Raw genomic sequence first — 54859 nt, 5'->3', positions numbered from 1 at the left:
TATTACAGTCAGCTCAGGCCGCATCAATATAACGGCGGGCTGACACCCAATGAGTCAGAGCGAAGGTACTGGCTTGAATACAAAACCGTGGCCAATTTAACTTGACCACTACAAACCAAAGGTATAGGCACAAAGCGAGTGCTAAAAATGTTTATACACCACCTTTACCGCACCAACGTTAAACGTTGGGAAAGTGTGTATCAATGGAGTCGCACAGCAAAAGTCGTTCGGGGCAAATCTAATCCCTCTGACCCAGAGCGGGGGTGTTTAAGTGATACCGAGAGTTATGACTTTGAACTAAAGTTTAATCGTCAAATGAGCCATTTTATAAAAAATGGTTTTGGCCCTGACAACCCTCGTCCAGACCGCTTACATATGGTGGGACATTTGACATCATTTTGCTATCTAGTCGCAGCTCGCTTTATGCAAGTGCTTGTTCGCAGGCCAGCCAATCTCATCCAACTTAAGTGGAGTGATGTCATTCCTGTGGGAGCTACTTATATGAACAAGGAATACGACATCAAACTCAAGTACGAATTCAGTGACGAAAGCGAACTACAAGTAAGAATATGGAAAGCAAAACAAAAAAATCTATTTAGACAAGCGCCAGAGCGGGAACCACTACTTCTTAACAGTAGAGCCTCCTATGAAGTAATGCTGTATAAGCAAGAGTATATTAGGCGCCTGAATCTAAGACTTAACTCTCTTGATATCAACCTAACGAACAGGGAGATGCTAGAACTGATATCTCAATGCCCATTATTCTTCGACAGTCAGCTATTCGCCACAAAGTTTGCTAGCAAGGAACAGTTGTTCGACTCTATTGGCTTAGAGAGTCAGGCTTTTCACCTTCAACCTGAAAATTTCAGAAGCGCGATAGCCGGTATGGTTAAGAAGTTGAACATAAAAAGTGAGAGAGCTCCTTCCGGGACACTGAAAGTTGGTAACAACAGGATACGCCACACTGTTGGAACAAGGGCAGCACGCTCCGGTTTATCAAAAATTCAAATTGCCAAACTGATGGGCAATACTCCCAGAGCCGCACAGGTTTATATAGATCTAAGCAATGAGCAAAGAGCGTCAATCGATGAAAAGTTTGCAGGTAATACGTTCTTAATCAGCGCTTTCTCGACAAGTATCACTGAACTATTGAGCTCACCAGACTATGTCATCGAAGATGAATATGGTTGCCAAGCTGGGCAAGCGAAGTCACAACACGGTTGCAGCCAGTGTACAGAGAGTCGCCCTATCGGATGTTATGGCTGCGATAACTTTCTAGCACTGTTGACAGGTAATCACCGCAGCATCCTAGAGCAAGCAAAGACCAAGCTAGAGCTTCGGGAGCAACTTGGCGAGCCCACGTTGGCTCTAGGACGGCTTAGCATGCAAATCCAATATATTGAAGCCACGATAGGGGCGTGCGACGCAATATTGGAGCAAAAGGGGAAATTGAATGCTTAATAAGTATAGAAAGGCATTGGAAGCTTACATTGCCGAGCTACAGCAGTACCCATTAGCCGGTATAACTAACTTCGAAGGTAAGCCTGCATCGTGGGATGACTGGGCATGGGTCTATCACCGCCTCGACGGTGTAAAACTCAATTTCCACTTTGTAGATCCAAACCGAGTCACTCACCCGAGACTTGGAGCACAACACAGATACTGCAGTGATGACTTACTACCGCCTATTTCCCGCCATACCGTAATGGCATTCGTACTGGACCACCTTGGGGAGCGCAGTGATTTAGGTACATCGTCTTTTATAGGTAGGCAGCTTTGTGCTCGGCATTTCTTTGCTTACTTTGGAGAAAAAATCACAACACTTACGCAACAGGAGGTGAACGATTTTGTGGACTCCAGAGTAGCTAAGCCCTATATGGTCTCATTCAAACCCGTTCTTGAGTGGTGTCGAGAGAGAAAATTCATTCGAACCACTATCCTCACACCACAGATTAGCGACGTAGACCGAGGACAGGGCCATTCAGTTGAACTGGCATTAAAAAGGCAAAAAAGAAAGATGCCTGACGAACGAGCTCTGCGAGCTCTTGCTGCTATTTTTAACCATGTATCTCCAGATATTAGCTCGCTCGAGAATATAGAGTTATATAGCCCACAACGAAATGCGTTTATTGTTTGCATGACAACACTAGCAATGAGCGCTCCTAATCGCATGGCAGCGGAGCAACTAACGCTGGTAAATCAGAAGCTTAAATCGAGAATAGCTACACGCATCGAGAAAGGAAAAGAGATTACTCAACCCATATACTGGTTAGACTGGCGCGGCTCCAAGGGTTATAAAAACAACGATAACCACATTTTGGCGGCAATGTCAGACCCAGTGAATACGGCGATAGAGTGGCTACGATTTGCATGTGAACCCGCTAGAGTATTATGCAGATTCTATGAGAATCCCAATCGCCCTCTCAGCGCACTCTTAGGAACCTATCGCTCTGATAAACTGGCTGAGTATCCTCAAGACAAACCCGTTAACTTATTTCAACTAGGTTATATCCTAGGCTTCTATGATAAAGGAGAGGGGCGAATTAGGCTATGGCCTAACGCTGAGTCAGTTAAGCATCGTTCACATGAAAAATACTTCAAACATGTCAGTAAGCTTTGCGATTCAGACATATTAAGATTCAATGGTAGTAGCTTAGAGCAGCTAATTGGTGTATCGACAAGTTCAGCCCAAACATTATACGAAATCGTGGGGAAACACCCCAACGTGGCGACTTTCCAGAAGAACTGGATCGCTCATATTAAACGTTCTGTGCCAACTTTCCCGAATCGCATCATAGGTACGCAATCTGTATCATTGTCTAACGCTCTTTTTAATTTCACTGGGCGCCAAGTAAGTTCGTGTAGAGAAAAAGGGGGGTATAAACTTGCCAATAGTTACTATGCCATAGAGACACTAAAGCTTAACCAGCTGCTACAACGAAAACTCTCCGGTACTACAAACGAGCAGACCATATTTGAGGACTTCGGCTTTAGTTCAGGCATCCGGATTAACCCCCATCAGTTTCGCCATTGGCTAAACACCAAAGCTCAAGAAAGTGGTTTATCGGATGAAGTGATAGCCTTGTGGAGCGGCAGAACCTCTGTTCAACAGAATGCAGTCTACGACCACACTCCGGATTCAGACCGAATAGCTCGGATAGCTGAACTGAGTAGCCCGCAAAACAAAGCCCCAAAAGAGATTCGAGTAGTTACCAAAGAAGAGTACCAACATGCTACAAACAAGGCAGCGAGCATAACTGCAACCGGGATCTGTACGCAGCAGCTGACTGTTAACCCTTGTACCTACCTAAATGACTTTGTAACTCAGTGCGCACTTTGTAGCTCTAGTATCCATGTAAATCGAGACTCAAAAGCCATCGACATTCTTTCTAAAGACCTCAGCGTCCAAAAAATCCGTCTGAAACAAGCGCGATGCAGCAAGCGATTGCGCACTAGCATATCATTACAGAATTGGTTCATAACTCATCACAAAAACACCACACTACTCGAACAGTTGTTAGAGCTGATGAATAGACAGGACATCAAGAAAGGCTCTCCTATTCGTTTTGTTAGTCAAAATGCTGTATTTCGTGTAACTGACATCGAAAATCGACGTGTTAAAGAGATCAAAGCCATTTTGCCGGACTCTCGCACAGAGCTAAGCAGGCTGCTCGATTCCGATGCTGAGCTAGAACCTAGTTCTGAGAACGGTGAGCTTACAGCCCTGCTTAGCTCTTTTGGCCTCACTCAGGAGTAACCTATGGCCGCACTTTCTCTCAGTTCAAAACAACAGCGAGCAATTGAGGTTTTGATTCGAAGATGGCGAACTAGGTTAACCTGGGCTCTTTTGGTTAATGCCGTAAAGGAAGAGCTTGGCATCAACACCACGCGTCAAACTCTTTGCACCTACACAGCGATAAAAAACGAATATGACTTAAAGAAGAACGAACTTCGAGGAGTCACTGCTGAGCTGGCAAGGCAATTTACCAGAGCAGATGTTAACCTAGTTGCTAAAATCGAGCGCCTTGAAGCTGAGAATGCTGTTCTTCACCGCCAAAATAATGAACAGTTAAGGATGATCGAGAGGATCCTGGCAAATGCAGCAGGGATACCCAATCTAGACTTGAATGAGTTAGTCAGGCCTAGGCCAGAAGAGAGATAGCCGAATAGAGTAACTTTACTTATCGTGAGTTCTTGTCTAATAAAGATCGAATCAAGCCGAGTACGGTATAACACTGCAAATTATGCAATACAGACTGTCCATTGATGCGCCGAGCCATTTTGAGCATTCTTAGCGCCCCCTTGCGACTGTTAGTGCTAACGCGGAACTGCCCCATTCCTAGTTAGAGAGCCCGCAAAACCACTCGCTATAAACCCAGTGATTGCCGTTTCCATGTATTCACATGAGTGTTCCATGTTTTGCACAGACAGCTGAAGTGCTGGATTTGCTAACTGTCTGATTGAAGGTCACTATTGTCGATGTTAACTTTAGAGTCATTAGTGGATAAATTGAATAAAATGTTAGCGGTCTAGGCGAGAAAGGATTACAAATGGAGCATTTTATAAAAATGTTGGAGATACTTGCTTGGCCAATTGTAGCGTCGATTGGCATGTTTCTATTTCAGAAGGATCTAGGAAGTGTTTTACGACGTCTTACGAAAGTCGAAACATCCGCAGCGAAGATGATGTTCAACGAAGAAATAAAAGAAGTAGAAAGCTCTATTTCCGCCAACCAAGTCCACTCGTCAGAGGAAAGTGGAGGTTGGCTATCAGAAATGAGAACGATTGCGAAACTGAATCCTCGTGCAGCTATTATTGAAGCTTGGACATCAATTGAAATTGCTTGTGTTGAAATTGGTATGGTTCAAGGTACTACCATGATGCGTTTTAGCCCTAAAGCACTCGAAGAGTTTCTTTACGAAATTCCCGAATTCAATAATGACATGATTAAACGAGTTATGGATCTGAGACGCTTGAGGAATCGAGTCACCCATGGAAGGGATGCTGATTTTGATTTCATTGATGCGGAAAAGTACATTGAACTGGCAGACAAAACAGTCAGTGCTATAAATGCCGCTAACAAGTCAAAGCAGCCGGACGCACTGACGCGCGCCGCTGTTTGAAGCGTTAGCTTACAGGCAGAAGTTGGGAGTTCATAGGGGCAAGTAAGCTACTAGAGCAGTAGCTTACGAATACTATGGTTCTTACTTTTTAGATGACTTGCTAGGTTTTAGTCCGGGAGTATTTCCGGGAGTGTTTTTATTATCACGTCTACGTTGGTCTGGTTTACCCGTTGATTTAGCAATTGGTTTTGGACCCGGCTTCAAAGCCATAATGATAATCCCCACTTGTATGAGAGCAAATCGCTCATATGTGAATATATCCACCACTGTTCATTAAAACAGTGATCTGCGATCTATTTCCACATTTTAATTATTGTTATTGTTGACCCATAACCATATTGCCAAGGTAGCGTGTGCGCACGTCGTAGGTTTGTAAGCTAACAAGCTGCTTAAAAGTGACAACTAACCTAGGGCATTTTTGGTTCCGTTGGCCTCAGTGTTTACGTTGCTTTGCTTGGGTTTAGTGGTCAGTTAACTGCACCATAACAAGGCGTTGAACTCTTCATTCAAATTGGGAGGTAAGGAAATATGGCAAAATGTACAGCACCTTCAAGAGGTCACCGTTCTGCTGCAGCGGCAGCAAATTGTCCTGCATGCGGCGGGCGATATGGTCGCTATGGCGGTGGTTATAGCTCTTACTTAACTCCACCTTACTCCACTTCTCAAACTAGCGGGGGTATTAGGAGTAGCGGAGGGGGATCTAGCCGGAGTTCAAAGCCACGCTGGTCTAAAACTGGCTCATCTCTATCGTATACACCTTCCGAGATAAAATCTCTCACACCAATTCGAGAAACAGTTGAAGCACGAGCAGTCCAGCAGCCTGATCTTCGTGATGTATTTCTATGTCACGCTTGGGGGGATCGCAAAGATGCGGCTAAAGAGTTACATGATTTACTTGAAGACGCCGGTGTCAAAGTTTGGTTCAGTGAAAAAGATCTCGGATTAGGTGTGCCGATGATGCGTGCAATAGATAAGGGGTTGGCTAATTCTCGAATTGGACTTGTATTAGTTACGCCTGCAATGTTGGAGCGCCTCCCGCAAGAGAGTGTGGCTGACAAAGAGCTTTCAACTTTGCTGGCAGGTAATCAACTTATTCCTATCGTACACAACACTACATATGAAGCACTGCGAAATGTCAGCCCAATGCTAGCTTCCAGAACTGGGCTGGATACTTCAGAGGACACAATGGCAGTTGTAGCAGAAAAAATAGCCGAGTTAGTAGAGGTCTAATTCTGTGACCATAAATTCTAACAAGTTTGCTCAGTTGACGTTTTGGTCTACTGTTCGTTTTGGCGTGGCTTCGCCACCTTACACCAAAACTACGCTACAACCAAAACGCAACTGGCAAAGGCGTTAATCCAACTTTCCTAACTCAATTCTGTCCAGAAACGCGTTTCGGTATTTAGTGTGATTAAGCCACACTACCTCGGCTAGGCATGCCTGGTCGCGCACCAGCCAATGCATCTGAACTCATCTAAATACAGTAACACTTCGGATAGTCAGCTTGGAAAAAATAGCTAATTATCAGGCTTTAGTAACGATTACCCCATAAACTCATTCCACACCCCTTTTATCGCGTAATAAGGGATTATGTTAAGTCACTTTCCTGGCCATCAGAGACCTCGTAATCAGCCCATAAAGTACTAAAAATACAGTGTTTAGAGTAATAATAGATAGAAAGCTGAGAAATGAGCATTTGGATACGTCGGGTTGACTAGGGGAGCAACGTTTTGGGGTCGCAGCCAATCACTTCGGACAGTTTGTAGAGCACGTCAATCGTCACGTTAACTTCTCCTCGCTCGATACGACCTACGTAACTACGGTCAACGTCGGCCAAGTTAGCTAAGCCTTCTTGTGACACCTGCGCTGCCATGCGTTTTTCTCGGAGTCTGAGTCCGATCTGCTTGGCTAAATCACTCATTCTTACCCTCAAAATGATAAGAACTATGTGAAGTTGCCGCCCGTCAAACAACGGATTATAATCCGCATCCCTTCGAGACACCTCGAAATGAGACTCAAACAGTTCCACAGACACGAAAGGCTCAAACATGCCCTCAGACATTCAAGCTCCGCTTTGCCAAGAAACCTTGCGCATTATCGATTCGTTCACAACTGATTTCAGTACATCTGAGCTTCGTTCTGAACTGCAAGAAACCGGTACGGTACTTGATGAACTCAGCAGTCAACAAGCACAAGCTTATGTCTACTACCGAATAAAACGACTAATTGCACGCGGTTGGATAGTAAAGGGGCCCTCATCAACAAAGCTAAAACCTCGTTATGAGAAAACCGAGTTGTTTGAGCCTCAATCACCTATTGAGTCAACCAAGGCTCCAGTAACCGAGCCTAACTCATCCCGTGTCAGCATGAGCTCAACGCTACAAGAGCGATTAAACAAGTATCGCGGTGAAATGTTGATCCTCCAGGGGGAGGCTGAAGAGTGCGATCATCTTTATGAGCTCTATCCAGAATTCAAAGCCTCACTCATGGCTGACTATCAGACGACTGTCGATGCGAAATCCGTGTTGCTGGGACGCATTCGTTTGCTCGAAAAGCAGCTGGCTCGACTAGAGGTGAACTAAGTGGCAGGACTACGAGCTTGGCAAACACAATGTGTCGAGAAAGCCTTAACCCTATACAAGCAAGGACGGAGAGATTTCTTCTGCCTGGCATGCCCGGGTGCCGGTAAGACACGTATGGCAGCTGAGCTAGCAGCGCGCTTGCTTGACCAAGGAAAAATAGACATCGTGCTCTGTTTCTCCCCTTCCGTGACGGTCTCTGAGGAGATACAGCGAACGTTTGAAAGACGCATAGCTAAACCGCTCGACGGCAATCTAGGCGCAGTTGGAGTGTCACTAACCTATCAGGCAATGGCCTCTAAAGATGAGGATTTTTGGGCCCTGTTGAAGAGCATGCGTACCTTAGTCATATTCGATGAAATCCATCACTGTGCGGGCTCCACGCCGGAACACGCGAACGCCTGGGGGGAAGCCGTTCTTGTAAATATACAGGACCGAGCAGAATACACCTTAGCTCTGTCAGGTACACCATGGCGATCTGACCGATTGCCAGTGACGCTGGCGCGATACAGCGATGAGTCCAACCAAGTTGCTTATGATTACAGTTACAATCTAGCCCAGGCGGTTGAAGACAGGGTGTGTCGAACACCCAATATGGTGCTTGTCGACAACAATGCGATCACCTTCGAGCAAGATGGAGAAACCAGCCAGTATGGTAGTCTTGAAGCACTCTTTAACGCGCGCAATGTGCGCTACGATGCAATTTTGTCACAACCCTCTTTTCTTCGTCACGCTCTCGGGGTAGCAGACACAAAACTGACTCAACTCAGAACCGTTAATCCCCAGTCTGCAGGGCTGGTTGTCGCTTCCACTATCAAGCATGCCTATGCAATTGCAACGATGTTAAGAACTGAGTTCCATCAGCAGGTTGCGGTAGTTCATCATGGGGCCCCAGAGGCACAGCAAGTTATTAGTCGCTTCAGGACTAGTTCTTCACCTTGGATTGTCTCAGTGGGTATGATCAGCGAAGGTACGGACATCCCCAGATTACAAGTATGCTGCCACCTATCTCGCGTTAAAACCGAACTTTATTTTCGACAAGTACTGGGCCGGATACTCCGCAGAACCGATGCTGTCAATCAACAAGCATGGTTATTTGCCGCAGCAATACCAGTGATCAAGTCCTTTTGTCTTGGTCTACTGGAAGATATCCCTTTTGCCGAGCTTCAAGAGAAAAGCTGTGAAAATGGGCTAGAGCTGACGATGCCGGGAACAAGCGTCCGTCCCGACATATCTACGTTCGGTGAGCCGGGTGACCTTAACTCAGAAATTTGTGGCGAACCCACCCAAAGTTTGGGGCAAAACGAGGTACCTTGGAAGATGAGGCTATCTGACACCTTTTCTCGCCGTTTAATTACACTTCGAAGCTCTCCTCTTTACCACGAAAGGCCGTTGATGGAGTCAAGAGATGTAACCTGATACGTTTTATCATCACACAAGAGACAGTATCGCTGCTGTTCCGAAACCTGTCGCCTCGATGACAGATACGACAGGCCCGAAATAACTGCAGTTGCGCTAAATTTAAATCCGAGAAAAGGATACACGTAAGCTTTACGTGCTATCGGACTCACATTATGAGTCCTTGTACTTCTACTTGATGCTGTCGGGTTTGGAACACTGTTCCATCATCGGTGGCATAAATGGCCCGTATGGGATCTTTTGTTGTCAGCTCTCCGACCCTCGTGCCAGTATGTGTGAACCACCTAAGCTGTTTTGCCGCAAGCAAACCAAACCCTGTTTGAGTAACCAGCAATCGCCCCTGCTGAAAGACATCGACACACGCCACAAGCGTGTCAGTTTTCTCTATCACATACAATCGAGTAGCCGTAAGGAAGTAAGTATACTGGCCCACTTCAACGATCTCCTTCGGACAAACACCAATATCGTAAACCACTTCAGGCTGCCCCTCAGGGGAGACTCTAGCGATCTTGCCCGAGTAAGTAGCAAGGTATGCCCCACCATCAACCCCAGCGAAGCTTGCTGCATAGACCCAATCTTGAGGGACTTCCCCAGTAATGCAGATTTCTAGGCGAGCCCCCTCTAACTCCAAGACATAATCGGGAGCGGTCTTAGTAAAATGCGTAACACCTGATTCTTCATAGTCAAGTGAGTTGGGGTCAACGCCCGTCAGAATCTCGAACGCCGCGTTAAGATCCTTCATTTTCTCGGTTGCAGCTGGGTCCCCGGAATTTCGGTCTGGGTGGTGAGCCAGTACCAGCTTTCGATACTGTTTCTTTATGTCCACCGGCGCAACAGGTAGAGACAGCCCTAACAGTTCTAGCGAATCCTCTACGTCCTGGGCAAGACCTGAACGATGACTGCGCTCTACTACACGCTTCCAACCCTCTTTTAGTGGCATAACAAGCCCCCAAATGGTCTTTCCTGAAGCAGTGCAACACCACACTTCGTCAGCTAGCGTAAATAGGTAGCGATCTCCCTCAGAAGCAGCATCTACAGCTCGCACCTGAGACTTTAGCTCTCCCCAATAATTAGTATCGGTGGAACGAAAGTGCTCAATAACACGCGAGTCTTCACCTAAGTTTGACTCGACTAAGGCATTTAGTTTCTCGTCGTAAATGCGAAGTACCCCGCCAGAATCTAATATAGCTAACGCACAACCACTGATTCCAGTTCGATAGGCATCATGGTTTAGTGCCTTCTCACTCACCAACGCTCCCTCACGATCCACCCTACGAAGTACGCTCTTTACCCCAGGCAGATCGATGCTAGCTCCCTGGCGATCAAGTAACCAAGTTCCCCTAGCATCTATAGAGATGACCGTGAAGGCCGGATCAGGACGCTCCTCTTTGATCAACTTTCGCTGGCTTACAAGCCCCCAAGGGGCATCTTCAGATGTTTGAAAAAGCTCAAGTGATGAGGAGCTTTCAACTGGTATCGGCAAGTAATTGTGCTTCTTACCCAGTTTATCTAAGTCTTTCAATATACGATTAAAGCGACGCAAATCAGCGTCCTTAACGTATTCAGGCAGCCGTTCAAGCAATTCAACTGATTGCTTCGCTGCTGCCATCAGCTGCCCAGATTTGATTCTCTGTGTTATCAACTTTACGTATGCTTTGGCTACCACCTCCCCAGCTGGCCCTCGTAGGTGCTCAAGAGGTAGACTAGCAGCAAGCTTGACGACTTTAGTGTGTTGTTTCTTGGAGCCGGCCCGGAGCACGGGGCCAATAAATGGGTCTTCGTAGTCTCGGTAGAGCTCGTGGCGCCTATCTACCTCCCACGTTGGTGGCGATGGTGGTAGTGGAACATATCGGGTTTGAGACCAATCGAACTCAGTAGGCTTTCCCCCTCTGCCATATTGATAGCTCTGACTTTGGACTGACGCTACTAAGCCATTAGCCTCCTTAGAGGCTGGGTTAAGATCTTTACCGAATGCTTTCTTAATAAAACTTAGCATGTTAGCAGCCAAATGTAGGTTTGTACTCGCCTAGATTAAGCGAAAATACGCTCTTGAGCAGCAACTAACGAGTGGTCTTTCGAAGTCTGGTCTATTCGTATGTCAAATCGAGTCAGGGAGTATCTTTGCTTCTCAACGCAGATAGTTTCGACTTTTACGATAGCAATGCCCCCCACCAACTGGCAACCAAAGCAATACCTCCTGCAAGACGAAACTCTCCATGGTTTTATTTAACCGTTTGATTAACCTCAGAAACTCGCAGTTATACGGTTAACGCCATAGTTATCATTGCTAATCGTTCTCGAACGGCCCCCAAACCTCAAACATCCCAGCCTCATAGTGGCCAGGAATGTTACACGCCACTTCCAGTTGACCACGGTGCGGCATTTGCCACGCCAAGGTCGCACGTTGACCAGCTTCGAGAGTGACTGCATTGCTTGAATGATGATGGTGGTGATAACCGCTATTGCGCATCTGCTCGCGATGCTCAGCCTGCTCAGTCGGCGAGCCCAACACAAACTCATGTACGATCTGACCTTGGTTGGTCACCACAAACTCGACCAGTTCGCCGGGCTTGAGCTCCGATAACGCTGGCTCGAACTGAAAACGCATACTATCTAGCATGGTGACCGACACGCTGCGCACCTGCGATTCGCTGGCCCATGCAAGTGGGCTGGCGGCGATTAGCATTGCCAGCAATGCGCAGCGACGCCTTGTTTTCCCTTTAGTCATATTGGCTGCTCCTTGATGATCGGGTCACTGGCAGCGCTTAAAGCCAGTGACCCGGCCAGATTTAGTGGTGGTGTTTATGATCGGTTTTGGTCAACTGCATGGTGGTGATACAGGTGCGACTTTGGGCGTCGGTGCTGAGCACTTCGCTGGCCATTAAATCGCCGTAGTGGAACATAAACTCATAGCGACCATCTTTAGGCATCCAGAAATCAATAAAGCCATCGTGCTGGGTGCGCACCATGGTGTTGTGCACCAGCTCTCCGGTGGCCAAGTCTTTCACCATCACATGCATTTGCGCATCGACCAACTCACCTTGGCAGCCGGTTGGCACATGATAGGTGCAAGGGTGGGTTTGATTCACGAAGGGCGCGATAGAGAGCAAATGGCTCTCGGTGGGAATGCTCACCTTCTCGCCATTGGCAAACTCGGTATCGATTTGACGCGGCAGCACCTTAACGCTGGCATCACCGCTGCGGTGCCACTGATGGGCCTGCTGCAATGCTTGCTCAGCTGACAGCTTGCGGTATTCGCTGGCGTCCATGGCCAGTGCAGAGTGTGCAGTTAGGCCCAGTAGCGTGGCGATAAGTAGTGATTTAGTCATGTTGTTCTCCTTATGAGCCCCGCCTGGCGGGGCATTAAATGCGATTAATGTTGTTAGCTTCGGTTAAAGTTGGTGGCTGTGCTGTTTCCACAGCTTGTAGATGGCAGGCAGTACCAATAGCGTTAACAGCGCCGATGACAGCGCGCCGCCGAGCATTGGCGCGGCGATACGACTCATCACCTCCGAGCCGGTACCAGCGCTGATTAACATTGGGATCAGGCCAATAATCACCGTCAGATCGGTCATCATCACCGGGCGGATCCGCTGCCCAGCCCCCTCACGGATCGCCTGCTCCAGCTGCTCGCGTCCTAACTGGCGGCCGCTAGCTTGGGCGGCTTGCCAGCTTTGATTGAGATATACCAACATGATGATGGCGGTTTCCACCGCCACCCCGGCCAGCGCGATAAAGCCCACCCCAACCGCGATCGACATGTTGAAGCCCAGCCAGTGCATTAACCAAAGGCCACCCACCAAGGCCAGCGGTAAGGTTCCGACAATAATGGCCACCTCCGCAAAACGGCGAAAACTCATGTAAAGCAGCAGGCCGATAATCACCAAGGTGGCGGGAATGACCATTCGCAGCTTATCCATGGCTCGTTGCATGTACTCATACTGCCCAGCCCAACTCAGCGAATAACCGGCGGGAAGGGTGAGATGCTGAGCCACAAAGGCCTGAGCGTCTGCCACGTAGGAGCCCAAATCACGCCCCTCAATGTCGACGAAAATCCAACCATTGGGGCGCGCGTTTTCGGTTTTGATCATCGGCGGGCCATCGGCAAAGCGCAGTTCGGCGATGTCGCCTAACAGAAGACGCTGACCAGCGGGTGTGATGATCGGCAGCGATTTCAGCTTCTCTAATGAGTCGCGATAACGCTGGGGATAGCGCAGGTTGATGGGGTAGCGCTCCAGCCCTTCCACGGTTTCGGAGACGTTCATACCACCCACCGCGGCGCTGGTCAGCTCATGGATATCGCTGATGCTCAGCCCATAGCGGGCCGCCCGCTGCCGGTCGATGTCGATGGTGATGTAACGCCCGCCCGCTACCCGTTCAGCGTAGGCTGATGCGGTACCGGGAACCTGCTTAAGTAGCTCTTCCAGCTGCTCGCCCAGCCCTTCAATCACCTGTAAGTCAGGCCCCGCAATCTTGATGCCCACCGGGGTTTTGATGCCGGTGGCCAACATGTCGATGCGGGTCTTGATGGGCATCACCCAGGCGTTACTCAAGCCCGGGAACTGCACCAAGCTGTCCAGCTCCTGACGCAACCCTTCGCTGGTCAGTCCGGGCCGCCACTCGGATCGCGGTTTGAGCTGAATGAAGGTCTCAATCATGGTCAGCGGCGCAGGATCGGTGGCCGTGTCGGCGCGTCCAACCTTGCCCCAAACGCTTTTCACTTCCGGGACGGTTTTGATCAGCTTGTTGGTTTGCTGCAACAGCTCGCGCGCCTTACCAATGGAGATCCCCGGATAGGTGGTGGGCATATACATCAAGTCGCCCTCATCCAGCGGCGGCATAAACTCGCTGCCCATCTGTGAGTAGGGATACCAAGAGGAGGCCAGCGCCAACAACGACAAGGAGATCACTGTTTTGGGTCGGCGCAGGCTAAAGTTCAGCATCGGCCGATAGGCAGCGATCAGCATGCGATTTAGCGGGTTACGTTGCTCGGCCAGGATCTTACCGCGCACAAAATAGCCCATCAGCACTGGCACTAGGGTAATCGCCAGTATCGCCGCGGCCGCCATGGCATAGGACTTGGTGAAGGCCAAGGGCGCGAACATCTTGCCCTCTTGCCCCTCCAGTACGAACACCGGTACAAAGCTTAAAGTAATGATCAACAGTGAGAAAAACAGCGGCTTGCCCACCTCACTGGCGGCTAGGCCTACGATTTGCCAGCGGTTGTGCTCGTTAAGTGGTGTTCGCTCGTTGTGCTTGTGGAGGTTTTCAATCATCACGATCGCGCCATCAACCATGGCGCCAATGGCGATACCAATCCCGCCCAGCGACATGATGTTGGCGTTGATGCCCTGCAGGCGCATCACCACAAAGGCGGCTAAGATCCCCAAAGGCAAACTGAGCAAGATCACCGTCGATGAGCGCAGGTGGAACAGGAACAGCGCACACACTAGCACTACCACTGCCAACTCTTTGAGTAAGGTTTGGTTGAGGTTACTGACTGCCTCTTCGATTAAGCCTGCGCGGTCGTAGGTCACCTCCAGCTCAACCCCTTCCGGCAAGCTGCGCTGCAGCTCGTTCAACTTAGCTTTTACTGCGGCGATTACCTCGCGGGCATTTTCGCCATAGCGCATCACCACTACGCCACCGACTACCTCGCCTTCCCCGTTCAGCTCAGATAGTCCACGCCGCATCTGTGGCCCAAGGCTTATCTTAGCCACCTCGCCCAACAGTAGTGGGGTACCGCGCTGACTCACTTTCAGCGGCAGCGCTTCAAGATCGCTGATACTGCTCAAATAGCCGCCGCTGCGCACCATGTATTCGGCCTCGCCCAGCTCAATCACACTGGCGCCGCTTTCTTGATTGCCTCGCTTGATGGCCATGCTAATGGCGCTCAGCGGCAGGTCGTAGGCGCGTAGCTTATCTGGGTCGACGCTGACCTGATACTGCTTCACCATGCCGCCAACGGTGGCCACCTCCGACACCCCCGGCACGGTTTGTAGCTCGTATTTCAGGAACCAGTCCTGCAAACTACGCAGCTGGGCTAAGTCATGCTGGCCAGTGCGGTCGCTCAGGGCGTAGGAGAAGATCCAGCCCACCCCGGTGGCATCCGGGCCCAGCTCGGGTTTAGCGGTAGCGGGCAGCCTACCACTCACTTGCGACAAGTACTCCAGCACTCGCGAACGCGCCCAGTAGATGTCGGTGCCATCCTCAAACAGGATGTACACATAAGAGTCGCCAAAGAACGAATAACCGCGCACCGTGGTCGCTCCCGGTACCGACAACATGGCAGTGGTCAGCGGATAAGTCACCTGATCTTCCACCACCTGCGGCGCTTGCCCCGGGTAGCTGGTCTTGATGATCACCTGAACGTCAGACAAATCAGGGATCGCATCCACCGCAGTGGTGCGCAGCGAGAACAGACCATACACGCCGAGCAGCAGCGCCGCACACAACACCAGGAAACGGTTGTTCAGTGAGCCGCGAATGATGGCTTCAATCATGCTCACCTCCATGTTCCATCTCGCTGTGGTCCATCTCGCCGTGATTCATGCTCGAGTGGTCCATGCTGCTGTGGTCCATCACGCCATGATTCATGCTTGAATGGTCCATGCCGCTGTGGTCCATCTCGCCGTGATTCATGCTTGAGTGGTCCATATTGCTGTGTGCCATCTCGCCATGGTTCATGCTTGAATGATCCATGCTGCTGTGGTCCATCTCGCCGTGATTCATGCTCGAATGGTCTATGCTGCTGTGGTCCATCCCTGCATGATTCATGCTTGAATGATCCATGCTGCTGTGGTCCATCTCGACGTGATTCATGCTCGAATGGTCCATGCTGCTGTGGTCCATCTCGCCATGATTCATGCTGCTGTGGTCCATCTCGCCATGATTCATGCTCGAATGGTCCATGCTGCTGTGGTCCATATCCGCGTGATTCATGTCGCCATGGTTGTGCCCATGTTGCCCACTCTCAAGCGGGCTCATTCCCAGCGGTGTTAGCCCAACAATCCGATAGTCGTTGCCCTGCTTTTCTACGGTAAAGCTAAGCTCGCGGCCCGGCTCAAGCGTTTGGCTGATTAGCTCTGGCTCGACCGGGAAATCCATCACCATCGCCGGCCAACTCCATTGCTCTACGGGTTGGTGATCGATGGTTAGCGCGTGAGACTTAACCGCCCGCACCACACCGGCAAGCTGGGCTTGCTCAACCCAACGATCCGGCGGGCCGATCCGGCTGAACTCGGCGGTCAAGCTAGACTCAGAATCGAGCATAAACTGCGCACTGGTCACCACCTGATCGCCCACTTCCAAGCCACCGAGGACCTCCACCTGATTGGCATTCTCTCGGCCAAGCTCTACCCGCACCGATTGATACTGTCCGCTTCCTCGGCGCATCACCACCCGGTTAAACTCACCGCCGTAGATCACCGCCTCGCGCGGGATAAACAAGCTGGGCTGGCCAGCTTCGGCCTGCAACTGCAGCTGGGCATACATGTTGGGCTTGAGTCGCTGATCGGCATTGTCGAACTTAACCCGAACCTGCAGGGTGCGGCTTTGCGCATCCAATTGGGGATAGATGTAATCCACTTCCCCTTGCCAAAGCTGCCCCGGATAGCTGTCAACCTGCATCACAGCACGATCGCCGAGGGCAAGCTGCTGGGCTTGGGATTCAAACAACTCAGCAATCAGCCAGATCTGGTCGAGCCGGGCGGCGCTAATCAGCTCTGAGGCCGGTGAGATAAATCCGCCTTCGGCCACGCCGAGGCGCATCACGTAGCCCGAATCAGGGGCGTAGTAAGTCACTTGCTCTTTAAGCTTGCCGCTGGTTAGCAGCCGCTCGATAAACCCCTCATCGACCCCTAGAAAACGCAGCCGCTGGCGCGCCGCATTGAGCATTCGCTGGTTGCCTAATGCCTTGGCATTGAGCAGATCATCTTGCGCCTTCACTAACTCGGGCGAGTACAGGGAAAACAGCGCTTGGCCTTTTTCAACCCACTCCCCTTCGGCGCGAACATGCAGCTGTTCCACCCAGCCAGACACCCGGGAGTTAAGCTGCCAGCGGCTATCCTGATCCAAGCTGAGGCTGCCGGTTGCTCGAACCTCCTGCACAAATGCCCCTTGTTGCACCTCGGCTAAGCGCACCCCAAGATTGTTCTCGACGCTGGCATCGATGGTGACCATGCCTGGTTCGCGGCTCGCGCCGGCTTCCTCATAGACGGGGACAAGGTCCATCCCCATCGGCGACTTACCTGGCGCATCGCGCCGGTAATTTGGGTCCATCGGTGCGACCCAGTAAAGCGGCTGAGGCTCGCCGCTGTCACTGGCCATCGCCCCCTCAAAGCTCAACCCGCTATGTTGGCTAAGCCATACACCGCCAGCCAGCCCGAGAGACATACTCACCGCAGCAATAATTAATCGACTCATGGTGCTTAGCTCCCTTGAAAGTAACGAATTTGCGCCAAGGCCTGATTGGCCTGACTATCGAGCTGCAACAGCTCGAGCTGCAGCATCAGTTGTTGGCGGTGGCTTTGGATCACCTGATTGAAATCGCTGGTCGTCGACTCAAAGCCCTGCTCCACCGCGTCGATATGTGCCTGGGCCTGAGGGAGTAACACCTGTTGATAGTGGCGTCGTCGCTGTTGCAACAACTGGTAGTTGGCGATGGCCGCGTTGAGCATGCCGTTCATCTCTTGCAGCAGCATGTCACGCTCGGCGAGCGCCATACCACGCCCATGCTCAGAGGCGATCAGCTGTTGGTTTTGCCGCTTGTCGGTAAACAGCGGCAAGTCCATGGTGACAAAGCCGCTAAGCATGTCGCTGCGCTGGCTGCCATCAAGCTCGCGCGCTCGGCGGTGCCCATAGCCCAGCTCTACCTTGAAGGCCGGCTTGAAGCGCTCTTCGGCAAGCGCGATACGGGTGTCAGCCTGGGCGATGGCATTGAGGCTCGCCAGTAGACTGGGGTGCTGCAGTAGCAGATCGCTGTGGTTGTACTCATCGCGCTGGCTGTAGGCCACGGTAGTAGGCCAGTCGGCAGCAGCGGGCAGCAACTCTTGCCCGGCAGAAGGGCCAACTAAGCTTATCAGCATGGCGCGCTGGCTATGCTCCAGCTGTTGGTAGCGCTGGGCTTGGTCGGTCAGTTGCGCCAGTTGTAGCTGGCCTTGGAGTAAGTCCTGGCTCTGTTTCAGCCCCAGCTCAACCTGGCGCTCAATATGACGCAGGTTTTGCTCCAGCAAGCGCTGGTTTTCAGCCACCAACTGCTGGGCCTCAATCACATAGCTGAGCTGAAACCATAATTCGCGCACTCGGCGACGGATCTGCAGCGCACGCTCGGCCTGTTTCTCAGCGCTTTGCTGGGCTTGTAGCTGGTAGCCTTCGGCGGTGAGCGTCAGGCTGTCGCCACGGGAAAACTGCTGACTAAGCCCTACCTGTAACTGGGTCATTGGGTCTTGGTCCAGCGCGAAGCTGTCGGTGGGCAGCCCCTGCACACCAAAGCGCAGCATCGGGTCTGGCAGCTGTGAGTTGGCAATAGCCTGGGCACCCAAACTGGCTTGCTGCTGGCTATAGCGCTGATTGGCAGGGTCCAGCGCTAACGCCAGCTGCTCTGCCTGCTCAAGGCTGAGGGCGGCCCAACTGCTCAGTGGCAGCATCAGGCTCAAGCCCACAATAAATTTGGAAAACATCGGTCATCCTACTGTTGTTGTAATGGGGAGTAACCCCTTGGTTTAAACGGATCTCGGGCGTTTAAGCCAACAACAGCGGCGGTTTGTAGAGAGGATCGGGGCTTACTGAGGGAATAAACGACAGCGGGGGCTCGCTGTGGATATCTGGTAGCGACAGATTGCGCACCAAGGCGCTGCCGCTGTCTAAAAATGACATCTGGCAGGCCATGATTTGGCAGATTTGCTGACACTGCTCGGCGGCTTCGTCATGACGCTCAAGCGCCGAGTGACAAGGATGTTTTGACGACTCGCAATCAGCGACATCGCTGGTAGTCATTTGCTGAGAGGCAGCAGAGTGATGCGCATGCCCAGAGTGCACCGAGTGTGCGTTATGCGGCTCAAGCTCACTGAACGATGCTGAGCTGGCAGCGTTCGCCGCCGCATGGCCAAGCGCCATCACCGAATGACTCGGTAATACACTTAACAGCATCAACAATGTCAGAAAGTAAGCGCGTATCTGCATCAGCTCGATTGAAAGTCCTTATGAGGTCTGAGTAACAATAAAGCTTAAACATAGCTTTAAGGTCAAGCGTTTTTTCAGCTAAAACTCGCGATTCATTTTCTCCAGGCAGCCTATCAGCTCCGACTCCTGCTCAGGCGAGATGTGCCGGGTTAGCTCCTCCACCAAGGTTAAGTGCATTTGATTGTGGCGTCGATGAATGACCTCACCCTCCTCGGTAAGCACCACCACTATGGCACGGCGATCCTGCGGATGGGCGCGGCGTTCAATTAGCCCGGCGCGAACTAGCTTGTCGACCTGCACCGTCAAAGTGCCGGTGGTCACGCCCAGCTTTTCTGCCAACTCCTTCATGCGCATAGCGCCACAGCAGCCAAGCACCTCGATGGTATGGACCTGAGCCAAGGAGTAGTCGGTCTCCTTGACCACCGATTGCTCCCACGATGACATCTTGTCGTAAAACTCGGTGAGTAGCCGATTCAGTCGTTCTAGTTCTGCCATGGGCTTGGGTGTACCTCTATGGTTAGGTGGCTAATCTTATCAAACCGGGCGAGCAGCTGCCGATACTGCTGCACGCTCAACGAACCATCCGACTCTAGAGTAATTGCCGCGTTGTAGTGGTGGCCGCTAATCTTCCAAATATGTAAATCGGTCACCCGCGCGGTCTTGGATAATGCAGCCTTGATCGCCTCGCGATACTCGGCGTCAATACTCTCATCAAGCAATACCGGGCTGGTTTGACGGAGTAGGTTGAATGTCCATTTACCAATCACTAAAGCGCCAACCATGCCCATCACCGCGTCCAGCCACTGCCAGCCGTAGAACTTCGCGAACACCAACGCGACGATCGCCAGCAGCGAGGTAAGGGCATCTGCCAACACATGCATGTAGGCGGCTCGAAGGTTGTGATCGTGATGATGGTCGTGGCCATGCTCGTGATGATGGTGATGATGGTGATGATCACCCAGCAAAAACATACTCACCAGGTTGACCAGCAGCCCTACCACAGCCACAACGATTGCCTCGTTAAACTGGATCTGAGTGGGGTTGAACAATCGATGCAGCGACTCGGTGAACATCAAAAGCGCGACAATGCCCAGCGCTATCGCACTGGTAAAGCCGCCAAGCACACTGACTTTGCCGGTACCAAATGAGAAACGTTCATCGTTTTGATGCGCTCTGGCATAGCGATAAGCGAACAAGGTAATGCAAAACGCCGCCGCATGGGTCCCCATATGCCAGCCATCGGCAAGTAAGGCCATCGAGCCATACACGCTACCGGCAGTAATCTCAATCACCATGGTGACAAGGGTTAGCGCTAGCACGTAGAAGGTGCGCTTCTCTCCGTGGTGGTTATGGGGCGAGAAATCATGTTGATGGGCTGTCAATGGTCTTCCTTTACCTTGATAACCAAACTATATAGTTTAATTATATTTTGAGTATCAAACAATTTAAACTAAATGATAAGCTATCGATTAGTACCTCTACTGCCAGCTTGTTAGATTATTGAGGGGTATTTAGACTGAATCCGGGAATGTGATGAAGCTTTGATTTTTGCAACTCTTTTTGTAAAGAATAAAAGCTACATTCTTGCTTAGTTCGATTGTTTGTTTTGGCGGGTGTGTTCACCTTTTACTATTTCGTGCTTAATTGTAAAGTACCTGATTTTTATTTTATCTTAATTTACAACAACTTAAACAAAATAACTTGCAGTTTCGTGTATTAATCTTTCGGTATAAAGGGAACACCACAAAGATCTGCCGGCGCGCGCCGCTGAAGAAGGTCAGCAGGTAGTAGAGCCAATAGCGACGCCTTAGCACCAGATGCTTGTGCTGCTCATGATGGGTGGGAAACAGCGGATAGCGCAGCATCAGGTACACCACTGCGAGCACGCTGACACCGCCAAAGCCGAGGTACAGCCATAGGTAATCTAACTCCAACCAACGATAAAGCACCCATAGTGAGGCATAGGCCAAGATAGCCGCGGCGCCTTTTACTGCCAGCGCCTTGCCCATAAACGCGGGCGTTTGATCCTTGGAGACCCACTGCAGCGTTAGGCTCTGGTTGAGCGTTTCGAAGTAATGAAAGCCGATGGACATGAGCACCGTGGTGAAATACAGCCCCGCCACCGAGGGGAACAGCCCGGTGATGGCGATCCCCACCGCCAGGGTAAGCAAGCTTATCAGCGCCAGTCGCTGCTCTTTTATCGGCAGTAGTGCAAACACTACGGTAAAGGCGAGAAAGCCCGGCACCTCGCGCAGGCTCTGCAAGATACCGATTTCGCGGCCGGTAAAGTTGGCCACGTCGATACTGAAGTTATTGATCAGCACCATCCAAACCGAAAAACTGAATGGCATCACAAATGCCATCAATAACAATAAGCGCTGCTGTTGCTGTTCCATTGCCTTCATTGCTGAGCTTGGCCTCCCGCCAAAGTCGATTAAACGGATATACCCGAACAACCTCGAGATACAGGATTCAGAGCATCTTGAGCTTGCTCGGGTATATTTTATAAAAATGTGCTGCGACGTGACTTAGCAAGCCCGGCAAAATCGGTTAACGTGGCTTAAAAAAGGAGTCGTGACAGTGAAAACCTATAAGCACGAAGCACAGATGTTGAAAAAAGCCCTGCAAGTGGGCGAGCTATACGCCCAGCAGCGCGGTTTTGCCAAATTCCCAGCGGGCACCTCAGAAAAGGATAAGGTCGCGGCCATCTACATGCTGCTCGCCGAAGATAAACAACTTACTCCCCTGCCCAAAGATAAGCAAACTGGCCCAGAGATGCGCCACAAGCTGGTGCTGTGGCTAGCCAAGCAGTTGCCCGAAGACCACTACCTGCTGGAAACCTAAAATCAGCCTGAACTAATCGGCTGAGCGACACAGCTCAGCCAGCTTCGCTACCGCCTCGCTAAGCTGCGCCTCTGAGGCGGCTGAATAGCCGAGCAGCAACCCCTGCCTCCCCTCACCATGGAACTGTTTTGACAGCGCCGGGGCGTGGATCCCACACTCCTTCAGTTGCGCTTGCAGCGCTGAATCGCTAAGCCTTAGACGCTTCTTGGCGTACACCGGCATCACCATGCCACCGTCGGGCAGCACTGGCTGGAAGTACTCCGCCAGCTGCGATTCGATCAACTGATAAAGGTGGTCGCGGCGGCGCTGATAGAGGCGGCGCATCCGCCGCAGGTAGCTGTGAAACTGTGGCTCGGCGATAAACTCCGCCACCACCGGCTGCATCGGCACCGAACACAAATTTCCCAAGCGTGACTGGGCTGCAGTAAAGCGCTCCACCAACTGCTCAGGTACCAGCAGATAACCGACCCGGAGCGAGGGGAATAGCACCTTGGAGAAGCTGCCAGCCAGCAGCACCGAGGAATCTGTCATTTGCTGACTCAGCTGCCACAAGGTTTCGGGTGTGCTGCGCCGGTAGATAAATTCGGCGTCGAAGTCATCTTCCACCAAATAAGTGCCATGCTCGCGCGCATAGCTTAGCCAAGCCATGCGCCGTTCTCGGCTCATCAGCGTCGAGGTCGGATACTGCTTGGCCGGGGTCATCCACGCCAAGCGGCAGGGCTCCGAGGCTAGTTGCATTCCTTCAGCGTCGACCGCGCAGGGATGTAGATTGGCGCCGTGGGCCAACAGCCCTTGGCGTAGTGGCGGATAGCAGGGGTTTTCCAGCGCAACGGAGTTACCACGTTCTAGCAATGCGGCATAGATCAGCGCCAAGGTGTCGCGGCTACCGGCAGTCACAAACACCTGCTCGGGTCGGCATTGCACACCACGTAATCGCAGGCTGTAGTCGCAGATCGCTTGTTTTAGCGGATGATAGCCACCTGCCGGGACTTCGCACAGCATCGTCAGATCGGGCTTGGCCCATACCCGATTCAGACAGCGCCGCCACAAGGCAAAGGGGAATTGCTCCAGATCGCCACTGCTGGCAAAGGCTGGGTTTGCGTGCTTGGCTGGCGAGGTTTGCACATGACTTGCCGCCGACTGGCGCTGGGCTGAGGATGCTGTCGTAGGCACCGCTGCCACATAGTAGCCCGAGCCAGGCCGTGCCCGCACCAAGCCTTCAGCCACCAGCACCTCGTAGGCATTTAACACCGAGGTGCGCGATACTCCGAGCTGCTCCGCCAGCTTGCGGGTAGCCGGCAGGCGGCTATCCAATGCTAAACGTTGCTCGCTTATGAGCTGGCGCAGCTGCTTGGCAAGGCTTAGATAGCGCTGCCCTCGCGCTACATCGTTCAGACGCAGGTTGAGCAGTGCCAATGCATCGTTAAAGGCCATGATTGGTATGCTTAAATTATGCAAAAGTGGTTATTTTTAAAATACCAAATCAACCCTAGCATGAGTATCCATACACCGTAGTTATTATGAGAAAGCCCAGATACCATGCACAACAGTTACAACGATAAGCGCTCAGCTAGCTTGCCCATCGGTGAGCCCCTGCCAAACTGGTCAGGCGCATCAGTTCCCAGCGGACAAACACTTAACGGCCGCTACGTAAGGCTTGAGGCCATCGACCTCGCACGCCATGCCAACAGCTTGTATGCCGCCTATATCCAAGATACCAACGCCACAACCTTCACCTACCTAAGCTATACCCCTTGGGCAGACTATCCGCAGTTCCAGCAGTGGTTGGAGACACTAAGCAGAAGCCAAGACCCGCTGTTTTATGTGTTGGTCGATCAGCAAACCGACAATACAATGGGGCTGGCCAGTTATTTGCGGATCGACCCTGAACAAGGTGCCATCGAAGTCGGCCACCTGCATTTCTCGCCCGCCTTGCAGCGTTCACGACTAAGCACCGAAGCTATGTATCTGATGATGCGCCACGCCTTTGACGAACTTGGCTATCGCCGCTATGAGTGGAAGTGCGACAGCTTGAATCAGGCCTCGCGCAATGCCAGTGAGCGCTTGGGCTTTATCTATGAGGGCACCTTTCGCCAAGCGCGGGTGTATAAACAGCGCAACCGCGACACTGCGTGGTTTTCGATTATCGATAAGGAGTGGCCCGCGCGTAAGTCTGAGCTAGAGCAGTGGTTGGCGCCAGATAACTTCGACCAACACGGGCAACAAAAACTCAGCCTCACGACGATTCGCAATAGCTAGCACTCAATGACCGAAAACAGGGAGGAGTCATGGGCATCACTATTCGACCGCCGCAAGCCGAAGATTGGCAACAGTGGCAAGATCTCTACGCGCAGTATGCAGCCTTTTATCAGGTTGAGAGTAGTCAGCAGATGCGCGCTAAGGTATGGACGTGGATTAGCGATCCTAATAAGCCCTTTTATTGCCAACTGGCAGTGGATAAGCAGCAGCGTATCGTTGGGCTCATTCATTATCGCAGTATGCCCTCACCGCTGCGCGCCGCCGAGGTGGGCTTTCTCGATGACCTGTTTGTTGCGCCCGATGCCCGCCGCCAAGGGATCGCAAAAGCGCTGCTGCTCGCCCTGCAACGCGAAGCTATCGCTCACCAATGGCCCTGCGTCCGTTGGATTACCGCCCATGACAACCATACGGCGCAGGCACTGTACCAACAGCTAGCCAACAAGACCCATTGGCTGACCTACCAAATGGATCCATCGCTATGAACTTATGCTGATAATTTGAGCAAGTAGCTATGCCTGCCTAGACTTGCTACTTAAGTATTAGATCTGGGCAACGCATGGAACCATTCGATACCTTCAGCAGTTTTTATGGCATGGTCATCCACCGTGATTTCGAACCCTTGTACGTCGACGATTACTATGCCCGGGTGTTTGGTTACCGCAGCGCAGAAGAGATCATGTCTCTGGGTAGCCTGCTGCCTCTGATCGATGAAAGCGACCACATCGAGGCAAAACGTGCCTACCAAGCAGTGATGGATGGTGAAGAACCGCCGCGAAGCCGCATCTTTAAAAACCGCGATAAACACGGCAATGAGCTCACGGTACTCACCGTAGACCATATCACCGAGTGGGGCGGCCAGCCGGCACTGCAAATCTCCATTGTTGACCTGAGCGCGCAGATCGATGCCAGCAAGCGCCTCGCGGCCAGCGAGCAACGTTATCGGGCGCTACTAGAGAGCTCACTGCAGGGCATTGTGGTGCATCGCGACTTTACCATCTTGTTTTGCAACCGCGCCGCCGCCGAGCTACTTGGCTACGACGACGACGCCACCTTGATGCGCATCTCCAGCCTCAAGGATGTGTTCTTGCACGAACAGCAGCCGCTTACCGAGCAGCAGTATCAACAGCTGATGAGCAAGGGAGAGGCGATCAATGAGCAGGTGCTGCAGCTACAGTTGGCCGATGGCTCCCAGTGCTGGGCGCAGTTGTCTCAATCGCGGGTGCTATGGGGCGACGAAGCGGCGGTGCAGATCCTGATGCTCGATTACAGCGAGCAGTACTATCGCCAGCAGCAATTGGAGCTGCGCGCCAACTACGACAACCTGACCTTGCTGATGAACCGCTGGGCGATGACCACCACCTTGCAAAAAGAGTTCTCGCTGTGCCGCAAGATGCAGCGCCCCTTGTGCGCCCTGCTGTTGGATGTCGACAACTTCAAGCAAATCAACGACACCCACGGCCACAACTGTGGCGATGAGGTGCTCAAGCAACTCGCCTGGTGCTGTAAGCAGGGCATCCGCGACAGCGACCACGCCGCCCGCTGGGGAGGTGAGGAGTTCTTGGTGCTGCTGCCGTTTGCCCCGCTCGCTCGCGCCTGTGAGATTGCCGAGCAGCTGTGCGACACCATCCGCAAGCTGGAAGTGTTTAACCAACATACCCGGGTGCCGCTAACGGTGAGTATCGGCGTTGCTTGTTTAAGTCCGCAGGACCACACCGCACTGAGCTTGGTGGACCGCGCCGACAAAGCGCTTTACCAAGCGAAGCATAGCGGTAAAGACCAAGTGCAAATTGCCGACGGAGACGGTGAATAAGCTTGCCCGACGTTTCCACCAGCAAGCCTGTGAGAGCTATCTACCCAACAGCAATCTGCGTGAGAACTTTCTATGTGAGAGCTATCTGTGTGAGAGCAGTCTCAGTTCACCTTGCTGATACTCGCTCCGGTCAGATAAACCCTTCACACTAGCCGGGTAAACGATTTCCCGCTTTCTGGATACCGAGGCCCCCATGGATATCAACGATAAATCTGCCCTGCTCCCCTATCATGCAAATCTACAACGTTACCAATCAATGGATTACCGCCAGTGCGGCCACAGTGGGGTGCGGCTGCCGGCATTGTCGTTGGGCCTGTGGCACAACTTTGGCTCGGTAGACAGTTATTTGCAGGCACAGCATATCGCTCGCAAAGCCTTCAATCTGGGGATTACCCACTTCGATCTGGCGAACAACTATGGCCCGAGTTACGGCAGCGCCGAGCAGAATTTTGGCCGGATGTTGCATAGCGACTTTGCCAGCCACCGTGATGAGCTGTTTATCTCCACCAAGGCGGGCTACGACATGTGGCCGGGGCCCTATGGGCGTGGCGGCTCACGAAAGTATCTGGTCTCCAGTCTAGATCAAAGCCTAAAGCGGATGCAGCTGGAGTATGTGGATGTGTTCTACCACCACTGCCCCGACCCGGATACCCCACTTAGCGAAACCATGCACGCGCTGAGCGATATCGTACGCAGTGGTAAGGCGCTCTACGTAGGCATCTCTAACTACCCCAAAGAGCTGGCAGAGCAGGCTATCCAGTTATTGCAACAGGCGGGTACGCCATGTTTGCTACATCAGGCGCGTTACTCGATGTTAGATCGCTGGGTGGAAGATGGACTGCTGGATACCCTAGAGCAAGGCGGCAGTGGCTGCATTGCCTTCTCACCGCTCGCCCAAGGGCTGTTGACCGATCGTTACCTGCAAGGGATCCCACAAGATTCACGCGCCGCCAAAGCTATGACCTACCTGGAGACCCAGCGGGTGGAGCAGGCACAGCCGCAACTAAACGCGCTCAATCAGATTGCCCAGCAGCGCGGTCAAAGCCTGTCTCAGCTAGCCATCGCTTGGCTTCTCAAAGACCCGCGGGTCAGCTCGGTGTTAATCGGCGCTAGCTCCCCTTCGCAACTGGAGAACAACGTTGCAGCCTTAGATAACCTGCAGCTAGCGGACGACGAACTCTCAGCCATCGAAGCCATCTTGTCACCAGGCAATTAACTGCTTGTCACGGAACAGCCCGCCGCTCGGCCCCTCGGGCGGCAAAGTCGCCAGCCAAAGTGCGGTTTCAGCTCCCTGCTGCGGGCTTCGCTCTGCTTGATCGCCGCCCATACGCGGGCGCACCCAACCCGGACAGGTGGCGTTAATCTTGATGTTCTGGCCGATATCGTGAGACATGATGGCGGTCAGTGCATTTAGCGCAGCCTTGCTCAGGGAGTAAGCAGCAGGTCCCGCCAGCCCCTCGTGAAATGAGCCCCAGCCCGATGAGACATTGACGATTCGCCCGTAGTTACGCGACAACATGCCCGGCAGTATGGCCTGAGCGAGCTGAAACGCTGACCAGAAATTCACCTGCATCGCAGCTTGCAAGGTGGCCAGGTCCACCTCCATGATCCCGCCCTGATTAAGCACCCCAGCATTGTTCACCAACACATCGATTCTCGGGTGTTGCGACGGCAGCTGATCAATATGTCCAGCTAACTGCACCGGATCGCCCAGCTCCAACTCCACCGCGGTGACGCTGCCCAGGGTAGCCAGTGCTCTCTTCTGCCCCGCCGCCAAGCTGCGACAACCGAGCAGCACGTGATAGCCCTGACTGGCAAGCCCGCTCACGATAGCCTCGCCAATGCCCCGGTTCCCTCCGGTAACTAATGCAGTTTTCATCCTTGTCTCCCTCAAATTGTGCATGCAGCCCTGTTCTAGTTAGGCAATGCTCTAGCGGACCGGATTAACTAAGCAATCCTTACCAAGAAAACCGCCCCACCAAGAAACACTATTGGTTACTTTGTTATATAAACAAATCATCGCCACTGAGTGAACACGATTTGAGCACTGGCAGGCATAGGGATAGCGCTTTACTTAGCCTGCAGACTTGGTTACTCTGCGCGGCTTTTTGCTAAACAGGGCGCGCATCCATGACCACCTCATCCATCGCCGGTTTTGACTTCGGCACCTCCAATTGCGCGCTGGGCGTTGTTGACGCTCAGCAGCCTCGCTTGTTGACCTTGCCAGAGCATGGCCAGTACATGCCTTCAACCATGTTTGCCCCCCATGCCGATATGATTTCCGGCTGGTTGTTTCGCGCCCTTGAGCAGCATGGGTTGGAGCAAGCCTACCAACAGGCACGCAGCGAAACCCTGAACAGCAGCTTGCGCGCCATGCGCGAGTTAAAACTGGATGGCTACGGCGACCAGCTCAGCTTCGGCAAACACGCCCTGCATGAGTATCTCGATGACCCTGGCGACTGTTACTACGTGCGCTCGCCTAAGTCTTTCCTGGGTGCCTCCGGCCTGCCAGAGCGCCAGCAGCAGCGTTTTGAGGATATCTGCGCGGCAATGATGCTACACCTTAAGCAGCGCGCCGAGCAGGTCCATGGCCAACGCCTAGAGAAAGTGGTGATCGGTCGCCCGGTTAACTTCCAAGGGCTGGATAGCGAGCAGAGCAACCAGCAAGCGCTGGCGATCCTCACTAAAGCGGCCAATTTTGTTGGTTTCAAGCAGGTCGAGTTCCTGTATGAACCGATGGCCGCGGGCCTGGCCTATCAGCACCAACTGAGCGAGGAGCGCAAGGTGATGGTGGTGGATATCGGCGGTGGTACCAGCGATGTCTCGATGCTCACCATGGGCCCCGGTTATCTGGACAGCCATGACCATCAACAGTTGGTGCTGGGCTACAGCGGTGAGCGGATCGGCGGGAATGACTTTGATATTGCCCTGAACATGGAAGCGCTAATGCCCGAGCTGGGCGCGGGCATGGCCCTCAGCAGTGGTCGCAACGTGCCCGGCGCGCCGTTTTGGGATGCCGCCGCGGTAAACAACTTCCCGGCGCAGATGCAGTTCTACTCCAAAGAGACCCGCCTGCTGATCCAAGATTTGATCAAGCAGGGTGCTGCGCCGCTGAAGCGTTTGCAGACCTTGCAACAAGAACGCATGACCTACCAACTGAGCGCCTGTGCCGAACAAGCCAAGATTGCCCTTAGCCAACATGCCAGCAGCCAAGTCGAACTAGACTTTCTCGATGATGGCCTCAGCACCGAGGTAAGTCAGCAACACTACCAGCAAGCCTCAGATAAGCTGCTGAGCAAGATCATTGGCTTGGCTGATCAGGTGGTCGCTCAGGCCGGTTGCCAGCCCGACCAGCTGTTCCTTACTGGCGGTAGCGCCAACTCACCGCTGGTTAAGCAGGCCCTTGAGCAGCATTTCAAACTGCCGATGATCAGCGGCGATAACTTTGGCAGTGTTACCTCGGGGCTAGCATTATGGGCAGAGCGCATCTATCAAAACTAACGCGGCTCAGTAAGAGAGATTACCCGCAAACTCAGGTTGCCCGCTAAGCTAGAGAAAGCGATAGGTCCACTAGCACGGAGCGTAAGCATGGATGGCAACCTGTTCCAAGACCTCCCCAAACAGCTCGAAAACGAGCTGTTCTCCAGCTTAATCGACACCAAAGGCGTCAAGATTGAACGGATCCTCTCCCAAGGCCAATGCTCGGAGCCCGGCTTTTGGTATCAACAAGATCAGCATGAGTGGGTAATCGTGTTGCAAGGCGCAGCCATACTGCGCTTTGACGATGCCCCCAAAACACAGCTAAAAACAACACAGCCAGAAACGACACAGCCACAAGAAACACGGCCAAAAGAGATGCGCCTAGGCCCCGGAGATTATCTGCTCATACCCGCAGGAGAGCGCCACCGAGTGGAGTGGACCGACCCGGCGCAGCTGACAATTTGGGTGGCGGTATTCTTTGATGATAGCCCTAAGCTAGGTCGAGATGATAGACGCTAAGCTAGGCCGACTTGGCCTGAGGTAAATAGTCGCTGATATCCACCTCATCGATTTGCTCTTTATCGAGGAACTGCTTGGCATAACTCTCGTAAACCCGCCGCTCCAGGAACAGCCGGAATAGCGCAGGGTCGATATGCTCATCTTTAGCCATAAAGCTCATAATCTTCAAGGCTTGGCTCAAGGTCTTGCCCTTCTTGTAAGGGCGGTCAGAGGCGGTCAGCGCCTCGAAGATATCCGCCACCGCCATCATCCGCGCGGTCACAGGCATCTGCTCGCGCATCAGGCAGCGCGGATAGCCTGAGCCATCCATCTTCTCGTGGTGGCCGCCGGCAATCGCAGGCACATTTGACAAGTAGCTGGGAAATGGCAGCTGCTCGAGCATGATGATGGTCTGCACGATATGGTCATTAATCTTGTAGCGCTCTTCCTCGGTGAGAGTACCGCGCGCGATACTCAGGTTGTGCAGCTCACCGCGGTTGTACTCAAACTCCGGTACATTGAGCTTAAAGCCCCAAGGGTTTTCCGGTTGCTCGACCGCAGATGGGGTACGCAGCTGGCAGTGTTCGTCTTTATTATCCAGCAAAGCTTCCAGGTGCGGCAGCGGCTTGGCCGGATAGGCCTTGAGGCGGTCCAGCTCAAGGTGAGAAAGTCCTAAGCGGTCATCGAGGGTGCGCAGCCAGCGCCGTTGGCCGATGGTTTTAAGCCGCGCAATATCGGCTTTCTCCATAAATTCGCCGCCCTGATTACAGTTGGCAACGAAAGCAAACTCCTCATCGAGTTCACGTAGTAACACTTCCAACTCGCGTTTGTCGGCAGGCTTGCCTTGCGCTCGTGCCTGCCAGTATTCCAACTGGGCGTCGCGCTTGAGCACCTCAAAGCGCATCCTGACCTCGTGGATGCGATCGTAGATGGTCTCGAGCTTGGTGGCCTTGTCAACCACGTACTCGGGGGTAGTAACCTTGCCGCAATCGTGCAGCCAACTGGCGATATGCAGCTCTTCCCATTGATCATCGTTGAGTGAGAACGAAGCAAACTCGCCTTGGGTCTCGTATTGAGCGGCCCTAGCCAACATCTTAGTCAGCTCTGGCACCCGCTTACAGTGCGCCCCGGTATACGGCGACTTGGCATCGATGGCGTCGGCGATTAGCTCGATAAAGGCCTGCATCAATTGTTTTTGGGCGTCGATCAGCTGGCGGTTTTCCACCGCCACGGTGATCACCCCACTCAAGGCATTTAGAAAAGACAGACGCTGTCGGCTCAATAAGGTACCGGGCTCGCCCAACATCACCATCAAGCCAATCACTTTGCGCTGGCGGTCGATCAGTGGGCAGATCATGGCAGAGTGCACTTGCTGCTGGTGACTCACCTGAACCATACTGGCGCGGCGGTGGTGCGACTCATTGAGCAAGCTGGCCACCAAGGGCTGACGCGCCGCCTGCACATCATTTAACTGCTCGGGCAACGCAATCTTCTCACCGCGCTGAGCTGCCAGCTCATAGCCGTCTTCCTTGGCCAACCAGATAGCCCCGGTGGGCATACCAACGATTTTGTTGAGCTCGTCTAGGTAGCGTTGCAGCAAGCGCTGGAAGCTGTTTTCTTCCCCCACGATGGTCGACACTTCGGCGAACTGCTCGATGGTGGCTTTCATTCGCTCGGTGGTATTACTTAGCTGGTAGATCTCCTGCACCATCGAGTCGATGGGCTTGGATTTGGCAAAGTCGAACGACATGATCGCTTCGCTCTGATCTTTGAGCAGCCGCAGTGGCTTGGAGATCATCCTCGAGAACATCCACGCGATGGGGATAGAAATCACCATAATAATGGTGGATAGCAGCATCGAGGTATCGCGTGCCAATTTGGCCTCACCAAGCAACTCATCGAGTGGCGTAACAATACCAAGATAAAGGTCGGCAACCCCCACCTCCATCAGTGACACATCTCCACGCCATGTCTGAGAGCCCACCTTAAGGTCAAACTCACCGATGCGCTGCTGCTGCGCCAAACGCTGCATGACCGGCACATCGAGTTGATTGAGGTTGGGTAGCTCTTGGCGCGCCCGTGGATTATCGGCCTGCACTTCTAAGCGGCTCGGGTTACTGTGGGCCAACAAGGTCTTGGAATCGTTGTACACCACCAGCTCAGTGGAAGGGGTAAACACATGCCGCTGTAGCAGCTTTGACATCTCCACCAAAGTGATATCAGCGCCCACTACAAAGCGCTTGTCAGGTGCGGCAATGGCCAAGGTCATGCCGATGTCTTGGCTGGTAAAAAAACGATAGGGGCTGGTTACCACAATTTCTTGTTGCTCGCTGGCCAACTGATACCAAGGACGCTCTCGTGGGTCATAGGTGTACTCGCGCCCCAGAGGATCAGCAATAAACTGCAGGTCCTCGGTATAGAATTGGATTTCACCCTTGCCTTTCAATACTTGGTTCACCGAGTACCGGGCTTCCAACGGCCCGCCATGACGCAGACTATCAGCCTGATCGTCAAAGCGTCGCACCAAATAAAAGCTACCATTATCGAAACCGACATAGATCGAGCTGAGGAAGGGTTGCAACTCTAAGGCGTTGCTCAGCATGATCAACCAGCGCTCAGGCTTTTCCAGAAAATCTTGTTCGGTCGGTTCAATGTAGCGCAGATTCAGTACCGCAGACTGGGCACTGTTTAAGGTATAACGCGTCTGATCGAGCACGTTCTCGCCAATCTCGCTGAAGATAGCGCGTTGATTTGACGAAACAATCTCGGACGTTTTCTGGTAGTTAAAAATAGCGATGATGGCGCAGGTCACCACCAGCATCAGTACCATGATGGTAGCCAGATGCAGCTGTAGTGGAAACCTAACTTTTCTCACCATATCCCTTTGTTGCATGTACCCTCCGTGGACTATGCAGATTCTCTCATGGTAGTCCTATTTAACGTGTTAAGGGAATAGCTGCACTGGAAATTTCATACACGGATTCTTGATAAAAAGTTGATTCATGACGCCATTTATAAAGGGATAGCGTTTACCTTTCACCCGCTTGTGAGCTGGCTCACTCTGCTAGTCAAGTGCTCGCAGAGTTAGAAATTATTGCTGAACCAAATTTTGTGACCTGAGTGTAAACGATTACCTAGTAGTGCGAATGGCCTCACATAATCGCGTATAAATTTCCCCTAGACTGCGACTGGCTGGTGCTGAAAACCTTATCAAAGCACCCTACCTACAAACTACAAAGAAGTACAAAGACAATAAAAGGATATAGGAATGAAAAAACTGACTACGCTCGCTACGCTTGTTGCAGGGATGACGATTGCCGGTTCAGCTATGGCTACCACCATCGGCTTTACCGTGTACAAGTACGATGACAACTTTATGTCTGTAGTACGTCAAGCTATCGAATCTACTGCCGCTTCTGATAGCGACACCCGCATCATGATGAACGACTCGCAAAACAACCAATCGATGCAGAACGATCAGATTGACGTGATGCTAGCTCGTGGTGTGGATGCACTCGCGATCAACTTGGTGGACCCAGCAGCAGCGCCAGTTGTGATCAACAAAGCGAAAATGGACGATGTACCGATTGTCTTCTACAACAAAGAGCCTTCAGCTGAAGCCTTAGCCAGCTACGACAAAGCCTACTACGTAGGTACCGACTCTAAGGAGTCTGGCATCATCCAAGGGCAGTTGATTGCTAAGCACTGGCAAGCCAACCCAAGCTGGGATCTCAATGGCGACGGCAAAATCCAGTTTGTACTTCTGAAAGGTGAGCCTGGCCACCCAGATGCGGAAGCCCGTACCTCTTACGTTATCAGCACCCTGAACGATATGGGCTATGAGACCGAGCAGCTACATCTGGATACTGGCATGTGGGATACCGCCATGGCCAAAGATAAGATGGATGCATGGATTTCTGGTCCAAACGGCAGCAAGATCGAAGTGGTTATCGCCAACAACGATGCAATGGCAATGGGCGCAATCGAGTCGCTACGTGCCGCGGGTACTGACCTACCGGTATTCGGTGTTGATGCTCTGACTGAAGCATTGGCTTTGGTTAAGTCAGGCGACATGGCGGGTACCGTATTGAACGATGCGCAAAACCAAGCTAAAGCGACCTTCGAGCTGGCTCGTAATCTGGCTAACGGCAAAGCTGCAGCCGATGGCACCGAGTGGAAAATCGAAGAGAAGATCGTTCGCGTTCCTTACGTGGGTGTGGACGCTAGCAACGTAGAGTAGTTCACCCCTAAAGAAGCGGGGGTTCTCCCCGCTTTTTCTCTCGGAATTTGCCATGACAGATAGTAAACAGAACGAATACCTGCTTGAAATGACCGGGGTCGATAAGTCGTTCCCGGGTGTAAAGGCATTAGATCAGGTAAATCTAAAGGTTCGTCCTCACTCGATACATGCCTTGATGGGTGAGAACGGCGCGGGTAAGTCTACCTTACTGAAATGCTTGTTTGGTATTTACAGTAAAGACGCCGGCGACATTCGCTTTCTCGGTAAGCCTGTGGATTTTCAGTCTTCCAAACAGGCCTTGGAAGCGGGCGTATCGATGGTTCACCAAGAACTCAATCAGGTTAAGCAACGCACGGTAATGGACAACATCTGGTTGGGCCGTTATCCACTTAAAGGCTTGTTCGTTGATCACGACAAGATGTATCACGACACCAAGGCGGTGTTTGACGAACTTGATATCGACATCGACCCGAAAACCAAAGTGGAGTCGCTGTCGGTTTCTCAAATGCAGATGGTGGAGATTGCCAAGGCTTTCTCATACAACGCCAAGATCGTCATCATGGATGAGCCGACTTCTTCTCTGACCGAGAAAGAAGTAAATCATCTATTCACCATTATTCGTAAGCTCAAGGAGCGCGGCTGTGGCATTGTCTACATCTCGCACAAGATGGACGAAATCTTCGCCATTTGTGATGAGATCACCATCTTGCGTGATGGACAATGGGTAAACACTCAGCCTCTTGAAGGCTTGGACATGGACCAAATCATCGCCATGATGGTAGGCCGTGAACTGACCCAGCGTTTCCCTGAAAAAACCAATGTCCCGAAAGAGACTATCCTCGAGGTCAGCAACCTCACCGCACTGAATCAGCCTTCCATTCAAGACATTAACTTCGAGCTACGCAAGGGCGAGGTGTTGGGGATTGCCGGTCTGGTCGGCGCGAAACGTACCGATATTGTTGAAGCACTGTTTGGCATTCGCCAACGCAGTGAGGGCAGTATCAAGCTCCACGGCAAGGAAGTGGCCAACAAAGATGCTCACGAAGCAATTCGTAATGGCTTCGCCTTGGTCACCGAAGAGCGCCGGGCCACTGGTATTTACGCCAACCTAGACATCACCTTCAACTCATTGGTTGCCAATGTAGAGAGCTATCGCGAACGCAGCGGCTTGCTAAGCAACAAGCGCATGAAGAGCGATACCCAATGGGTGATTGACTCGATGAGCGTTAAAACGCCATCGCACGGCACTAACATTGGCTCGCTATCCGGCGGTAACCAGCAGAAAGTCATTATTGGCCGCTGGCTGCTAACCGGGCCAGAGGTATTGATGCTGGATGAACCGACTCGAGGCATCGACGTTGGTGCGAAGTATGAAATCTACCAACTGATTCTTGAGCTGGCTAAGAAGGACCGTGGGGTCATCATCATCTCGTCAGAGATGCCTGAGCTGTTAGGCATCACCGACCGCATTCTGGTAATGAGTAACGGTAAGGTGGCGGGCATCGTTGATACCAAAGAGACCACACAAAACGAAATTCTCAATTTAGCGTCGCGCTATCTGTAAAGGACTCTGTCATGGACAACACGAATAACACTAAGCCCGGCTTACAGCTCGGCAGCGTAGGATTACGCTACCTCAAAGAGGGTGGGATCTACGCAGTACTATTTATCTTACTTGCAGTGATTATCATCCAGGAGCCTTCGTTCCTGAGCCTGCGTAACCTCAGTAACATTCTGACTCAAAGCTCGGTACGTATCATTATCGCACTGGGTGTCGCCGGTCTGATTGTCACCCAAGGTACTGACCTTTCGGCGGGTCGTCAGGTTGGCTTAGCAGCGGTGGTTTCCGCCTCGCTGTTGCAGTCGGTAGACAACGTCAACAAGGTATTCCCAGACTTGGGTGAACTACCTATTATTGGCGTCATCATCATTGTCTGCTCCATCGGTGCCGTTATCGGCCTGGTTAACGGCATCATCGTTGCCTATCTCAAGGTGACGCCGTTTATTGCCACCTTGGGTACCATGATTATCGTATACGGGGTTAACTCCTTGTACTTCGATTCAATTGGTGCATCTCCGGTTGCCGGCTTCGACCCCCGCTTCTCTGAGTTTGCCCAGGGCTTCCTCCGCTTCGGGACATTCAGGCTCTCCTACCTCACCTTCTATGCCATCGGGGCCATCATCTTTATGTGGATCCTATGGAACAAGACGGTATTTGGTAAGAACATCTTTGCCATCGGTGGTAACCCTGAAGCTGCCAAGGTATCGGGTGTGAACGTGCCGGTGACTTTGCTGAAGATCTATGCACTTTCCGGTGTGTTCTACGGCTTTGGCGGTATGCTGGAAGCTGGCCGTATCGGTAGTGCAACCAACAACCTCGGCTTTATGTACGAGCTCGATGCCATTGCGGCCTGTGTGGTCGGTGGGGTGAGCTTCGCCGGTGGTGTGGGTAGTATTGCGGGCGTGGTTACCGGTGTATTGATCTTCACCGTTATCAACTACGGTATGACCTACATTGGTGTAAGCCCCTACTGGCAGTACATCATCAAAGGCTCGATTATCATCTTCGCAGTAGCCTTGGACTCGATGAAATACGCGGATAAGAAATAATCCTTAGCGAACGTTTAGCGGCCCTTAGTGGCCGCTTTTTTTCGCTTAGCCACTCAGAAATGTGATGCGGGTTAAGCAATAAACACCAAGTCATTCATATAGTTAATTAGTATCACAAAATATAGCAACCGTAGTTCCGTTGTAGACAACCGCCAACAAGAGCGGGAGCAAGTCGTTTAAGTACAAGGAATCGTTATGCAACTGTCGTTTAAGCAGCAAATTACCGCCCTCTTTCTCTGTATTGTTGTTACCACCACCTTGGTCAGTTTCTTCGCCGTTCGCTACTTCATCAGTGATTACCTACAGCGCAGCGAGCTGAACAGTATCGAGCAATCAATGCAGCTATTGGGGGAGCAAGTTCAACAAAATATTAGTCAGCAGGTACTGGTCGCCGATGTCATGGATACCAGCTCCGACACCCCTGAGAACCTGCAGAACAAGACCGGCTTCGCCAACATCTATCGGGTCATCCAAGGTATGGTGTTTGGCGCACAAGGCACGGTGAACGATGAGCAAATCAGCCAAAACATTCTGCAGCTACTTGAAGGCGCAGGTCAGAGTATTGGGCTGGGCGCCATCGACTACCAGCAAGACAACCCACGTCTGCCAGTAGCCATCCCGGGATCGTCTGGTCGCGGCGATGTTATCTTCCTCGACCTCAGCTCGGTCCGCCAACTGGTCGACTCCAGCAGCTCGCAACTTGCCAGTTTCGCACTGCTCGCCCCCGATGGCACCGTACTCGCTGGCGAGCCAATAGCGGATCAAACTCCGCTTCAGCAAGATATTGATCTATCCGGCCAAACCTGGAGTTTGCAGGGCTATGTCAATATGCAGCAGCTGAAGGCTCAGGCCAACGCGCTTAATCGCTCGATTACGCTATGCCTGTTAATTGTTGGTGTGGTTATCGTCATCCTCACTTTATTAATTGCCCGCCTTTGTTATCGACCCATTAAGGCGCTAAACGCGCGAGTCACCGAGTTCTCCAGCGGCGATATCGACCTGAGCAAACGCCTCGATGACGGCGCCAAAGGTGACCTCGGCGAGATAGCTCACGCCATCAACCAGTTCACGCTTAATCTGCAGGGTATCTTTGGCAAGATATCTAACTCAGCCAGCGCCCTCGGTGATAGCAGTGACAAAATCAGTGAACGCGCGAACAACAACCTACAGCTGGTTAATCAGCAAGGCTCGGTCTGCGAGCAAGCTGTTAGCGCGGTTCAAGAGATGAGTCATACCGCCGATACTGTCGCGCAAACCACCCAAGATGCAGCCAGCCTGACCGAGCAGAGCACCGACCGTATCGACTTCTGCCAACAGTTAGTCGCGCAGTCGAGTTCTAGCGTCACCCAGCTGATGAACGAGGTTGTGCAAGTCGAGCAGGCCGTCGAAAGCCTGGGCAATGATATCAACAGCATTGTGATGGCCTTGGGCGCCATCGATAAGCTGGCTGAGCAAACCAACCTGCTAGCACTTAACGCCGCCATCGAAGCAGCGCGCGCCGGGGACCATGGCCGCGGATTCTCAGTGGTGGCTGAAGAGGTGCGCAATCTGGCCGATCAAACCCAGACCAGCACCCAAGGTATCAATGAGAAACTGGACAACCTGCAAGGCGGTATCACTGCGGTGACTCAGGCGATGTCGGTGGCCAAGACTACCTGCGAGTCCTCTAACGAAAGCAACATCCAAAGTAAGCAAAGCTTGGAGGAGATGACTCAGGTGATCGTCGATATTAATCACCTGAATACCAGCATTGCCACTGCGGCGAACCAGCAGAGCATTGCCAGCAACGAGATCGCCAAGAACATTACCACCTTGCAAGAGATCACCCACGAGGTGGAGAATAATGTAAGCTCGACTCAAAGCACCGCCAGCCAACTGGCTGAACTTCGCGAACAACTGGTGAAAGATCTCGCGGTGTTCCGTATGAACTAGCCCGCCATCAAGCGGCCAAGGGAGGGGCAAGATTGCACAGACTAGAGTTACTTCTGCCCCCGCCTTTGATATGGCTTATCAGCGGTGCCAGCATCTATGCGCTGGCGCCCTCTTCTTCCCCGGCAGGTCTAACTAATCTCGGCATCGCAGTGCTGTTAGCAACAAGCGCCATGGCTTGGGCGCTGGCCGCACTCTATTACTTTCGCCGCGCACGAACCACAATCAATCCACACAAACTAAAGGAGACCTCCGCACTGGTAACCCGAGGCCCCTACCGTTATAGCCGCAATGCGATGTATTTGGCATTGGCGATACTCTTAGTGGCAGAGTGCGTTGCCCTGGCCAGCTTGGCAGGAACACTAATGGTGGTTGGGTTTATCGCCTATATTCAGCGTTTTCAAATTCTGCCTGAGGAGAGTTTTCTCGAAGAGAGCTTTGGTCAAGCCTATTTGGATTATTGCCAGCAGACCCGGCGATGGTTGGGAGCACAACTAAAAAAGCCAGCCTGATCAGGCTGGCTTTTTGAACAAGATTTATCTTACACCTTGAATAACGAGTCGATGGACAGATTCTGCTGTTGCAGGATGTCTCGCAGACGGCGCAGCGCTTCAACTTGGATCTGTCTTACCCGCTCGCGGGTCAGGCCAATCTCACGGCCAACATCTTCCAAGGTAGAGGCTTCATAGCCCAGTAAACCAAAGCGTCGTGCTAACACTTCACGCTGCTTGCTGTTAAGCTCGCCCAACCAAGAAACAATGCTGCTCTTCATATCATCGTCTTGGGTGCGGTGCTCAGGGCCACGCTCTTTATCATCGGAGATGATGTCGAGTAGCGCTTTGTCGTTGTCACCACCAATTGGCGTGTCAACCGAAGAGATGCGCTCGTTCAGTCGTAACATCTTGGTCACATCTTCCACTGGCTTATCGAGTTTTTCAGCAATCTCTTCAGCAGTAGGCTCATGGTCAAGGCTGTGTGCTAACTCACGCGCAGTACGCAAGTAAACGTTCAGCTCTTTGACGACATGAATCGGTAGGCGAATGGTACGGGTTTGGTTCATGATGGCCCGTTCAATGGTTTGACGGTTCCACCAAGTCGCGTAAGTCGAAAAACGGAAGCCTCTCTCAGGATCGAACTTCTCAACGGCACGGATAAGTCCGAGGTTGCCTTCTTCGATCAGGTCTAACAGCGCCAGGCCACGGTTGTTGTAGCGTCGCGCTATCTTAACAACCAGACGTAAGTTACTCTCAATCATACGTTTGCGAGCAGCTTCGTCACCACGCAAGGCGCGGCGGGCAAACAAGACTTCTTCCTCTGCGGTGAGAAGTGGAGAAAAACCAATTTCACCAAGGTATAACTGGGTCGCATCTAAGCTTTTGCCGCTGTCGACACTCTCCGTTTGAACCACTTCCTCCGTTTCACTTTCCGCTTCCCTTGCGGCAAGTTCGTCTAACTCTTGAACGTTGTTGGTTTCGTCTAGGTTGACACTTTGGAGCTTCACGGTGTTACTTTCGGACATAGCTTGCCTCCCTTAGTCAGGTCAGCGTAACTATCTGCTGGCCTGTTATGGTAGATAGCGCCTTGGGTCGACGGACTGCCCTTTGAGACGAATCTCGAAATGCAGACGGGTATCAGTAGTTCCCGTATCGCCCATGTCAGCGATATGCTGACCGGCTTCCACCTGTTGTTTTTCACTGACCCTCAGTCGGCTATTGTGAGCATAGGCACTGAGGAAATCGTCATTGTGTTTGACAATAATGAGTTTGCCGTAACCCCGTAGCGCGCTTCCCGCATATACCACTCTGCCAGATGCAGCTGCTACAACTTTCTGACCGTGACTACCTGTTATATCGAGTCCTTTATTACCGTTGGCTGACGCAGAGAAACCTCTAACAACTCGCCCTTTTGTCGGCCAATTCCAGGTAATGCCTGAAACCCTTTTCTTAGGTAGATCCGCGGTAACAGAGGTTTCAGCGTATTCCGTTGTTGACGTTGATTCAAGCTTTTTTGACGTATTATTAACAGTTGTAACTTGATTGTTGCGCGGATTTTGACTCTGCGTAGCAACTGGAGCCTTTGTAGGACGGGGCTTGGTGGCGACTACAGGAGGAGTTGTGACCTTTGTCTCAGTTTGGCGAAGTTTAATTTTTTGGCTTTCGAAAATAGTATATGGCGGCTTGATGCCGTTCCAGCTGGCAAGCTGCTTGAAGTCGACACCGGCACGCCATGCAATCGAGTAAAGAGTTTCACCACGCTGGACGGTGTAATCGCGAGAGTTAATCGAACCACGCGATTCCGCGGTGTAAGCGCCAGCCTGTGTTACCGGTGCAGGGGCCCGATCGCCGCCCGAACAGGCAACAACCAGCAAACAACCACCTAGCACGATAAACCATCGCCGCATCAATAACTCAACAGCTCGCAGCGCACTACTCATAGGACGACTAGGCCAACTCTCCATTAACTAAGGGAACGAAGCGAACCGCCTCAACTGCTTGCTGCTGATATTTGTCACCATTGCGGGTAATCAGTTGCAGTGTCTGCTGTTGCTCACCAATAGGAATCACCATCTTGCCGCCATCGGCCAGCTGCTCCACGAGCTTCATCGGTAAATGAGCAGCCGCCGCGGTCACAATGATGGCGTCAAACGGGGCTTTTGCATCCCAGCCCTGCCAACCGTCACCGTGCTTGGTGAAGACATTGTGCAGATCTAGGCGCTTCAAGCGGCGCTTAGCCTGAAACTGTAAGGTCTTGATCCGCTCTACCGAATAAACCTGCTCCACCAACTGGGCCAGCACCGCGGTTTGGTAACCCGAGCCAGTGCCAATCTCCAACACTCGCTTAGGATTGGATTGCATCAGGATCTCAGTCATTCGGGCAACGATATAGGGTTGGCTTAAGGTCTGTCCTTGACCAATCGGCAACGCAGTGTTGTCCCAAGCCTGATGCGCTAAGGCCTCATCAAGAAAGGCTTCACGTGGGAGTCGTGCCATCGCCTGCAATACACCGCTATGGCTAATCCCATGTTGTTGCAAGGCCTGAGTCAGTCGAAGGCTGTTAGGGCTTTCCCCTAGATACATTTAGTCGTTCTCCCAGTGCTGCAGCCATTCCTCCAGGCTGCTCATTAACGAGTAGGCGGTCATATCGATGCTAATCGGTGTAATCGAAACATAGCCCTTGGCAACGGCATCGAAATCGGTGCCCTCGCCTGCGTCCTGCTTCTCGCCCGGAGGACCGAGCCAAAACACTTCTTGGCCTCGCGGGTCGAGTTCCTTGATCATCTTCTCTGCGCGGTGGCGAGCCCCTAAGCGCGTTACCCTGATCCCCTTTAACTGCTCAAACGGCAGATCGGGCACATTAACATTCAGGATCTGATTGCTAGGTAGACCTTGGCGACGAAGCTGACCGACGATGTCTACGGTGACCCTTGCCGCCGTATCGTAGTGAAGGCATTGCTTACTGGCCAGTGACACTGCGATAGCAGGCAAGCCAAGGTTCCTTCCTTCCATTGCCGCTGCGACAGTCCCCGAGTAGAGCACATCGTCCCCTAAATTAGCTCCAGCATTAATACCAGCTATCACAAACTCAGGCAAGTCAGCCACGAGCTGGTTCAGGGCCAAGTGCACACAATCGGTGGGCGTGCCCTTAACCAACACTTGGTTTTCCGCCAGACGATTGATTCTTAGCGGATTTTCCAAGGTCAGCGAACTGCTGGCTCCGCTACAGTTTCGGTCAGGTGCCACCACTAACACCTCGCCCAGTTTACTTAAGTGCTGAGCCAGTACCTGAATGCCTGGAGCGTGAATTCCATCATCGTTGCTAACCAGTAGCGTCATCGAGATTCCTCACAGATAGCTAACTCACGTAATACCGAGGTGGCAAAACAACCCGCCGGCAAGAAGAAACTGACGACCAAGTCTTGCTCCTGCCACTGCCACGCCAAATTTTGAGGATAGAGCGCCAGTGCCCGACGTTCCATTTTAAGGCCAGCCTTCGCCAAGCCATCTACCAAGTCTTGGTAGCGCTCCATCACGGCCTGCTCGATAGCCGCCACCTCAGATTGGCTCGCCAGCTCGCCGCGACCAACCATCAGTGCGGTAAGCTCAATCTCTTGATCATTAAAGCGAGCTAACAGCGCATCACTGAGCTCGGGCTCACTGAAGATGGCGTTGGAGCTGCGAAACTTAAACACCTCGCCGGGTAGCGGAGTGGCAAAGCAGTCTTGGGCGACCCGCTCGCTGATAATGGCGTTAAACACCACGCTGCGCGCGGCGCTTAGATACATGCTGCGCTTATCGCGGTCGCGGATGCGCTTGCCATCGAACATGGCTCGGGCTTGCACGATGTTGCCACCGTTAAAACCAAAGCGCTGGTTACCGAAGTAGTTTGGCACGCCCGACTGCGCAACCTTGGCCAGTCTCGCTTCCACATCAGTTACATCGCTAACATCACGTAGGCGAATGGTGAAGTTGTTGCCCGACAGCGCGCCACGCTTGAGCTTTTTGTTGTGACGCGCAGTGGCGAGAATTTTTACGCCCTCGGCCAGCTCCTCAGGCAGTTCAGGATTGGCTTTGCCAGGAAGCTGGGCGCTGAACCATTGAGTCGTTACGCCATGGCGGTCTTTCAGACCCGCATAGCTAACATCGCGCGGCGCAATCTCTAAGGCGCGGGCGATTTGCTTGGCCACCCATTGGGTGTTGGCGTCGCGCTTCTCAATGTGTAGCAACATATGTTCGCCGTCGCCGCTGAACTCAAATGGTAATAATTCATCGACGCGGAAGTCCTCAACCTGCTGCTTTAGCGAAGCGCTAGCCTTAGGCTTGCCATAAAGGTAAGCAAATTCAGGCAGAGCTGTTTGCTCAATGGTAGTTCGTGGTTCAGTCATGCTTGGTCACCAGGCACACCGCATGGGCGGCGATCCCTTCTTTGCGGCCGGTAAAGCCAAGTTTTTCGGTAGTGGTTGCCTTAACGTTCACCGCGTCGATGGCTAACTGCAGGTCTTCTGCCAAAAAGGCGCGCATAGCATCGATATGCGGCGCCATCTTAGGCGCCTGAGCGATAATGGTCAGGTCGATATTGTTGATGGCATAGCGGCGCTCGCTGAGCTCGCTCACCACCCGGCGCAGCAAGATACGACTATCGATACCGGCATAGGCTTGGTCAGTGTCAGGAAAGTGCTTGCCAATATCCCCCAGCGCGGCAGCGCCGAGCAAGGCATCGCACAGGGCGTGGATCGCTACATCACCATCGCTATGGGCGATAAAGCCCTGCTCATAGGGGATGGCAACGCCGCCAATCATCAGCGGCCCTTCGCCACCAAATTTGTGTACATCAAAACCATGACCAATACGAATCATGCTTGCTCCTGTTTAATCTGTTGAATCAGCCATTGAGCTAATGGCAAGTCTTCCGGGCGAGTGACTTTAAGGTTATCGCTGCGTCCCTCCACCAAGGCGACTGACAGGCCTGCAGCCTCCATAGCCGATGCCTCGTCGGTTACCGCGATATCTTGTTGCAGGGCTTGCTGCAAGGCATCGGTGAGAGGTCCGCAACGAAACATTTGCGGGGTCATGGCATGCCATAGCTGTTGGCGCTCCACAGTATGGTCGACATGCCCATCGCACTCGCGTTTCATGGTGTCTTTAGCCGGCGAGGCCAAGATGGCCCCTTCATTGTGTGCTTCACAATGGCTGATAAGACTGTTTAAGTCATGGCGAGTAAGACACGGCCGGGCTGCATCATGCACCATCACCCAAGCATCGCTGCTACAAACCTGAAGCGCGGCAAGCACCGAGTCGGCCCGCTCACCGCCGCCAACCACGGTTTGTAGTCGCGGATGCTTGGCACAGGCTAGCGCTTGAAACTGCTGGTCTTCAGGATGTAGCGCGACCACAACCGCATCGATACGCGGGTGAGAAAGGAAGACATTCAGGGTGTGCTCAAGCAAGGTAGCCTCGCCCATCGGCAGGTACTGTTTGGGAATAGCGGCTTGCATTCGACTGCCGATCCCAGCGGCGGGGATCACCGCGATAATCGCTTCGCTCATGTTGATTTCGTTTAGTTTTCTTCGGATACCAGGCGGTAGAAGGTCTCACCTGGTTTAATCATGCCAAGCTCGTGGCGGGCCAGCTCTTCAACGGCTTCCAGACCACTTCGCAAATCATCGATCTCGGCAGCGGCCACTTGATTTCTTTGGCCAAGCCCTTGGTTAGCGATCTGCTGCTGGGCCACTTGTTCACGCAATCCCATAAAGTCGTTCAGTGAATTCTTGCCAAACCAGAGTTCGTACTGCAAGAACAGCAGTAACAAAACCAGAATTAGCTTAAATGGGCGCATGAAATCTCCGCATGGCGATAATTTTTGTGGATCATCCCATAAAGGTAGAGTCTGCTCCAGTTTTCGAAAGGATATTCTGGAAAAAGATGCGGGCGGCGGGCGGCGGGCGGCGGGCGGCGGGCGGCGGGCGGCGGGCGGCGGGCGGCGGGCGGCGGGCGGCGGGCGCAGTTTAGATATCTGTCATCCACAGTCTATGCTCTTAGCTCTTAGCTCTTAGCTCTTAGCTCTCAGCCCGAAGCCCAACGCTCGTAACTCGCAGCCGAAAAAAAACCCCGCCGAAGCGAGGTTTTTACAGCTTAAGAGCTTAAAGCGTCAATTACTGACCTTTAACTTCTTTCAGGCCGTTGTAAGGTGCTTTCGCGCCCAGAGCTTCTTCGATACGAATCAGCTGGTTGTACTTAGCAACACGGTCAGAACGGCTCATAGAACCAGTCTTGATTTGGCCAGCAGCGGTACCAACAGCCAGGTCAGCGATGGTTGCATCTTCAGTTTCACCTGAACGGTGAGAGATAACTGCAGTGTAACCAGCGTCTTTAGCCATCTTGATCGCGTTCAGAGTTTCGGTCAGAGAACCGATTTGGTTGAACTTGATCAGGATAGAGTTAGCGATACCTTTGTCGATACCTTCTTTCAGGATCTTGGTGTTGGTTACGAACAGATCGTCACCAACCAGTTGGATCTTGTCGCCCAGCAGTTTGGTTTGGTGTGCGAAGCCATCCCAGTCAGACTCGTCCAGACCGTCTTCGATAGAAACGATTGGGTACTCAGCAACCAGGCCTTCCAAGTAGTGGTTGAACTCTTCTGAAGTGAAGATCTTGCCTTCGCCCTTCATGTTGTAGTTACCAGCTTCTTTGTCGTAGAACTCAGAAGCAGCACAGTCCATAGCCAGAGTTACGTCTTTGCCCAGCTCGTAGCCAGCCAGCTCAACAGCTTCTTTAATCGCAGCCAGAGCAGCAGCGTTAGACTCTAGGTTAGGAGCGAAACCACCTTCGTCACCTACCGCAGTGCTCATGCCTTTAGACTTAAGAACTTTAGCCAGGTTGTGGAATACTTCAGCACCGATGCGCAGACCTTCTTTCAGAGTCGCAGCGCCAACTGGCTGGATCATGAATTCTTGGATGTCTACGTTGTTGTCAGCGTGCTCACCACCGTTGATGATGTTCATCATTGGCAGAGGCATAGAGAACTGACCAGCAGTACCGTTTAGCTCAGCGATGTGCTCGTATAGAGGCATGCCTTTAGCAGCAGCAGCCGCTTTAGCAGCAGCCAGAGATACAGCAAGGATAGCGTTTGCGCCGAACTGAGATTTGTTCTCGGTGCCGTCCAGGTCGATCATGATTTGGTCAAGAGTTGCTTGATCTTTAGCGTCTTTACCAGCCAGAGCTTCAGCGATTGGACCGTTTACAGCTTCAACAGCTTTCAGTACACCTTTACCCAGGAAGCGAGCTTTGTCGCCATCGCGCAGCTCAAGAGCTTCACGAGAACCAGTAGATGCACCAGAAGGAGCTGCTGCCATGCCTACAAAACCACCTTCCAGGTGAACTTCTGCTTCTACAGTTGGGTTTCCGCGTGAATCGATGATTTCACGACCAATCACTTTAACGATATTAGCCATTACTAATTTCCTCTATTTAATGAATTGCTAACTCTTTAAAAAATTTCAGGCTCGTTAGCGTGCCTTATTAAACTCGCCTGCTGCCTTCACAAAGCCCTCGAAAAGAGGGTGACCATCGCGTGGAGTTGAAGTGAACTCGGGATGGAACTGAGCAGCAACGAACCACGGGTGGTTCGGGTTTTCGATAATTTCTACCAGCTTTTTGTCCGAAGACAGGCCGGTCACTTGCAAGCCCTTGCTGGTGATCTTCTCCAACAAGTTGTTGTTTACTTCGTAGCGGTGGCGGTGACGCTCGTAAATCTCGGTGCTGCCGTATAGCTCAGCAACCTTCGAGCCCTTCTCCAGGTGACACAGCTGTGAACCCAGGCGCATGGTGCCGCCCAAGTCAGACGCTTCGCTGCGCTGCTCAACATTACCGTCTTCGTCGATCCACTCGGTAATCAAACCTACCACCGGGTACGGGGTGCTGGAATCGAACTCGGTAGAGTGCGCGCCTTCAAGGCCTGCAACGTTACGGGCGAATTCAATCATCGCCACTTGCATACCCAGACAAATCCCTAGGTAAGGAACCTTGTTTTCACGGGCGTACTTGGCAGCCATAATCTTGCCTTCTACGCCGCGCTCGCCAAAGCCGCCCGGTACCAGGATTGCATCCAGGTCTTTCAAAATCTCGGTGCCTTTGCTCTCAACATCTTGAGAGTCAACGTACTGGATCTTCACGCTCAGACGGTTTTTCAGGCCGCCGTGTTTCAGCGCTTCATTCACCGACTTGTACGCATCAGGCAGTTCGATGTACTTGCCCACCATACCAATCACAACTTCGTTGGTTGGGTTGGCTTCTTCGTAGATTACCTGTTCCCACTCGGCCAAATCGGCTTCTGGGCACTGAATGCCAAAGCGGTCGGTAACCAATTGATCCAGACCTTGCGATTTCAGCAGCGCCGGGATCTTATAAATACTATCTACGTCTTTCAAAGAGATGACAGCGCGTTCTTGCACATTGGTAAACAGCGCAATTTTGCTACGCTCGTTGGCAGGAATCGCACGATCGCTACGGCACACTAGGATATCTGGCTGAATACCGATAGAACGCAGCTCTTTAACAGAGTGTTGGGTTGGCTTGGTTTTCACTTCTCCGGCAGCGCCCAAGTAAGGCACCAGCGTTAGGTGCATATACATAGCGTGCTCACGACCAATCTCGGTACCCAGCTGACGGATAGCTTCGAGGAAAGGTTGTGACTCGATATCACCCACGGTGCCGCCGATCTCTACGATCGCAACATCTACGCCTTCGCCGCCCGCGACAACACGTTCTTTAATTGCATTAGTGATATGAGGAATCACCTGAATGGTGGCACCCAGGTAGTCACCACGGCGCTCTTTTGCTAGTACGTCTGAGTAGACGCGGCCGGTGGTGAAGTTGTTACGCTTGGTCATCTTGTTGCGGATGAAGCGTTCGTAGTGACCCAAGTCCAGGTCGGTCTCAGCACCGTCTTCCGTAACAAATACTTCGCCGTGCTGAATTGGGCTCATGGTACCTGGATCCACGTTGATGTAGGGATCAAGCTTCATAATGGTCACTTTAAGACCACGCGCTTCCAGGATGGCAGCTAGTGAAGCAGCAGCAATACCCTTACCCAAGGAGGATACAACACCTCCAGTGACGAAAATGTATTTTGTTGTCATGTCGAACCTGAGAAATTGGATGTGATTAAGGACGCATCAGTGATACTAGGACGGGGGCATAGTATAGCAAAGGCCCTAACGCTCCACAATCAGGGCCAACTCTACCAGTAGCGTAAGCGCCTACCTTTGCTGCAAATCAAGTTTTGAGGCGTTGTTTGACCTTTTCCCAGAGCGCATCCATCGCCTCCAGCGACATGTCTTGAAGCCGCTTGCCATCGGCCTTGGCCAACTGTTCCACGGCGCGAAAGCGGGTCTCAAATTTGCGGTTGGCTTGATGTAATAAGTCTTCTGCATCAAGGCCTTGATGTCTTGCCAGATTGACAACAGCGAACAATAAATCACCGATCTCTTCGGCGATTTCTTCGCCATCTTGCTGGTGCATTGCCTGACCCACTTCCGCCCACTCTTCCTTCACCTTGTGGTAGGGGCCCCAGGCATCACCCCAATCAAAGCCGACATTGGCGCAGCGCTTTTGCAGCTTTTGCGCGCGACTGAGTGCCGGCAGCGCCTTGGGCACATCATCCAGCACGCTGTTAGCTTGCAACTTAATGGCGCGCTCTTTGGATTTCTCAGCCTCCCAGTTGGCCTTGATGGCCGCCTCGTCGGCGAAATCAATATCAGCAAACACATGGGGATGGCGACGGATCAGTTTCTCACACACCCCATCGACCACATCGGCAAACTCAAAGTCGCCCTGCTCTTTGGCAAACTGGCTATAGAAGATCACCTGAAACAGCAGATCGCCCAGCTCGAGTTTTACCTCGGAGAAGTCCTGACTATCTACCGCTTGGTGAATGGCATCGGCCACCTCATAGGCTTCTTCCAAGGTATGGGGGATGATGGATTGCCAGCTCTGTTTTAGATCCCAAGGGCAACCGCTGTTGGGGTCGCGTAGGCGCGCCATAATCTCGATTAGGGTATCGATGGTATAAGGGCGTGATTCCATGTGAGTCTCTTGTTTTACCTTTGTTGGCTCGAGCAAGTGTTGGCCCGAGCAAGTGTTGGCCCGAGCAAGTGTTGGCCCGAGCAAGCCGCGCTGCTAGCGCAGACGGCGGGCTTCTATAATGTTGTTTACTTGACCGAGCTTACTGAGCACCCTCGAGAGCGTCTCCAGATTGTAGACCTCCACCTCCATATCAATGGTCGCGGTTTGGGTCTTCACATCCGAGTGGGTGTTCATGCCGAGCACATTGACCTTGTCGTTGGCCAACACAGTGGTGATATCGCGCAGCAAGCCGCTACGGTCGTTAGCGCGCACCCGAATGGTCAGGCTGTAGCCACCGGAGTAGTTCTCGCCCCACACCGCATCGATCACCCGCTCAGGGTTACGCCGCTTAAGCTCTTCGAGCTGAGGACAATCGATGCTGTGCACCGAGATACCGCGCCCCTGAGTGATAAAGCCCTTGATGGTATCGCCGGGGATCGGCTGACAGCAGCGGGCGATATGGGTCATCAGGTTGCCGATGCCATCCACCACGATGGAGTCTTTGGCCTTCTTGGTCTTAGGCTGGACCTGCTCGGTCTTCTTGGAGATGGTCTCCAGCGCTTGACGATCTTCTTCTTCGGCGGTGGGCTTATTAAACTTGGCCTGCAGTTGATGAATGAGCTGGTTTAGGCGTACATCGCCCGCCCCCACAGCTGCCATCAGGTCATCGATGGTCTGAACGTTAAAACGCGGCAGGCACTGCTCGGCATCGGCCAGCTTAAAGCCGTGGCGGCTAAGCTCGGTTTCTAGCAGATCTTTACCGGCCACAATGTTCTTGTCGCGGTCTTGTTTTTTAAACCAGGTGACAATCTTGCTGCGCGCCCGCGACGATTTGATATAGCCAAGGTGCGGGTTGAGCCAGTCCCGACTAGGGTTAGGCTCTTTTTGAGTGATGATCTCTACCTGCTCGCCGGTGTGCAACTCATAAGTAAACGGCACAATCCGCCCGCCCACTTTAGCCCCGATACAGCGATGCCCTACCTGGCTGTGCACGTAGTAGGCGAAATCCAGCGGGGTCGAGCCTGAGGGCAAGTCCACCACCTCGCCTTTGGGCGTGAACACATAGACCCGGTCGTCGAACACTTGAGAGCGCAACTCGTCGAGCATGGCGCCGTTCTCGGCGATGTCGTCTTGCCATGCCAGCAGCTTACGTAGCCAAGCGATCTTCTCTTCGTAATCGCCACGCCCACCGCTACCGCCTTCTTTGTATTTCCAGTGCGCCGCCACACCCAGCTCCGACTCTTCGTGCATCTGCTTGGTACGGATCTGGATTTCCACCGACTTACCCTGCGGCCCTAACACCACGGTATGGATACTCTGGTAGCCATTGGGTTTGGGGTTGGCGACGTAGTCATCAAACTCGCTAGGAATATGGTGGTAGTTAGTGTGCACAATCCCAAGCAGCGCATAGCAATCCTGGATGCGCTCGGTGACAATCCTCACCGCACGCACATCGTAGAGCTTGCCAAAATCCAGGCTCTTCTTCTGCATCTTGCGGTAGATGCTGTAGATATGCTTGGGCCGGCCATAAACCTCGGCGTTGATTTGGGCCTTGCCGATCTCGCTGCGCAGGCCTGAGACAAACTCATCAATATAGCGCTCACGGTCGATACGCTTCTCATCGAGCTGCTTAGCAATCTCTTTGTACTTATCTGGGTGCAGGTAGCGGAAGGTGAAATCTTCCAGCTCCCATTTCAGCTGCCCAATCCCCAAACGGTTAGCCAGTGGCGCATAGATGTCTTGGCTCTCTTTGGCCGCTAACACCTTAAGCTCTTCGTCCTCAAGGCGCATCTCGCGCAAATGGCAGATACGCTCAGCCAGCTTAATCACAATCGCGCGCACGTCCCCCACCATGGCAAGCAACATGCGGCGAACATTATCGATTTGTAGGTTGGAGAGGTTGTTACTGTCGGCCGAGCGCAGCAGCTTCATCGCATCCATTTGCGAGACATAGTTTTGTAGCTGCAGCACCTCTTCAGAAAAGTGCGATTCAAACTGCTTGGCCGACAGGCCGCCGTGTTCAATAAACGGAAACACCAGCGCCGCTTGTAAGGTGGGGAGATCCATATTCAAGGTGAGTAGGATCTCGACCATCTCCTTGCCTTTGTCGAGGCAGGCTTGCACTAAAGCGGGTTCGATTTTTTGCTCGCGTAGCAACTGGCAGTCGGCCAGCAGTTGCTCCTGTTCAGCCGCTTTCAGCTCGAGGTTAGCCAGCCATTGGCCTTCATCGAACTGAAGATCTTTGTTGATGTGCGTTTCTCGAACAGAAACCATGCGGTCACTTCCTTATTACTTTATGGCGCGCTATTTGAGACTAAATGCAGCGATTGTTTCAATGTGCTCGGTGTGGGGGAACATATCCACCAAGGTGAGTTTACTCAACCTGTAGTTGTGCGCTTTGAGCACAGCAGCATCGCGAGCCAGCGTCGCCGGATTACAAGAAACATATACTACGGTGGAGGTAGCCATCTTCGCAATACGCTCTATCGCTTGTTTTGCCCCTGCGCGGGCCGGATCGAGCAAGATTCGGTCAAACCGTTGTTTTTGCCACGCTTTGGCGGTCTCTTCCAGCTCCAAATCGCCAGTAAAGGCTTGAATATTGTCCAAGCCATTGGCCTTGGCATTGGCCTTAATCTGCTCGCTCATCGCCGCGACGCCTTCCACCGCTACCACCTCGCTGCAGCGTTGTGCCAATGGCAGGGTGAAATTGCCTACCCCGGAGTATAGATCCAACACCCGATGCTCAGCTTCAACCGCTAAGTACTCCAGCGCCCGCTCAACCAAACGCTGGTTCATCGCCTCGTTGACCTGAATAAAGCTGCCCGGCTCAAAGTAGACCTTTTGCTCGTCGCCCAAGGGATAGAACAAGCGGGCGGGCTCGCCTTCTGCGCCGCCAAAATGCTGCACCTGCTGGTCCGTTTTAAGCTGCATCAGTACGCCGTGCTTCGATGCAAAGGCTTCAAAGAGCTCAAGCTCCTGCGGCGTTAATTTGCCGCTAACGCGCACCACCACGCAGGCCTTGGGTTGTGCGTCAATCAGCTCGACATGACCGAGTTTGGCGCTGCGCGATAGGCCACTTAGCAGTTGTGCCAATGGCTGGATCAGCGCCGACAAGGGCTGACTCAGTACCGGGCAGGCATCGACGCAGATCAGCTGCTTACTGGCCTTTTGACGAAAGCCCAGCTGCCAGCCCCCCTGATACCAAGTGCTCATGCGCGTTACTCGGCGATAGTGCCAGTCCGCTCCAGCTAGCACCTCGATCTCCGGCAACTCTTGGTAGCCCGAGAAACGCGATAGCAAGTTCGCCACCGCCTGTTTCTTGTACTCGCGCTGATCGTCACTCGACAAATGCTGGGCACTACAGCCACCACAACGAGCGTAATACTGGCAATGCGGCGCAACGCGCTGCTCACTATCGTTGTGGCGTTTGAGCAAGCGCGCCTTGCTGTCCTTGGTGGTTGCAGCCTGAATATCGATAAGCTCGCCGGGCAGCGCATCGGCCACAAACCAGGTCTTGCCCTGACTCTTTACCACGCCATTAAGGTGATGGTCGAGACTCTCGACCTTGAGGTTTTTCTGAATTTTCGGCTGTTTTTTGAGCCGTGGTGCTTTAAAGATCTGAGCCATGGTCTTGTTAATGCTATTGCTGAATACAAAAGTTTGGGGGCTTATGTCATGATAAGCGACTGGAGTAGCCACATTTTCCCATAAAGATCTGCCCATGACCAAATACGGACTGCGAGCGCGCGTCTACATTCTAACCATTCTCCCCACCCTGTTTATCGGTATTCTGTTGGCGAGCTACTTCACCCTTAACCGAAACCAGCAGCTGGATAACTTTGTTATCGAACAGGGTGTCAACGTTATCGAGCCCTTGGCGATTGCCGCTGAGGTGGGCCTGAGCCGCCACAACCGCGAGCAGGTCAAGGGGCTGATCAGCGTGATGCATCAGAAGATGTCACCGCTAATTAAGGGTTCTTCGCAGATTAGCGGGGAATAGATACGAAAACGGCTGAATAGGTTATGGTGATGTCGCCAAACAAACCCCGTAACCAACCAGCCGTTTTCGATGTCGAATCTTACCTTTCCGATCGAGCTGTGGGAAGGCTTTAAGCCATCCCATATCGAGCAGCACGACCGCTCCCTCAAGATCCACCTAACCCCTACCTCTCGTCCGCGGTGTCACTGTGGAACCGAAGCTCAGCACATTCACGACACGTCCATCCGGCGTGTATCTGAACGCACCATCCTGGATTACTCGGTCACTCTAATGGTTCCCGTACGACGCCTGCTCTGCCATCAGTGCGGTACGCGCACGGAGCATATTTCATGGTTAAAGCCCTTTTCCCGTATCACAGAGCGCCTAGCTAATTTCGTTCAATCGCTGTGCCCGCTTCTGCCGATTAAGCACTTGGCTCAGTTGGTTGGACTGCATTGGCACACCGTTAAAGAGTTGGATAAAGCTCGGCTTAGACGAGAAGTCCGTGAGCCTAAGTGGGGGCAGGTACGACGCCTGGTGATGGATGAATTCGCGCTGTTTAAGGGGCATCGCTATGCAACGGTCATCGCCGATGCTGATACGCATCAAGTGCTCTGGATTGGTGAGGGCCGAAGTCGGGCAGCAATCCGACCCTTTTTCGAAATGTTGGGCGAACACTGTGAGAACATTGAAGCTGTAGCCATGGATATGAATACAGCGTTCGACTTAGAGGTGCAGGAACACTGCCCAAATGCCCAAGTCGTGTACGACCTATTCCATGTTATCGCCAAGTATGGACGAGAGGTCATTGACCGTGTGCGCGTTGACTGTGCCAATGAACTCAAGGGCGATAAGAAGGCTAGGCAGCGAGTAAAGCGCAGTCGTTGGGTGCTGTTGAAAAACAGAACCAACATGAGCGACAAGCAACAAAGCTACCTGGATGAACTGCTAGATGCCAATCGCTCATTGATGGTGGTTTATCTGCTCAAAGAACAACTCAAAGAGCTTTGGTACTGCAAAGACGAAGAAACAGCGCGAGGCTTGTGGGATGTGTGGTGGCAACAGGTGCAGGAAAGTGGGATCGAGCCATTAATCCGCTTTGCCAACAAGTTAGAGTCTTACCTCCCCGGCATCGTCGCATCAGCGACCCACCCCCTCCACACTTGTCGATTGGAGGGGATGAACAACAAGATCAAACTGATGAAGCGGATGGCTTACGGCTATCGAGATACCGAGTATTTCTTTTTGAAGATAAAAGCAGCATTCCCCGGAGATCCGCGATGAACCT

At 52.5% G+C, this 54859-nt stretch carries 47 protein-coding genes and 1 pseudogene; 21 read left to right on the top strand and 27 right to left on the bottom strand.

All coding sequences use genetic code 11. The annotated features are described in order from the left end of the window. Positions 1-147 precede the first annotated feature (147 nt). The 5 genes from G462_RS0116215 (at position 148) to G462_RS0116195 (ending at position 6353) form a co-directional block, all read left to right on the top strand. Entirely contained in the window at positions 148-1461 is a 1314-nt protein-coding gene (locus tag G462_RS0116215) for a hypothetical protein (RefSeq protein WP_157378653.1), read from the top strand. Further along, positions 1454-3757 (top strand): hypothetical protein, encoded by a 2304-nt coding sequence (locus G462_RS0116210; RefSeq protein WP_026959925.1) that lies wholly within the window; start codon positions 1454-1456, stop codon positions 3755-3757. The genes G462_RS0116215 and G462_RS0116210 overlap by 8 nt, the downstream gene beginning before the upstream one ends. Before the next feature lie 3 nt (positions 3758-3760). Next, a complete protein-coding gene (locus tag G462_RS23080; RefSeq protein WP_051326804.1) occupies positions 3761-4162 on the top strand; it encodes a hypothetical protein in 402 nt (133 codons plus the stop codon). A 388-nt stretch (positions 4163-4550) separates the two neighbouring features. Beyond that, entirely contained in the window at positions 4551-5123 is a 573-nt protein-coding gene (locus G462_RS0116200) for a hypothetical protein (RefSeq protein ID WP_026959924.1), read from the top strand. Between the two features lie 528 nt (positions 5124-5651). Then, positions 5652-6353, top strand: coding sequence for a toll/interleukin-1 receptor domain-containing protein (locus tag G462_RS0116195; RefSeq protein WP_026959923.1), 702 nt, complete (start codon positions 5652-5654; stop codon positions 6351-6353). A gap of 484 nt (positions 6354-6837) precedes the next feature. Here the strand turns inward: G462_RS0116195 and G462_RS0116190 are convergent, their stop codons facing one another. Beyond that, positions 6838-7044: a helix-turn-helix domain-containing protein gene (locus G462_RS0116190; protein ID WP_026959922.1), complete on the bottom strand. Its 207-nt coding sequence runs from the start codon at positions 7042-7044 to the stop codon at positions 6838-6840. 127 nt (positions 7045-7171) lie between these two features. On the opposite strand from G462_RS0116190, the gene G462_RS0116185 reads away from it, so the two are divergent. Together G462_RS0116185 and G462_RS23075 are read left to right on the top strand one after the other, a co-directional pair. After that, a complete protein-coding gene (locus tag G462_RS0116185; protein WP_026959921.1) occupies positions 7172-7705 on the top strand; it encodes a hypothetical protein in 534 nt (177 codons plus the stop codon). Continuing rightward, on the top strand, positions 7706-9121 hold the full coding sequence (locus tag G462_RS23075; RefSeq protein ID WP_051326803.1) for a DEAD/DEAH box helicase: 1416 nt from the start codon (positions 7706-7708) through the stop codon (positions 9119-9121). Positions 9122-9269: 148 nt separating this feature from the next. Here G462_RS23075 and G462_RS23070 read toward each other — a convergent pair whose 3' ends face one another. The 10 genes and pseudogenes from G462_RS23070 to G462_RS23050 all read right to left on the bottom strand — a co-directional run. Continuing rightward, complete coding sequence (locus G462_RS23070) at positions 9270-10730, bottom strand: J domain-containing protein (RefSeq protein ID WP_169720180.1); 1461 nt, start codon at positions 10728-10730, stop codon at positions 9270-9272. A gap of 678 nt (positions 10731-11408) precedes the next feature. Further along, a complete protein-coding gene (locus G462_RS23065; protein WP_157378652.1) occupies positions 11409-11849 on the bottom strand; it encodes a cupredoxin domain-containing protein in 441 nt (146 codons plus the stop codon). 61 nt (positions 11850-11910) lie between these two features. After that, positions 11911-12450 carry a CueP family metal-binding protein gene (locus G462_RS24040; protein WP_051326801.1) on the bottom strand — a complete coding sequence of 180 codons (540 nt, stop codon included), beginning with the start codon at positions 12448-12450 and terminating at the stop codon, positions 11911-11913. 63 nt (positions 12451-12513) lie between these two features. Beyond that, entirely contained in the window at positions 12514-15624 is a 3111-nt protein-coding gene (locus G462_RS0116160; protein WP_026959920.1) for an efflux RND transporter permease subunit, read from the bottom strand. After that, complete coding sequence (locus G462_RS25075) at positions 15617-17545, bottom strand: efflux RND transporter periplasmic adaptor subunit (RefSeq protein WP_051326800.1); 1929 nt, start codon at positions 17543-17545, stop codon at positions 15617-15619. The genes G462_RS0116160 and G462_RS25075 overlap by 8 nt, the downstream gene beginning before the upstream one ends. Before the next feature lie 5 nt (positions 17546-17550). After that, a complete protein-coding gene (locus G462_RS0116150; protein WP_026959919.1) occupies positions 17551-18801 on the bottom strand; it encodes a TolC family protein in 1251 nt (416 codons plus the stop codon). A gap of 61 nt (positions 18802-18862) precedes the next feature. After that, positions 18863-19303 carry a hypothetical protein gene (locus G462_RS0116145; RefSeq protein WP_026959918.1) on the bottom strand — a complete coding sequence of 147 codons (441 nt, stop codon included), beginning with the start codon at positions 19301-19303 and terminating at the stop codon, positions 18863-18865. Positions 19304-19381: 78 nt separating this feature from the next. Continuing rightward, positions 19382-19798, bottom strand: a complete 417-nt coding sequence (locus G462_RS0116140) for a MarR family winged helix-turn-helix transcriptional regulator (RefSeq protein WP_026959917.1) — start codon at positions 19796-19798, stop codon at positions 19382-19384. After that, positions 19786-20685, bottom strand: coding sequence for a CDF family Co(II)/Ni(II) efflux transporter DmeF (gene dmeF, locus G462_RS0116135; RefSeq protein WP_026959916.1), 900 nt, complete (start codon positions 20683-20685; stop codon positions 19786-19788). The genes G462_RS0116140 and dmeF overlap by 13 nt, the downstream gene beginning before the upstream one ends. 354 nt (positions 20686-21039) lie before the next feature. Continuing rightward, positions 21040-21708, bottom strand: a pseudogene (locus tag G462_RS23050) (MFS transporter); the annotation flags it as partial. A gap of 175 nt (positions 21709-21883) precedes the next feature. On the opposite strand from G462_RS23050, the gene G462_RS0116125 reads away from it, so the two are divergent. Further along, positions 21884-22147 (top strand): DUF5062 family protein, encoded by a 264-nt coding sequence (locus tag G462_RS0116125; RefSeq protein ID WP_026959915.1) that lies wholly within the window; start codon positions 21884-21886, stop codon positions 22145-22147. Between the two features lie 12 nt (positions 22148-22159). On the opposite strand, the gene pdxR is transcribed toward G462_RS0116125, so the two are convergent. Then, the gene (gene pdxR, locus G462_RS23045; RefSeq protein WP_035478010.1) at positions 22160-23581 is read right to left on the bottom strand and encodes a MocR-like pyridoxine biosynthesis transcription factor PdxR; all 1422 of its coding nucleotides are present in this window, start codon (positions 23579-23581) and stop codon (positions 22160-22162) included. 105 nt (positions 23582-23686) lie between these two features. On the opposite strand from pdxR, the gene G462_RS0116115 reads away from it, so the two are divergent. The 4 genes from G462_RS0116115 to mgrA all read left to right on the top strand — a co-directional run bounded on the left by G462_RS0116115 (position 23687) and on the right by mgrA (position 27432). Then, positions 23687-24406, top strand: a complete 720-nt coding sequence (locus tag G462_RS0116115) for a GNAT family N-acetyltransferase (protein ID WP_051326799.1) — start codon at positions 23687-23689, stop codon at positions 24404-24406. A gap of 29 nt (positions 24407-24435) precedes the next feature. Further along, positions 24436-24888, top strand: a complete 453-nt coding sequence (locus tag G462_RS0116110; protein ID WP_026959913.1) for a GNAT family N-acetyltransferase — start codon at positions 24436-24438, stop codon at positions 24886-24888. Positions 24889-24962: 74 nt separating this feature from the next. Next, complete coding sequence (locus tag G462_RS0116105; RefSeq protein WP_026959912.1) at positions 24963-26216, top strand: sensor domain-containing diguanylate cyclase; 1254 nt, start codon at positions 24963-24965, stop codon at positions 26214-26216. A gap of 193 nt (positions 26217-26409) precedes the next feature. After that, on the top strand, positions 26410-27432 hold the full coding sequence (mgrA, locus tag G462_RS0116100; RefSeq protein ID WP_026959911.1) for an L-glyceraldehyde 3-phosphate reductase: 1023 nt from the start codon (positions 26410-26412) through the stop codon (positions 27430-27432). Here mgrA and G462_RS0116095 read toward each other — a convergent pair. Continuing rightward, positions 27418-28095 carry an SDR family NAD(P)-dependent oxidoreductase gene (locus G462_RS0116095; protein ID WP_035478007.1) on the bottom strand — a complete coding sequence of 226 codons (678 nt, stop codon included), beginning with the start codon at positions 28093-28095 and terminating at the stop codon, positions 27418-27420. The two genes, mgrA and G462_RS0116095, sit on opposite strands and share 15 nt — an antisense overlap. Before the next feature lie 251 nt (positions 28096-28346). On the opposite strand from G462_RS0116095, the gene yegD reads away from it, so the two are divergent. After that, positions 28347-29717: a molecular chaperone gene (yegD, locus tag G462_RS0116090; protein WP_026959909.1), complete on the top strand. Its 1371-nt coding sequence runs from the start codon at positions 28347-28349 to the stop codon at positions 29715-29717. Positions 29718-29804: 87 nt separating this feature from the next. After that, positions 29805-30215, top strand: a complete 411-nt coding sequence (locus G462_RS0116085) for a cupin domain-containing protein (protein WP_026959908.1) — start codon at positions 29805-29807, stop codon at positions 30213-30215. Between the two features lies 1 nt (position 30216). Here the strand turns inward: G462_RS0116085 and G462_RS0116080 are convergent, their stop codons facing one another. Further along, on the bottom strand, positions 30217-33087 hold the full coding sequence (locus G462_RS0116080) for an HD domain-containing phosphohydrolase (protein WP_026959907.1): 2871 nt from the start codon (positions 33085-33087) through the stop codon (positions 30217-30219). 375 nt (positions 33088-33462) lie between these two features. Here G462_RS0116080 and mglB point away from each other — a divergent pair, with 375 nt between their 5' ends. The 5 genes from mglB (at position 33463) to G462_RS0116055 (ending at position 39485) form a co-directional block, all read left to right on the top strand. Then, positions 33463-34434, top strand: coding sequence for a galactose/glucose ABC transporter substrate-binding protein MglB (gene mglB, locus G462_RS0116075; protein WP_026959906.1), 972 nt, complete (start codon positions 33463-33465; stop codon positions 34432-34434). Positions 34435-34486: 52 nt separating this feature from the next. After that, positions 34487-35998 carry a galactose/methyl galactoside ABC transporter ATP-binding protein MglA gene (gene mglA / locus G462_RS0116070; protein WP_026959905.1) on the top strand — a complete coding sequence of 504 codons (1512 nt, stop codon included), beginning with the start codon at positions 34487-34489 and terminating at the stop codon, positions 35996-35998. An 11-nt stretch (positions 35999-36009) separates the two neighbouring features. Further along, positions 36010-37044: a galactose/methyl galactoside ABC transporter permease MglC gene (gene mglC, locus G462_RS0116065; protein ID WP_026959904.1), complete on the top strand. Its 1035-nt coding sequence runs from the start codon at positions 36010-36012 to the stop codon at positions 37042-37044. A 195-nt stretch (positions 37045-37239) separates the two neighbouring features. Next, on the top strand, positions 37240-38976 hold the full coding sequence (locus G462_RS0116060; RefSeq protein WP_051326797.1) for a methyl-accepting chemotaxis protein: 1737 nt from the start codon (positions 37240-37242) through the stop codon (positions 38974-38976). Positions 38977-39008: 32 nt separating this feature from the next. Further along, complete coding sequence (locus G462_RS0116055; RefSeq protein WP_026959902.1) at positions 39009-39485, top strand: methyltransferase family protein; 477 nt, start codon at positions 39009-39011, stop codon at positions 39483-39485. Positions 39486-39514: 29 nt separating this feature from the next. Here the strand turns inward: G462_RS0116055 and rpoS are convergent, their stop codons facing one another. The 13 genes from rpoS to rlmD form a co-directional block, all read right to left on the bottom strand. Then, complete coding sequence (gene rpoS / locus G462_RS0116050) at positions 39515-40492, bottom strand: RNA polymerase sigma factor RpoS (protein ID WP_026959901.1); 978 nt, start codon at positions 40490-40492, stop codon at positions 39515-39517. A 45-nt stretch (positions 40493-40537) separates the two neighbouring features. After that, positions 40538-41407 (bottom strand): peptidoglycan DD-metalloendopeptidase family protein, encoded by an 870-nt coding sequence (locus G462_RS0116045; protein WP_211234230.1) that lies wholly within the window; start codon positions 41405-41407, stop codon positions 40538-40540. A gap of 7 nt (positions 41408-41414) precedes the next feature. Next, the gene (locus tag G462_RS0116040) at positions 41415-42050 is read right to left on the bottom strand and encodes a protein-L-isoaspartate(D-aspartate) O-methyltransferase (protein ID WP_026959899.1); all 636 of its coding nucleotides are present in this window, start codon (positions 42048-42050) and stop codon (positions 41415-41417) included. Further along, positions 42051-42806, bottom strand: a complete 756-nt coding sequence (gene surE, locus G462_RS0116035) for a 5'/3'-nucleotidase SurE (protein WP_026959898.1) — start codon at positions 42804-42806, stop codon at positions 42051-42053. Then, positions 42803-43855, bottom strand: a complete 1053-nt coding sequence (truD, locus tag G462_RS0116030) for a tRNA pseudouridine(13) synthase TruD (protein WP_051326796.1) — start codon at positions 43853-43855, stop codon at positions 42803-42805. The genes surE and truD overlap by 4 nt, the downstream gene beginning before the upstream one ends. Further along, the gene (gene ispF / locus G462_RS0116025) at positions 43848-44327 is read right to left on the bottom strand and encodes a 2-C-methyl-D-erythritol 2,4-cyclodiphosphate synthase (RefSeq protein ID WP_035478003.1); all 480 of its coding nucleotides are present in this window, start codon (positions 44325-44327) and stop codon (positions 43848-43850) included. Before ispF ends, truD begins: the two co-directional genes overlap by 8 nt. Next, positions 44324-45016 (bottom strand): 2-C-methyl-D-erythritol 4-phosphate cytidylyltransferase, encoded by a 693-nt coding sequence (gene ispD / locus G462_RS0116020; RefSeq protein ID WP_026959895.1) that lies wholly within the window; start codon positions 45014-45016, stop codon positions 44324-44326. Before ispD ends, ispF begins: the two co-directional genes overlap by 4 nt. Before the next feature lie 11 nt (positions 45017-45027). Beyond that, positions 45028-45306 (bottom strand): cell division protein FtsB, encoded by a 279-nt coding sequence (ftsB, locus tag G462_RS0116015; RefSeq protein WP_026959894.1) that lies wholly within the window; start codon positions 45304-45306, stop codon positions 45028-45030. A 316-nt stretch (positions 45307-45622) separates the two neighbouring features. After that, positions 45623-46921: a phosphopyruvate hydratase gene (gene eno / locus G462_RS0116005; protein ID WP_026959893.1), complete on the bottom strand. Its 1299-nt coding sequence runs from the start codon at positions 46919-46921 to the stop codon at positions 45623-45625. 54 nt (positions 46922-46975) lie between these two features. Further along, on the bottom strand, positions 46976-48607 hold the full coding sequence (locus G462_RS0116000; RefSeq protein ID WP_026959892.1) for a CTP synthase: 1632 nt from the start codon (positions 48605-48607) through the stop codon (positions 46976-46978). 136 nt (positions 48608-48743) lie between these two features. Next, positions 48744-49553: a nucleoside triphosphate pyrophosphohydrolase gene (gene mazG / locus G462_RS0115995; protein WP_026959891.1), complete on the bottom strand. Its 810-nt coding sequence runs from the start codon at positions 49551-49553 to the stop codon at positions 48744-48746. Positions 49554-49646: 93 nt separating this feature from the next. Beyond that, positions 49647-51866, bottom strand: coding sequence for a GTP diphosphokinase (gene relA, locus G462_RS0115990; RefSeq protein ID WP_026959890.1), 2220 nt, complete (start codon positions 51864-51866; stop codon positions 49647-49649). Between the two features lie 30 nt (positions 51867-51896). After that, positions 51897-53219, bottom strand: a complete 1323-nt coding sequence (gene rlmD, locus G462_RS0115985; protein ID WP_026959889.1) for a 23S rRNA (uracil(1939)-C(5))-methyltransferase RlmD — start codon at positions 53217-53219, stop codon at positions 51897-51899. Between the two features lie 94 nt (positions 53220-53313). Here rlmD and G462_RS0115980 point away from each other — a divergent pair, with 94 nt between their 5' ends. Then, a complete protein-coding gene (locus G462_RS0115980; RefSeq protein ID WP_026959888.1) occupies positions 53314-53592 on the top strand; it encodes a hypothetical protein in 279 nt (92 codons plus the stop codon). Between the two features lie 69 nt (positions 53593-53661). Then, the gene (locus tag G462_RS0115975; RefSeq protein ID WP_026958461.1) at positions 53662-54855 is read left to right on the top strand and encodes an ISL3 family transposase; all 1194 of its coding nucleotides are present in this window, start codon (positions 53662-53664) and stop codon (positions 54853-54855) included. Positions 54856-54859 lie beyond the last annotated feature (4 nt).

The sequence above is a fragment of the Aliagarivorans taiwanensis DSM 22990 genome (genome assembly GCF_000429505.1).
GTDB lineage: Bacteria > Pseudomonadota > Gammaproteobacteria > Enterobacterales > Celerinatantimonadaceae > Aliagarivorans > Aliagarivorans taiwanensis.
Note: the sequence above shows the minus strand (reverse complement) of the source record. Positions and strands in the feature narration are given on the sequence as shown.

Bases quoted from the DNA above. Each gene is read 5' to 3' on its own strand.
- G462_RS0116215 (WP_157378653.1), top strand. From the start codon at position 148: ATGTTTATACACCACCTTTACCGCACCAACGTTAAACGTTGGGAAAGT.
- G462_RS0116210 (WP_026959925.1), top strand. From the start codon at position 1,454: ATGCTTAATAAGTATAGAAAGGCATTGGAAGCTTACATTGCCGAGCTA.
- G462_RS23080 (WP_051326804.1), top strand. From the start codon at position 3,761: ATGGCCGCACTTTCTCTCAGTTCAAAACAACAGCGAGCAATTGAGGTT.
- G462_RS0116200 (WP_026959924.1), top strand. From the start codon at position 4,551: ATGGAGCATTTTATAAAAATGTTGGAGATACTTGCTTGGCCAATTGTA.
- G462_RS0116195 (WP_026959923.1), top strand. From the start codon at position 5,652: ATGGCAAAATGTACAGCACCTTCAAGAGGTCACCGTTCTGCTGCAGCG.
- G462_RS0116190 (WP_026959922.1), bottom strand. From the start codon at position 7,044: ATGAGTGATTTAGCCAAGCAGATCGGACTCAGACTCCGAGAAAAACGC.
- G462_RS0116185 (WP_026959921.1), top strand. From the start codon at position 7,172: ATGCCCTCAGACATTCAAGCTCCGCTTTGCCAAGAAACCTTGCGCATT.
- G462_RS23070 (WP_169720180.1), bottom strand. From the start codon at position 10,730: ATGGCAGCAGCGAAGCAATCAGTTGAATTGCTTGAACGGCTGCCTGAA.
- G462_RS23065 (WP_157378652.1), bottom strand. From the start codon at position 11,849: ATGACTAAAGGGAAAACAAGGCGTCGCTGCGCATTGCTGGCAATGCTA.
- G462_RS24040 (WP_051326801.1), bottom strand. From the start codon at position 12,450: ATGACTAAATCACTACTTATCGCCACGCTACTGGGCCTAACTGCACAC.
- G462_RS0116160 (WP_026959920.1), bottom strand. From the start codon at position 15,624: ATGATTGAAGCCATCATTCGCGGCTCACTGAACAACCGTTTCCTGGTG.
- G462_RS25075 (WP_051326800.1), bottom strand. From the start codon at position 17,545: ATGAGTCGATTAATTATTGCTGCGGTGAGTATGTCTCTCGGGCTGGCT.
- G462_RS0116150 (WP_026959919.1), bottom strand. From the start codon at position 18,801: ATGTTTTCCAAATTTATTGTGGGCTTGAGCCTGATGCTGCCACTGAGC.
- G462_RS0116145 (WP_026959918.1), bottom strand. From the start codon at position 19,303: ATGCAGATACGCGCTTACTTTCTGACATTGTTGATGCTGTTAAGTGTA.
- G462_RS0116140 (WP_026959917.1), bottom strand. From the start codon at position 19,798: ATGGCAGAACTAGAACGACTGAATCGGCTACTCACCGAGTTTTACGAC.
- pdxR (WP_035478010.1), bottom strand. From the start codon at position 23,581: ATGGCCTTTAACGATGCATTGGCACTGCTCAACCTGCGTCTGAACGAT.
- G462_RS0116115 (WP_051326799.1), top strand. From the start codon at position 23,687: ATGCACAACAGTTACAACGATAAGCGCTCAGCTAGCTTGCCCATCGGT.
- G462_RS0116110 (WP_026959913.1), top strand. From the start codon at position 24,436: ATGGGCATCACTATTCGACCGCCGCAAGCCGAAGATTGGCAACAGTGG.
- G462_RS0116105 (WP_026959912.1), top strand. From the start codon at position 24,963: ATGGAACCATTCGATACCTTCAGCAGTTTTTATGGCATGGTCATCCAC.
- mgrA (WP_026959911.1), top strand. From the start codon at position 26,410: ATGGATATCAACGATAAATCTGCCCTGCTCCCCTATCATGCAAATCTA.
- G462_RS0116095 (WP_035478007.1), bottom strand. From the start codon at position 28,095: ATGAAAACTGCATTAGTTACCGGAGGGAACCGGGGCATTGGCGAGGCT.
- yegD (WP_026959909.1), top strand. From the start codon at position 28,347: ATGACCACCTCATCCATCGCCGGTTTTGACTTCGGCACCTCCAATTGC.
- G462_RS0116085 (WP_026959908.1), top strand. From the start codon at position 29,805: ATGGATGGCAACCTGTTCCAAGACCTCCCCAAACAGCTCGAAAACGAG.
- G462_RS0116080 (WP_026959907.1), bottom strand. From the start codon at position 33,087: ATGCAACAAAGGGATATGGTGAGAAAAGTTAGGTTTCCACTACAGCTG.
- mglB (WP_026959906.1), top strand. From the start codon at position 33,463: ATGAAAAAACTGACTACGCTCGCTACGCTTGTTGCAGGGATGACGATT.
- mglA (WP_026959905.1), top strand. From the start codon at position 34,487: ATGACAGATAGTAAACAGAACGAATACCTGCTTGAAATGACCGGGGTC.
- mglC (WP_026959904.1), top strand. From the start codon at position 36,010: ATGGACAACACGAATAACACTAAGCCCGGCTTACAGCTCGGCAGCGTA.
- G462_RS0116060 (WP_051326797.1), top strand. From the start codon at position 37,240: ATGCAACTGTCGTTTAAGCAGCAAATTACCGCCCTCTTTCTCTGTATT.
- rpoS (WP_026959901.1), bottom strand. From the start codon at position 40,492: ATGTCCGAAAGTAACACCGTGAAGCTCCAAAGTGTCAACCTAGACGAA.
- G462_RS0116045 (WP_211234230.1), bottom strand. From the start codon at position 41,407: ATGAGTAGTGCGCTGCGAGCTGTTGAGTTATTGATGCGGCGATGGTTT.
- G462_RS0116040 (WP_026959899.1), bottom strand. From the start codon at position 42,050: ATGTATCTAGGGGAAAGCCCTAACAGCCTTCGACTGACTCAGGCCTTG.
- surE (WP_026959898.1), bottom strand. From the start codon at position 42,806: ATGACGCTACTGGTTAGCAACGATGATGGAATTCACGCTCCAGGCATT.
- truD (WP_051326796.1), bottom strand. From the start codon at position 43,855: ATGACTGAACCACGAACTACCATTGAGCAAACAGCTCTGCCTGAATTT.
- ispF (WP_035478003.1), bottom strand. From the start codon at position 44,327: ATGATTCGTATTGGTCATGGTTTTGATGTACACAAATTTGGTGGCGAA.
- ispD (WP_026959895.1), bottom strand. From the start codon at position 45,016: ATGAGCGAAGCGATTATCGCGGTGATCCCCGCCGCTGGGATCGGCAGT.
- ftsB (WP_026959894.1), bottom strand. From the start codon at position 45,306: ATGCGCCCATTTAAGCTAATTCTGGTTTTGTTACTGCTGTTCTTGCAG.
- eno (WP_026959893.1), bottom strand. From the start codon at position 46,921: ATGGCTAATATCGTTAAAGTGATTGGTCGTGAAATCATCGATTCACGC.
- G462_RS0116000 (WP_026959892.1), bottom strand. From the start codon at position 48,607: ATGACAACAAAATACATTTTCGTCACTGGAGGTGTTGTATCCTCCTTG.
- mazG (WP_026959891.1), bottom strand. From the start codon at position 49,553: ATGGAATCACGCCCTTATACCATCGATACCCTAATCGAGATTATGGCG.
- relA (WP_026959890.1), bottom strand. From the start codon at position 51,866: ATGGTTTCTGTTCGAGAAACGCACATCAACAAAGATCTTCAGTTCGAT.
- rlmD (WP_026959889.1), bottom strand. From the start codon at position 53,219: ATGGCTCAGATCTTTAAAGCACCACGGCTCAAAAAACAGCCGAAAATT.
- G462_RS0115980 (WP_026959888.1), top strand. From the start codon at position 53,314: ATGACCAAATACGGACTGCGAGCGCGCGTCTACATTCTAACCATTCTC.
- G462_RS0115975 (WP_026958461.1), top strand. From the start codon at position 53,662: ATGTCGAATCTTACCTTTCCGATCGAGCTGTGGGAAGGCTTTAAGCCA.